The sequence below is a fragment of the Streptomyces sp. XY006 genome, from assembly GCF_002237655.1.
GTDB lineage: Bacteria > Actinomycetota > Actinomycetes > Streptomycetales > Streptomycetaceae > Streptomyces > Streptomyces levis.
The window spans coordinates 111,713-168,830 of sequence record NZ_NOKT01000002.1 but is presented as its reverse complement, the minus strand read 5'-3'; the positions used below and the strand labels follow the sequence as shown (position 1 = coordinate 168,830).

General features: G+C 73.7%; 52 protein-coding genes (2 of these 52 cut by a window edge). 30 read left to right on the top strand and 22 right to left on the bottom strand.

All coding sequences use genetic code 11. The features are described from left to right. Positions 1-330: the 5' portion of an STAS domain-containing protein gene (locus CHR28_RS03365; protein WP_094051912.1), read on the bottom strand. The gene continues 54 nt to the left of window position 1, outside the view; 330 of the gene's 384 nt are visible here — the first part of the coding sequence; its start codon is at positions 328-330; its stop codon lies beyond the left edge, outside the window. Positions 331-666: 336 nt separating this feature from the next. Between CHR28_RS03365 and CHR28_RS03360 the strand changes: the two genes are divergently transcribed. From CHR28_RS03360 to CHR28_RS03350, 3 genes are all read left to right on the top strand, one after another. Then, positions 667-1,740 (top strand): zinc-dependent alcohol dehydrogenase family protein, encoded by a 1,074-nt coding sequence (locus CHR28_RS03360; RefSeq protein ID WP_094051911.1) that lies wholly within the window; start codon positions 667-669, stop codon positions 1,738-1,740. Between the two features lie 57 nt (positions 1,741-1,797). Next, the gene (locus CHR28_RS03355; RefSeq protein WP_094051910.1) at positions 1,798-2,472 is read left to right on the top strand and encodes a helix-turn-helix domain-containing protein; all 675 of its coding nucleotides are present in this window, start codon (positions 1,798-1,800) and stop codon (positions 2,470-2,472) included. 136 nt (positions 2,473-2,608) lie between these two features. Beyond that, on the top strand, positions 2,609-3,208 hold the full coding sequence (locus CHR28_RS03350) for an Rv1733c family protein (protein ID WP_094051909.1): 600 nt from the start codon (positions 2,609-2,611) through the stop codon (positions 3,206-3,208). A 71-nt stretch (positions 3,209-3,279) separates the two neighbouring features. Here CHR28_RS03350 and CHR28_RS03345 read toward each other — a convergent pair whose 3' ends face one another. Beyond that, on the bottom strand, positions 3,280-3,738 hold the full coding sequence (locus CHR28_RS03345) for a Crp/Fnr family transcriptional regulator (protein WP_094051908.1): 459 nt from the start codon (positions 3,736-3,738) through the stop codon (positions 3,280-3,282). Between the two features lie 262 nt (positions 3,739-4,000). Here CHR28_RS03345 and CHR28_RS03340 point away from each other — a divergent pair, with 262 nt between their 5' ends. After that, the gene (locus CHR28_RS03340) at positions 4,001-4,882 is read left to right on the top strand and encodes a universal stress protein (protein WP_094051907.1); all 882 of its coding nucleotides are present in this window, start codon (positions 4,001-4,003) and stop codon (positions 4,880-4,882) included. A gap of 13 nt (positions 4,883-4,895) precedes the next feature. Beyond that, a complete protein-coding gene (locus CHR28_RS03335; protein WP_094051906.1) occupies positions 4,896-7,277 on the top strand; it encodes a glycoside hydrolase family 65 protein in 2,382 nt (793 codons plus the stop codon). 79 nt (positions 7,278-7,356) lie between these two features. On the opposite strand, the gene CHR28_RS03330 is transcribed toward CHR28_RS03335, so the two are convergent. From CHR28_RS03330 to ctaD, 3 genes are all read right to left on the bottom strand, one after another. Beyond that, the gene (locus CHR28_RS03330) at positions 7,357-8,082 is read right to left on the bottom strand and encodes an SDR family NAD(P)-dependent oxidoreductase (RefSeq protein ID WP_094052132.1); all 726 of its coding nucleotides are present in this window, start codon (positions 8,080-8,082) and stop codon (positions 7,357-7,359) included. Between the two features lie 64 nt (positions 8,083-8,146). Next, positions 8,147-8,524 carry a hypothetical protein gene (locus CHR28_RS03325; protein ID WP_256984103.1) on the bottom strand — a complete coding sequence of 126 codons (378 nt, stop codon included), beginning with the start codon at positions 8,522-8,524 and terminating at the stop codon, positions 8,147-8,149. After that, the gene (gene ctaD, locus CHR28_RS03320; protein WP_179272303.1) at positions 8,521-10,233 is read right to left on the bottom strand and encodes an aa3-type cytochrome oxidase subunit I; all 1,713 of its coding nucleotides are present in this window, start codon (positions 10,231-10,233) and stop codon (positions 8,521-8,523) included. Before ctaD ends, CHR28_RS03325 begins: the two co-directional genes overlap by 4 nt. Positions 10,234-10,484: 251 nt before the next feature. Here ctaD and CHR28_RS03315 point away from each other — a divergent pair, with 251 nt between their 5' ends. Further along, positions 10,485-11,579 carry a carboxylate-amine ligase gene (locus CHR28_RS03315; RefSeq protein WP_094051904.1) on the top strand — a complete coding sequence of 365 codons (1,095 nt, stop codon included), beginning with the start codon at positions 10,485-10,487 and terminating at the stop codon, positions 11,577-11,579. A gap of 21 nt (positions 11,580-11,600) precedes the next feature. Here the strand turns inward: CHR28_RS03315 and CHR28_RS03310 are convergent, their stop codons facing one another. Continuing rightward, entirely contained in the window at positions 11,601-11,951 is a 351-nt protein-coding gene (locus CHR28_RS03310; RefSeq protein WP_094052131.1) for a hypothetical protein, read from the bottom strand. A gap of 362 nt (positions 11,952-12,313) precedes the next feature. Between CHR28_RS03310 and CHR28_RS03305 the strand changes: the two genes are divergently transcribed. After that, positions 12,314-13,495, top strand: coding sequence for a PP2C family protein-serine/threonine phosphatase (locus CHR28_RS03305; RefSeq protein ID WP_256984102.1), 1,182 nt, complete (start codon positions 12,314-12,316; stop codon positions 13,493-13,495). On the opposite strand, the gene CHR28_RS03300 is transcribed toward CHR28_RS03305, so the two are convergent. Continuing rightward, positions 13,450-14,679, bottom strand: coding sequence for an acyl-CoA dehydrogenase family protein (locus CHR28_RS03300; RefSeq protein WP_094051903.1), 1,230 nt, complete (start codon positions 14,677-14,679; stop codon positions 13,450-13,452). The two genes, CHR28_RS03305 and CHR28_RS03300, sit on opposite strands and share 46 nt — an antisense overlap. Positions 14,680-15,001: 322 nt before the next feature. Here CHR28_RS03300 and CHR28_RS03295 point away from each other — a divergent pair, with 322 nt between their 5' ends. The 3 genes from CHR28_RS03295 (at position 15,002) to CHR28_RS03285 (ending at position 18,590) form a co-directional block, all read left to right on the top strand. After that, entirely contained in the window at positions 15,002-16,102 is a 1,101-nt protein-coding gene (locus tag CHR28_RS03295; RefSeq protein WP_094051902.1) for a winged helix DNA-binding domain-containing protein, read from the top strand. A 107-nt stretch (positions 16,103-16,209) separates the two neighbouring features. Beyond that, positions 16,210-17,907 carry a RecQ family ATP-dependent DNA helicase gene (locus CHR28_RS03290; RefSeq protein WP_094051901.1) on the top strand — a complete coding sequence of 566 codons (1,698 nt, stop codon included), beginning with the start codon at positions 16,210-16,212 and terminating at the stop codon, positions 17,905-17,907. Between the two features lie 101 nt (positions 17,908-18,008). After that, positions 18,009-18,590 (top strand): Rv1733c family protein, encoded by a 582-nt coding sequence (locus CHR28_RS03285; protein WP_094051900.1) that lies wholly within the window; start codon positions 18,009-18,011, stop codon positions 18,588-18,590. 41 nt (positions 18,591-18,631) lie between these two features. On the opposite strand, the gene CHR28_RS03280 is transcribed toward CHR28_RS03285, so the two are convergent. From CHR28_RS03280 to CHR28_RS03240, 9 genes are all read right to left on the bottom strand, one after another. Beyond that, on the bottom strand, positions 18,632-19,117 hold the full coding sequence (locus tag CHR28_RS03280) for a cation:proton antiporter regulatory subunit (RefSeq protein ID WP_094051899.1): 486 nt from the start codon (positions 19,115-19,117) through the stop codon (positions 18,632-18,634). 130 nt (positions 19,118-19,247) lie between these two features. Beyond that, positions 19,248-19,703, bottom strand: a complete 456-nt coding sequence (locus CHR28_RS03275) for a hypothetical protein (protein ID WP_094051898.1) — start codon at positions 19,701-19,703, stop codon at positions 19,248-19,250. 88 nt (positions 19,704-19,791) lie between these two features. Then, entirely contained in the window at positions 19,792-21,054 is a 1,263-nt protein-coding gene (locus CHR28_RS03270; RefSeq protein WP_094051897.1) for a glycosyltransferase family 39 protein, read from the bottom strand. Further along, complete coding sequence (locus CHR28_RS03265) at positions 21,051-22,331, bottom strand: bifunctional glycosyltransferase family 2/GtrA family protein (RefSeq protein WP_094051896.1); 1,281 nt, start codon at positions 22,329-22,331, stop codon at positions 21,051-21,053. Before CHR28_RS03265 ends, CHR28_RS03270 begins: the two co-directional genes overlap by 4 nt. Before the next feature lie 150 nt (positions 22,332-22,481). Next, the gene (locus tag CHR28_RS03260) at positions 22,482-23,000 is read right to left on the bottom strand and encodes a hypothetical protein (RefSeq protein ID WP_094051895.1); all 519 of its coding nucleotides are present in this window, start codon (positions 22,998-23,000) and stop codon (positions 22,482-22,484) included. An 11-nt stretch (positions 23,001-23,011) separates the two neighbouring features. After that, entirely contained in the window at positions 23,012-23,521 is a 510-nt protein-coding gene (locus CHR28_RS03255; protein ID WP_094051894.1) for a SigE family RNA polymerase sigma factor, read from the bottom strand. A gap of 181 nt (positions 23,522-23,702) precedes the next feature. Continuing rightward, positions 23,703-24,056, bottom strand: a complete 354-nt coding sequence (locus CHR28_RS03250; protein WP_094051893.1) for a hypothetical protein — start codon at positions 24,054-24,056, stop codon at positions 23,703-23,705. A gap of 84 nt (positions 24,057-24,140) precedes the next feature. Further along, the gene (locus tag CHR28_RS03245; protein ID WP_094051892.1) at positions 24,141-24,506 is read right to left on the bottom strand and encodes a DUF6479 family protein; all 366 of its coding nucleotides are present in this window, start codon (positions 24,504-24,506) and stop codon (positions 24,141-24,143) included. A gap of 37 nt (positions 24,507-24,543) precedes the next feature. Then, positions 24,544-24,960, bottom strand: a complete 417-nt coding sequence (locus CHR28_RS03240; RefSeq protein ID WP_094051891.1) for a ChaB family protein — start codon at positions 24,958-24,960, stop codon at positions 24,544-24,546. Positions 24,961-25,083: 123 nt separating this feature from the next. Between CHR28_RS03240 and CHR28_RS03235 the strand changes: the two genes are divergently transcribed. From CHR28_RS03235 to CHR28_RS03200, 7 genes are all read left to right on the top strand, one after another. After that, a complete protein-coding gene (locus tag CHR28_RS03235) occupies positions 25,084-25,458 on the top strand; it encodes a ferredoxin (RefSeq protein WP_094051890.1) in 375 nt (124 codons plus the stop codon). A 222-nt stretch (positions 25,459-25,680) separates the two neighbouring features. Next, on the top strand, positions 25,681-26,859 hold the full coding sequence (locus CHR28_RS03230; RefSeq protein ID WP_094051889.1) for an acyl-CoA dehydrogenase family protein: 1,179 nt from the start codon (positions 25,681-25,683) through the stop codon (positions 26,857-26,859). Positions 26,860-26,963: 104 nt separating this feature from the next. Continuing rightward, positions 26,964-27,122, top strand: coding sequence for a hypothetical protein (locus tag CHR28_RS03225; protein ID WP_373453316.1), 159 nt, complete (start codon positions 26,964-26,966; stop codon positions 27,120-27,122). A gap of 184 nt (positions 27,123-27,306) precedes the next feature. Further along, positions 27,307-27,747, top strand: coding sequence for a pyridoxamine 5'-phosphate oxidase family protein (locus CHR28_RS03220; RefSeq protein ID WP_094051888.1), 441 nt, complete (start codon positions 27,307-27,309; stop codon positions 27,745-27,747). 391 nt (positions 27,748-28,138) lie between these two features. Continuing rightward, the gene (locus CHR28_RS03210) at positions 28,139-30,376 is read left to right on the top strand and encodes a serine/threonine-protein kinase (protein WP_094051887.1); all 2,238 of its coding nucleotides are present in this window, start codon (positions 28,139-28,141) and stop codon (positions 30,374-30,376) included. Positions 30,377-30,697: 321 nt separating this feature from the next. Next, positions 30,698-32,275 (top strand): phytoene desaturase family protein, encoded by a 1,578-nt coding sequence (locus CHR28_RS03205; protein WP_094051886.1) that lies wholly within the window; start codon positions 30,698-30,700, stop codon positions 32,273-32,275. A 93-nt stretch (positions 32,276-32,368) separates the two neighbouring features. Beyond that, positions 32,369-32,560, top strand: a complete 192-nt coding sequence (locus tag CHR28_RS03200; RefSeq protein ID WP_094051885.1) for a DUF2795 domain-containing protein — start codon at positions 32,369-32,371, stop codon at positions 32,558-32,560. Positions 32,561-32,614: 54 nt separating this feature from the next. On the opposite strand, the gene CHR28_RS03195 is transcribed toward CHR28_RS03200, so the two are convergent. Continuing rightward, positions 32,615-34,396, bottom strand: a complete 1,782-nt coding sequence (locus tag CHR28_RS03195; protein WP_256984100.1) for a serine hydrolase — start codon at positions 34,394-34,396, stop codon at positions 32,615-32,617. Between the two features lie 162 nt (positions 34,397-34,558). Between CHR28_RS03195 and CHR28_RS03190 the strand changes: the two genes are divergently transcribed. The 4 genes from CHR28_RS03190 to CHR28_RS03175 are packed head-to-tail and all read left to right on the top strand — an operon-like array spanning position 34,559 to position 39,670. After that, on the top strand, positions 34,559-35,671 hold the full coding sequence (locus tag CHR28_RS03190; RefSeq protein ID WP_094051883.1) for an NAD(P)H-dependent flavin oxidoreductase: 1,113 nt from the start codon (positions 34,559-34,561) through the stop codon (positions 35,669-35,671). Positions 35,672-35,676: 5 nt separating this feature from the next. Beyond that, complete coding sequence (locus CHR28_RS03185) at positions 35,677-37,227, top strand: acyl-CoA synthetase (protein ID WP_094052130.1); 1,551 nt, start codon at positions 35,677-35,679, stop codon at positions 37,225-37,227. Positions 37,228-37,278: 51 nt separating this feature from the next. After that, positions 37,279-38,781 (top strand): acyl-CoA synthetase, encoded by a 1,503-nt coding sequence (locus CHR28_RS03180; protein WP_094051882.1) that lies wholly within the window; start codon positions 37,279-37,281, stop codon positions 38,779-38,781. Positions 38,782-38,836: 55 nt separating this feature from the next. Beyond that, positions 38,837-39,670, top strand: coding sequence for an alpha/beta fold hydrolase (locus tag CHR28_RS03175; RefSeq protein WP_094051881.1), 834 nt, complete (start codon positions 38,837-38,839; stop codon positions 39,668-39,670). 39 nt (positions 39,671-39,709) lie between these two features. Here CHR28_RS03175 and CHR28_RS03170 read toward each other — a convergent pair whose 3' ends face one another. Together CHR28_RS03170 and CHR28_RS03165 are read right to left on the bottom strand one after the other, a co-directional pair. After that, a complete protein-coding gene (locus CHR28_RS03170; RefSeq protein ID WP_094051880.1) occupies positions 39,710-41,686 on the bottom strand; it encodes a sulfatase in 1,977 nt (658 codons plus the stop codon). 114 nt (positions 41,687-41,800) lie between these two features. After that, positions 41,801-43,420, bottom strand: a complete 1,620-nt coding sequence (locus tag CHR28_RS03165; protein ID WP_094051879.1) for an acyl-CoA synthetase — start codon at positions 43,418-43,420, stop codon at positions 41,801-41,803. 178 nt (positions 43,421-43,598) lie between these two features. Between CHR28_RS03165 and CHR28_RS03160 the strand changes: the two genes are divergently transcribed. The 7 genes from CHR28_RS03160 to CHR28_RS03130 all read left to right on the top strand — a co-directional run bounded on the left by CHR28_RS03160 (position 43,599) and on the right by CHR28_RS03130 (position 49,682). Further along, a complete protein-coding gene (locus CHR28_RS03160; protein WP_094051878.1) occupies positions 43,599-44,399 on the top strand; it encodes a crotonase/enoyl-CoA hydratase family protein in 801 nt (266 codons plus the stop codon). Between the two features lie 18 nt (positions 44,400-44,417). After that, the gene (locus CHR28_RS03155; RefSeq protein WP_094051877.1) at positions 44,418-45,359 is read left to right on the top strand and encodes a Zn-ribbon domain-containing OB-fold protein; all 942 of its coding nucleotides are present in this window, start codon (positions 44,418-44,420) and stop codon (positions 45,357-45,359) included. After that, entirely contained in the window at positions 45,356-46,420 is a 1,065-nt protein-coding gene (locus tag CHR28_RS03150) for a thiolase domain-containing protein (RefSeq protein ID WP_094051876.1), read from the top strand. Before CHR28_RS03155 ends, CHR28_RS03150 begins: the two co-directional genes overlap by 4 nt. Further along, positions 46,417-47,583, top strand: coding sequence for a thiolase domain-containing protein (locus CHR28_RS03145; RefSeq protein ID WP_094051875.1), 1,167 nt, complete (start codon positions 46,417-46,419; stop codon positions 47,581-47,583). Before CHR28_RS03150 ends, CHR28_RS03145 begins: the two co-directional genes overlap by 4 nt. Before the next feature lie 83 nt (positions 47,584-47,666). Continuing rightward, positions 47,667-47,909, top strand: a complete 243-nt coding sequence (locus CHR28_RS03140; RefSeq protein ID WP_094052129.1) for a DUF397 domain-containing protein — start codon at positions 47,667-47,669, stop codon at positions 47,907-47,909. 162 nt (positions 47,910-48,071) lie between these two features. Then, on the top strand, positions 48,072-48,986 hold the full coding sequence (locus CHR28_RS03135) for a universal stress protein (protein ID WP_094051874.1): 915 nt from the start codon (positions 48,072-48,074) through the stop codon (positions 48,984-48,986). 198 nt (positions 48,987-49,184) lie between these two features. After that, entirely contained in the window at positions 49,185-49,682 is a 498-nt protein-coding gene (locus CHR28_RS03130; RefSeq protein ID WP_094052128.1) for a hypothetical protein, read from the top strand. Between the two features lie 79 nt (positions 49,683-49,761). On the opposite strand, the gene CHR28_RS03125 is transcribed toward CHR28_RS03130, so the two are convergent. Beyond that, positions 49,762-50,901 (bottom strand): aminoglycoside phosphotransferase family protein, encoded by a 1,140-nt coding sequence (locus tag CHR28_RS03125; RefSeq protein ID WP_094051873.1) that lies wholly within the window; start codon positions 50,899-50,901, stop codon positions 49,762-49,764. A 233-nt stretch (positions 50,902-51,134) separates the two neighbouring features. On the opposite strand from CHR28_RS03125, the gene CHR28_RS03120 reads away from it, so the two are divergent. Further along, the gene (locus tag CHR28_RS03120; RefSeq protein ID WP_094051872.1) at positions 51,135-52,628 is read left to right on the top strand and encodes a DNA-binding protein NsdB; all 1,494 of its coding nucleotides are present in this window, start codon (positions 51,135-51,137) and stop codon (positions 52,626-52,628) included. A 4-nt stretch (positions 52,629-52,632) separates the two neighbouring features. Here CHR28_RS03120 and CHR28_RS03115 read toward each other — a convergent pair whose 3' ends face one another. Together CHR28_RS03115 and CHR28_RS03110 are read right to left on the bottom strand one after the other, a co-directional pair. After that, positions 52,633-54,042: a PP2C family protein-serine/threonine phosphatase gene (locus CHR28_RS03115; RefSeq protein WP_094051871.1), complete on the bottom strand. Its 1,410-nt coding sequence runs from the start codon at positions 54,040-54,042 to the stop codon at positions 52,633-52,635. Positions 54,043-54,315: 273 nt separating this feature from the next. Next, positions 54,316-55,410, bottom strand: a complete 1,095-nt coding sequence (locus tag CHR28_RS03110; protein ID WP_094051870.1) for a baeRF3 domain-containing protein — start codon at positions 55,408-55,410, stop codon at positions 54,316-54,318. Positions 55,411-55,706: 296 nt separating this feature from the next. Here CHR28_RS03110 and asnB point away from each other — a divergent pair, with 296 nt between their 5' ends. After that, positions 55,707-57,118, top strand: the 5' portion of a protein-coding gene (gene asnB / locus CHR28_RS03105; protein ID WP_094051869.1) for an asparagine synthase (glutamine-hydrolyzing). The gene runs 430 nt beyond the window's last position; the window shows 1,412 of its 1,842 coding nt (coding positions 1-1,412); its start codon is at positions 55,707-55,709; its stop codon lies beyond the right edge, outside the window.

Genomic DNA, 57,118 nt, shown 5'->3' with positions numbered 1-57,118 from the left:
CGGCAGGCCCGGCAGGACCTCGAAGGCCCCGGCCACACCGGTGTTCCGGAACAGGCGCCGCAGGAAGGTCCCGCCACCGACCAGGCGCAGCCGGCCCCGGCGCGCGAGCACGCGGTTGCGGACCCGGCACAGGACGCCGAGCCCCGCGCAGTCGATGAAGGAGACGGCCCGCAGGTCCAGCACCAGGTCGGGGCACGGGCCGGCGGTCAGCAGATCGAGCCGGTCCCGCAGGGCCGGCGCCGTGAGCAGGTCCATCTCGCCGCGCACCGTCACGACGCGGGCCGCGCCCGTGGCCGGCCGGGGGGTGGACCTGCTGGTGGTCTCGGACATGGTCCGAGCAAAGCCTGCCGGCGGGGCGCGCGGTAGGGCCGGTCGGCCCATGTCGGGCAGGGCCGTAAGAACCCTTCCCGGCAGGCCCCCGCCCGACGGCCGCCCAGGGCCCGCCCGATGCCGCCCGGACCCCGCGGGCCGCCCGGGCCCGCCGGACGCCGCCCGGACCTCGTGGGCCGCCCGGGCCCGCCGGACGCCGCCCGGACCCCGCCGGCCGCACAGGGCCCTGCGGACCGGGACGGGGCCGTCCGGCCCAAGCGCGTCGCACCGATCCGCGCGAAGCTGGAACTGCGGCAGAACGGGGCAGATCGCCCGCGCCAGGAAGGTGGGAACGCCATGAAGGGCTACGTCTTCCACGGTCCCGGACAGTCCGCCTGGCAGGACGTCCCGGACCCGGCCGTCAAGGAGGCGACCGACGCGATCGTGCGGGTCGACGCCGTCACCATCTGCGGAACGGACCTACACATCCTCAAAGGCGACGTCCCGGAGGTACGCCCCGGCACGGTGCTCGGCCACGAGGCGGTCGGCGAGATCGTCGACGTCGGCGGTGACGTGCGCACCGTGCGTCCGGGGGACCGGGTCCTCGTCTCCTGCATCACCGCCTGCGGTCGCTGCCGCTTCTGCCGCGAGGGCATGTACGGCCAGTGCCGGGGCGGCGGAGGCTGGATCCTCGGCCACCTGATCGACGGCACCCAGGCCGAGTACGTCCGCGTGCCGTACGCCGACCTCTCCCTGCACCCGCTGCCCGCCTCCCTCGACAGCAGGGACGCCGTGCTGCTGGCCGACATCTTCCCCACCGCCTACGAGGTCGGCGTGCTCAACGGCCGCGTACGGCCCGGGGACACCGTCGCCGTCGTCGGGGCCGGGCCCATCGGCCTCGCGGCCGTCGCCACGGCCCGGCTGTTCGCGCCCGAGCGGATCATCGCCGTCGACGTGGCGGCACCGCGGCTGGAGGCCGCCCGGCGGCTCGGCGCGGACGCGGTGGCGGACGCCCGGGAGGAACCCGAGCAGCTGATCGCGGACCTGACCGACGGGCTCGGCGCGGACGTGACCGTCGAGGCGGTCGGCGTCCCGGAGACCTTCGAACTCTGCACGCGCATGGTGCGTCCCGGCGGGCACGTCGCCAACGTCGGCGTGCACGGAAAGCCCGCGACCCTGCACCTGGAAGACCTGTGGATCAAGAACGTCACCCTCACCACCGGGCTGGTGGACACCTACTCCACTCCCACCCTGCTCCGGATGGCGGCCGCCGGCCGCCTGCCCACCGGGCAGCTGGTCACCCACACCTTCCCGCCGAGCCGCATGGAGGAGGCGTACGACGTCTTCGCCCGGGCCGCCGACACCGGTGCGCTCAAGGTGGTGCTGGGCGAGGAGCGGCACGAGGACGTCGTCCCCTACCGGGCGGCGTGACGAGCGAGGACGTCGTCCCCTGTCGGGCGGCCTGACGAGAGGAAGGGGTGACGGGCCATGACCGAACGGGCCTCGTCGCATGCCGCAGGGGGCCGCACCCGGGGGGACCTCGGGCGGCGGATCGCCCAGCGGCGCACCGAACTCGGCCTGTCCCGGCAGGAGACGGCCACCCGCGCGGGCATGGCCCCGGCCTACCTGCAGTACCTGGAGGAGCGGCCGACGGCGGACCCGGGCGCGGGCACCCTGCTCCGGCTCGCCGGAGCGCTGAGGACCACGGTGTGGCACCTGACCGGCGGCGACACCGAACTGCCGCCCGGCCTCGGCCGCGCCGCCCGGACCCCCAGGTTCACGGAACTCACCGAGGCGGAGTGCCGCTCCCTGCTCGCCACGCACGGAGTGGGGCGCCTCGCCGTGCCCGCGGACACCGGGCCGCTCGTCGTGCCGGTCAACTACCAGGTCGCCGAGGGCGCGATCGTCTACCGCACCGAGCCGGGCACGACGCCCGCCCAGGCGGACGGCCACCAGGTCGCCTTCGAGGTCGACCGCATCGACGAGGCGTTCAGCGAGGGCTGGAGCGTGCTGGTGCGCGGCCCCGCGCGAGCCGTGACCGACCCGGACGAGGCGGCCCGGCTCGACGAGCAGGCCTTCACCACGCCCTGGGCGGGTGGCCCGCGCGACCTGTGGCTGCGCATCGAGCCGGTCACCGTCACCGGGCGCCGGATCACGGTCTGAGCGACGGCGCGGACGCCGCCGCGACGGCCGGTCGCCGGATCCCGGGGCGGTGTCCCGCGCTGACCGGGCCGCACGGGAGGCGCCGTCCGGCCCTGGCGGCGCAGACTGGAAGCACTCCCGTGAGCGGGGAGGCGCGATGAGGCAGACGCCACGCAGGAAAGCGGCCCCGGTGCGGCTGTGGCGGTGGCGGAGCAATCCGCTCCGCCGGCGCAGCGACCGCGTCGAGGCCTGGATCGTGCTCGCCGGCTGGGTCCTCGCCGTGCTGTGCGGGGCCGTCGCCGCCCTCGCGGCGGCCACGGCGGTCGACGGCTCCCTCTCCGCACAGCGCGCCCAGACCCGTGCCGTGCCCGCCGTGCTCACCGAGCGGGCGCCCAGGACCCCGCAGGTGACGACGGACGGCTCGGGCGGTGACACGGTGTGGGCGACGGTGCGCTGGACGGCACCGGACGGCTCGCCGCACACCGGACGGACCGAGGTCGAGCCCGACGCCGCGGCGGGAACCCGGGTGACCGTGTGGACCGACCGCGCCGGCCGGCTGGCCGCAGCGCCCCTCAGTCCCACGGAGTCGAGGTTCCAGGCCGTGGGCACCGGGGTCCTCGCCGGGGCCGGCGCCGGGGCGGCCGTCTGGGCGTGCGGGCGGCTGGCGCGTCTGCGGCTGGACCGGCGGCGCCTGCAGCGGTGGGACGCGGAGTGGGCACGGGTCGGGCCGCAGTGGAGGAAACGGATGACGGGCTGACCTCCCGCCGCCACGCCCCGGCGCCGGGCGGGGCCGGGAGGGTCCGGGCCGGGCAGGACGGCGGGGCTCGCTCAGATCCGGCTCCCGCTGCCGTACGGGGCGTACAGGTCGAGCAGCCGGACCTGTGAGGCGTGCAGCCGGTCGGCGATCACCCGGCCGACCCACTCCGCGACGGCACGGCCGAACTCGGCGTCCCGGGCGCACATCGCCCGCACGATCTCCGCGTCGAACTCCCAGGCCCGCACCGGGCTCGCCGCCTGCGCGCCCAGATGCCACACGTACGGCGCGAAATACCACGACCAGCCGACCAGTTCGCCGTGTCCCAGGGACTCGACGGCAGCGGCCCGCCGGCCCGGCACCCGCAGGTCGAGCACGACCGTCCCGGTGCGCACGATCCAGAACCGGTCGGCGCGCCGGCCTTCCTCGAACAGGCGGGTGTCCGCGTCGAAGGACACCTCGCGTGCGACGCGCATCAGCCGCTCGCGGTGCGCGGCGGTGAGACCCGCGGTCAGGTTGGTGGTGGTGGTCATGGCTCCGTCTCCCTTCCGCCGCCCGCCGCGCCGGGCGGCGCGTGCGGGGTGTGCCCGCGGCCTCCCCGGGATGCCCGGGCCGGGTCCGCTGACTTCAGCGTGGGCCCGGCGCCCACCGCGCACCAAGGGCCGAACGGCCCCGGCCAGGGGCCGACCGCCCCTCGCGCGCCGCCGCCCCGGGTGCGACGGTGGGAGTGGATCCAAGCACGTGAATCCGAGGACATGGATCCGGGAACTGCCCGAGCACGAGGCGGTGGGAACGATGACGACGGAACTGCCCTTGGTCGTGGGCGTCGACGGTTCGGACGGCAGCCTGCCGGCGGTCGACTGGGCGGTGGACGAGGCCGCCCGGCACGGACTCGCGCTGCGGCTCGTCCACGGCTCCCTCTGGGAGCGCTACGAGGGACTCGCCCCGTCCGTCGGACTGGCCCGCCCCACGGGGCGTCTGATGGCCGACCACATCGTCGCCTCCGCGGCGGAACGCGCCGGTCGGCGCAACCCCGACGTGAAGGTGACCACCGACGTGCTGCTCGCCGACGCGGCGGACGCCCTCCTGCACGAGGGCAACAACGCCGCCGCCCTGGTCACCGGCTCGCGCGGACGCGGCGAGCTGAAGGGGCTGCTGCTCGGCTCGGTCGGGCTGGCCGTCGCGGCCCGGGCGCACTGCCCCGTGATCGTGGTGCGCGGCGACCGCGCCGGTCTGGCCGGCACCCACGAGCGGATCCTGCTCGGCGCCGGCGGCCCCGACACCGGCGCGGAAGCGGTGCGCTTCGCCTTCCACGAGGCCGAGGCCCGCGGCTGCGTCCTGGACGTCGTCCGCGCCTGGCGCTGCCCCGCGCGCGAAGCCGTCGACGGGGACCCGCTCGCCGAGGCACCCGGACGCGAGCACGCGGAGCGGGCCCGCACCGAACTCGACGCGCTGCTGCGCGACGCCGCGGCCCGGCACCCCGGTGTCCGGGTGCACCGCACGACGCCGGAGGGCCCGGCGGCCAAGGTGCTCGTGCACCGTTCGGCCGCGGCCGACCTGGTGATCGTCGGGGCCCGGCGCCGGCAGGGCCACTTCGGGCTCCAGCTCGGCAGGGTGGCCCACATCCTGCTGCACCACGCCGAGTGCCCGGTCGCCGTCGTTCCGCAGCGCGTCTAGGAGGATACGGCCCGTGACGGACCGGATCTGGGAGTACGAGGGGTACCTGCCCGCCGAGGAGCGGCTGCGGGAGTCGCTGTGCACGCTGGGCAACGGCTGCTTCGCCACCCGGGGCGCGCTGCCCGAGTGCGCGGCCGACGACGTCCACTACCCGGGCACCTACGCGGCCGGCTGCTACAACCGGCTGGTGTCCGAGGTCGCCGGACGCCGCGTGGAGAACGAGGACCTCGTCAACCTGCCCGACTGGCTGCCCCTGCGCTTCCGGATCCCGGGCGGGGAGTGGCTCTCCCCGGACACGGCGACCGTGCTGGACCACCGGCAGACCCTCCACCTCGACGAGGGCCTGCTGGAGCGGCGCACCCGCTACGCCCTCGGCGCCGGGCGGGTCCTCGCGGTACGGCAGTGGCGGCTGGTGCACATGGCCGACCCCCATCTCGCGGCACTGCGCAGCGAGTTCACCGCCGAGGGCTTCTCCGGTGAGCTGGACGTCGAGGCCGCTCTCGACGGGACGGTGAGCAACGCGGGGGTGCCGCGCTACCGCGATCTGGACGGCCGCCACCTCACCCATGTGCACACCGGGACCGCCGGGCCGGACACGGTGTGGCTGCGCTGCCGTACCCGCACGTCGGACATCCGGATCGGCATGGCCGCCCGGCTGACCGCCGCGCAGCCCGTCGCGGACCTCCACGAACCCGCGCGCGCCGTCCAGCGCCTCACCGTGCCGCTCGCCCCCGGGCACTCCGCCACCGTCGACAAGACCATCGCCCTGCACACCTCGCACGACCCGGCGATCAGCGACCCGCTGCAGGCCGCCGTCGACCGGGTCGGCGCGGCACCCGCGTTCGACCGGCTGCTCGCCTCCCACCGCACCGCCTGGGCCCAGCTGTGGCGCCGTGCCGAACTGGACGTGCCGGGGGAGCCCGGTCACATCCTGCGCCTGCACCTCTTCCACGTGCTGCAGACGCTCTCCCCGCACACCGCCGAACTCGACGTGGGCGTACCGGCCCGGGGACTGCACGGCGAGGCCTACCGCGGGCACGTCTTCTGGGACGAGCTGTTCGTCCTGCCGTACCTCAACCTGCACTTCCCCGAGGTGTCCCGGGCCCTGCTCCGCTACCGCCACCGGCGACTGGAGCGGGCGTGCGCGGCGGCCCGGGCCATCGGCCGGCGCGGCGCGCTGTATCCGTGGCAGAGCGGCAGCGACGGACGCGAGGAGACCCAGCAGCTGCACCTCAACCCCCGCTCGGGCCGCTGGCTGCCCGACCACACGCATCTGCAGCACCACGTCGGCTCGGCGATCGCGTACAACGTCTGGCAGTACTGCGAAGCCGGGGGCGACGCGGAGTTCCTGCACACCAAGGGCGCCGAGATGCTGCTGCAGATCGCGCGCTTCTGGGCCGACTCGGCCACCTGGGACGCGACCCTGGGACGCCACCGCATCCGCGGGGTCGTCGGCCCCGACGAGTACCACGAGGCCTACCCGGACGCCGAACGGCCGGGCCTGGACGACAACGCCTACACCAACGTCACGGCGGCCTGGGTGCTCACCCGCGCCCTGGACGTGCTGCGCACCCTGCCCGAGCCCCGCCGCCGCGAACTCGTGGAGCGCATCGCCCTGGAGGCCGGCGAACCGGACCACTGGGAGGACGTCTCCCGCACCCTGCACGTGCCCTTCCACGACGGGGTCATCAGCCAGTTCGAGGGCTACGGCGACCTCGTGGAACTCGACTGGGGCGACTACCGCAAGCGCTACGACGACATCCGCCGCCTCGACCGGATCCTGGAGGCCGAGGGCGACACCGTCAACCGCTACAAGGCGTCCAAACAGGCCGACGTGCTGATGCTCGGCTACCTCTTCTCACCGGCCGAACTGCGGAAACTCTTCCGGCGCCTGGGCTACCGGCTGGACGAGGAGACCTGGGAGCGCACCGTCGACCACTACCTGGCCCGCACCAGCCACGGCTCGACCCTCAGCGGCCTGGTCCACGGCTGGGTCCTGGCCCGGTGCCGGCGGGCCGAGGCGTGGACATTCTGCCAGGAGGCCCTGCGCGGCGACATCGCCGACCTCCAGGGCGGCACCACCGGCGAGGGCATCCACCTGGGCGCGATGGCCGGCACCCTCGACCTGGTCCAGCGGGGACTGACCGGCCTGGAGACCCGCGCCGGGGCCCTGTGGCTGGACCCGGTGCCGCTGCCGGAGCTGTCGTCGTACGGGGTCTCCATCGCCTACCAGGGCCACTGGGGCATCCGGCTGCGCCTCACGCACGGACAACTGGAGATCGCCGTACCGCCGTCCGACCTGCCGCCCATCGACGTCGAACTGCCCGACCGGGCGATCGGCGTCCAGGCGGGGGAGACGGCCCGGCTCCTCCTCACGGACGGCCACGAGGGATGACCCGGCCCGCCTGCCGGTCCCCGGGTTCCGGCGAGCGGCCGGTCCGACCGCGAGCCGCTCGACCACGCGGAGGTCCGGCTCAGAGCGCGGTGCCCGTCTCCTCGGCCAGGGTCCGCAGGAGACGGTCCTGGAACGCCCGGTCGTGGACCGCGGCGTGTGGTTCCCGCCGCTCGCCGTGGTACCAGTAGCCGCCGGTCGACAGGGCCGCGGGCTCGTCGCTCACCGCCAGCCACTCCTGGGTGCGGTGACCGAGTTCGAGGTCGTCCGGCGCGCCGGGACCGCCCATCTTCGTCGGCACCCAGCCGGGATCCACCGCGTTGCTCGGCACGCCGGGACGCAGCCGGGCCACGGCGGCCGCGAGAGCCGTGACGAACAGCTTGCTGTCGGCGTACGAACCCGCGCTCCCGCCCCGCCAGTCCACCCCGTCCAGGACGGGACGCCCGCCGTAGTGTGAGCCGCTGCTCAGGTACACCAGCCGGCCCACCCCGCGCAGCAGGGCCGTGAGCAGATACGGGGCGATGACGTTCACCGGCATGACCGCCGGCCCCCGCCACACCCCGGCGTTGTGGATGACCGCGTCCAGCGGGGGCGCCTCGTCGAGCTCGCCGGCGATCCGCCGTACGGCCTCCCGGTCGGTGAAGTCGCCGACGACGAGCCGCGCCCCCCGCTCGACGAGCGCGTCCAGCTCCTTCGCGCGCTCCCGGTTCCGGGCGTGCACCACCACGTCGTGCCCGGCCGCCAGCAGCGTGTCCGCCGCCGCCCGGCCGAGCCCGTCCGCGGAACCGGTCACCAGGATCCGACGCACGATCACACCACCCCTCCGAGGCCTGGACTCCTTCCCACTGTGCACCACCGTCCGGCACGGCCGGTCAGCGGGTGAGCACCCCGGCGGCCAGGGAACTCACCCCGGCACCGCACGCGAGGACCGCGCACGCGGCCGCCGCGTGCCGGCGGAGCAGCACGCGCCGCAGGGCGGCGTAGCGGTTCTCGTACTCCTCGCGCAGCTCCTCGGCGCGGCGGACCGTGCTCAGCAGCAGCCGGCGGGTGACGTCCAGCCGCAGCCGGACGTAGTGGCCGGTGAGCTCCTCGGCCTGAGCCGTGGTCAGCCACGGCAGCCGCGCCCGCAGCTCCGCGGCCTCGCGGCGGATCTGCTCGTGATGGGCGTGCGCCAGCAGGTAGCCCTCGGCCTCCGCGGCCAGTACGCCGGGCCGTTCCCCGTCCAGCGCGTCGTGGCCGCCGGGCGTCACGGCCGGTCGCCCTTGTGCCCCTCGGCGTCCACCACGTCACGCCGCCCGGTGTTCTCCGCCTCGTCCAGGACGGCCACGTCCGGATGGCGCAGGTCGAACGCGGGGGACTCGGAGCGGATCTTGGGCAGGGTGAGGAAGTTGTGCCGGGGCGGCGGGCAGGAGGTGGCCCACTCCAGGGACCGCCCGTACCCCCAGGGGTCGTCGACCTCGACCCGCTCGCCCTTCTGCGCGGTGCGCCACACGTTGTACAGGAAGGGCAGGGTCGACAGGCCGAGGAGGAAGGCGCCGATCGAGGAGACGGTGTTGAGGGCGGTGAAGCCGTCGGCGGCCAGATAGTCGGCGTAGCGGCGGGGCATGCCCTCGGCGCCCAGCCAGTGCTGCACCAGGAACGTGGTGTGGAAGCCGACGAACAGCGTCCAGAAGTGCACCTTCTCCAGGCGCTCGTTCAGCATGGTGCCGGTCATCTTCGGCCACCAGAAGCTGAATCCGCCGAACATCGTGAAGACGATCGTGCCGAAGAGCACGTAGTGGAAGTGGGCGACGACGAAGTAGCTGTCGGTGACGTGCCAGTCGAGCGGCGGGGAGCCGAGGATGACGCCGGTCAGACCGCCGAAGAGGAAGGTGACCAGGAAGCCGGCCGCCCACAGCATGGGTGGCTCGAACGACAGCGAGCCCTTCCACATGGTGCCGATCCAGTTGAAGAACTTCACGCCTGTCGGCACCGCGATCAGATACGTCATGAACGCGAAGAACGGCAGCAGCACCGCGCCCGTGGCGAACATGTGGTGCGCCCACACCGTCACCGACAGCCCGGCGATGGCGATGGTGGCACCGATCAGACCCGTGTAACCGAAGATCGGCTTGCGCGCGAAGACGGGGATGATCTCGCTGATCACGCCGAAGAACGGCAGCGCCAGGATGTAGACCTCGGGGTGGCCGAAGAACCAGAACAGGTGCTGCCAGAGGATCGCGCCGCCGTTCTCGGGGTTGAACACCTGGGCGCCGAACCGCCGGTCCGCCTCCAGCACCAGCAGGGCCGCGGCCAGGACCGGGAAGGCCAGCAGCACCAGTACCGAGGTGAGCAGCACGTTCCAGGTGAAGATCGGCATCCGGAACATCGTCATGCCTGGGGCGCGCATGCAGATGATCGTGGTGATGAAGTTGACCGAGCCGAGGATGGTGCCGAAGCCGGACAGCGCCAGCCCCATGATCCACAGGTCCCCGCCGACGTAGGTGGTGCGCTCGCCGCCGCTGAGCGGGGTGTAGGCGGTCCAGCCGAAGTCGGCCGCGCCCTGCGGGGTGAGGAAGCTGCCCAGCACGATCAGGCCGCCCAGCAGGAACAGCCAGTACGAGAGCATGTTCAGCCGCGGGAACGCCACGTCGGGTGAGCCGATCTGCAACGGCATGACCGCGTTGGCGAAGCCCGCGAAGGTGGGCGTCGCGAACAGCAGCAGCATGATCGTGCCGTGCATCGTGAATGCCTGGTTGTACTGCTCGCTGGAGAGGATCTGCAGACCCGGCCGGGCCAGCTCCGCCCTGATCGCCATCGCCAGCGCACCGGCGATCAGGAAGAACAGGAACGACGTGATCAGGTACAGATGCCCGATCTTCTTGTGGTCGGTGGTCGTCACCCAGGAGACGATGACCTTGCCCCGGCCGCGGCGCTCCGCCGCGGGTACTGGCGCAACCGGTTCAGTGTGTGTCGCCATCAGTCCCTCGATCGGCAGCAGCGGTTTTCTCGCCGGGCGCTGCGGGGAGTGCCCGGCGCGCAGGAACCTAGCTCCGCCGGTTCGGCCGATCACCGTGCGTCGCGGCTCGATGGGCTGAATGACCCCCTGAATCATCCATGGAGGGGCTGCGTGGCCTGTCATGGTTTGTCCCGGACCGGCCGCGGCACTCGGTACTCTCACCGGTGTGACCCGACCCGGCCCCAGGGGCGGGCGGAACAGAGGGTGATCCGATGACGACGATCGGCGTGGAAGAGGAATACCTGCTGGTCGACCCGGTCACGGGCCTGCCGGTGCCGCACGCGGACAAGGTGCGCGCCGCGGCGGGCCTGGGGCGTCTCGTGGCGGACCAGGAGGTGCAGTACGAGCTGCTCCAGGCGCAGGTCGAGGTGGCCACCCCGGTGTGCGCCACACTGGAGGAGGCCGGCGGACATCTGCTGCGCCTGCGGCACGCCGTCGGTGTGGCCGCCGAGGAGCACGGCTGCCGGATCGCCGTCTGCGGCACCCCGCCGGTGCGCCACGGCCGCCCCGTGGCCGTCACGGACCAGGCCCGGTACCGGGCCATGGTCACGCAGGCACCGCAGCTGGTGGCGGAACAGCTCGTCAACGGCACGCACGTGCATGTCGGCGTGCCCGACCGGGAGGCCGGCGTGCAGGTCCTGAACCGGCTGCGGCCCTGGCTGCCCGCGCTGACGGCCATGTCGGCCAACTCCCCGCTGTGGGACGGCCACGACACCGGCTTCGCCAGCTGGCGCACCGTGATCTTCAGCCGCTGGCCGGTCAGCGGGATCCCGCCGTACTTCCAGGACGCCGAGGACTACGACCGGCGCACCGCGCGCCTGCAGCAGGCGGGCCTGATCACCGACACCGGCCAGCTCTACTGGCAGGCCCGCCTGTCCTCCACCTATCCGACCGTCGAGGTGCGGTGCCTGGACGTCCAGCTGCGGGCGGACGAGGCGGTCCTGCTCGCCGCCGTCATCCGGTCCCTGGTGGAGACCGCCCTGGCCGAGGCGGCGGACGGCGTACCCGCCCCCGACCTCCCCCCGGAACTGCTCCAGGCCGCCATGTGGCACGCCGCCCGGCACGGTCTCGAGGACACCCTGATCGGCCAGGACGGCACACCGCAGCGCGCCGGCGACATGCTGTACGAGCTCCTGCGGTACGTCGGTCCCACCCTGGACGCCGCGGGGGACACCCGGCAGGTGACGTCCTTGGTGCACCGGCTGCTGCAGAACGGCACCGGCGCGGACCGGCAGCGCGCCGCGCTCGCCCACGGGGGCCTGCGCGCGGTCACCGAGCTGATCAGCGCCCAGAGCACCATGCCCTGACGGAACGCCCCGGGAACCTGCTCAGGCCGCGGCGGCGTAGGCGGCGGCCACGGCGGTGTCGGTCCGGGCGTGCACGACCAGCCGGGTGCCGGCGGTGTCGGCGTTCGCCTCCAGCACGCGGCGGGTGGGCGCGCTGGCGGTGGCCACCGACATCAGCATGCCCAGCCGGCTGCACAGGCGATGGACGCGCAGGACGACGCTGACGGCTGCGCCCTGGGTGGCCGGCTCGTCCAGGACGACGACCACGGGGGCGGGCCGGTAGGCCTCGACCAGCGCGCTGATCTGCGTCAGGAGCGAGGCACGCCCCCCGATGCCGGGGTCTTCGTGGACCGTGATGACGAGTACTCCGTGGTCGAGCGAATGCGACAGCAACACGGCCCTCGCGCCTCCGTTTCCTCCTTCGGCGGGTCGTTCCACCATGGAAGTACCCGGAGCAGGCCCCCTGAAGCATCAGTATCGCCCCGGTATGCGGAATCCGCTCGGCCGGCGGTCCCGGGCCCGGTTCCGTGCCGGACGCCGTTTCGCGGGTAGCCGTGCAGTGCGGCGCAACGGACGGGACGGAGGTGGGTGATGGAGCGCGGTGGAGAGGGCGGACGGCGCATGCTCGCCGACTTGCTGGCGGCCAGCCACCTCATGCCCGTCGAACTGCTCCCGGCCAAGGCGAACGCGTGCGCCCGCGCCGCCTCCTTCCGCCGGGTGCTGATCTACCTCGCCGATCTGCGGCGCCGGACGCTGTGCCTCCTGCCGGGGAGGAAGCGGCCGAGGAGGGCCACGAGAGGGAGCTGCCCATCGAGGGGACGGTGGCCGGGCGGGCCTTCCAGTACGGCGACGTGCTGCCCGCCGCGCCCCCGGGCCGTGACGTGTTCGAGTGGTGGGTGCCGCTGCTGGACGGCACGGAACGCATCGGCCTGCTGCGGGTGAGCGCCGAGCGCAACGACGCCGAGGCCCGCTACGACATGGAGTCGCTGGCGGCGCTCGTCTCGCTCATCGTGGTCAGCAAGCGGAGCACCAGCGACGCGCTGGCCAAGCTGACGCGCGCCCGGCCGATGAGCGTGGCCGCCGAGATGCAGTGGAACCTCCTGCCGCCCAGGACCTACGCGGACGGACGGGTGACCATCTCCGCGGCGCTGGAACCGGCCTACGACATCAGCGGCGACGTCTTCGAGTACGCCGTCGACGGACCCCTCGTCCACTTGACGATCTTCGACGCCATGGGCCACGACACCGCCGCCGGCCTGTCCGGAGCGCTCGCGCTGGGGGCGTGCCGCAACGCCCGCCGCCAGGGCGCCGGCCTCCTCGCCAAGGCGGAGGCCGTCGAGGCCGCCCTGGTCGAGCAGTACGGCCACCGGCGTTACGTCACCGGCATCCTGGCGACCCTCGACACCCGCAACGGGGCCCTGACATGGGTCAACCGCGGCCACCATCCGCCGATCGTCATCCGGGACAACCGCTGGACCACCCACCTCAAGTGCCGCCCGGCCCACCCCATGGGCACCGAACTCGGCCTGCCCGGCACCGTCTGCCAGGAGCACCTCCAGCCCGGCGACCGCGTCGTGCTGTACACCGACGGCATCACCGAGGCGCGCAGCGCCGGCGGCCGGGAGTTCGGACTGGACCGCTTCGCCGACTTCCTGATCCGGCACCACGCCGACGGGCTGCCCGTGCCCGAGACGCTGCGCCGTCTGATCCGGGCCGTCCTCGACTACCACGACGGAGAGCTGCAGGACGACGCCACGGTCCTGATGTGCGAATGGATCGGCCCGCATCTGGAGCCGGCAGCCACGGCGGCGAAGCTGACCGGCCTGTCGTCCCACGAGCCCCACGAGGAGGACCAGACCCGCCCCGGCAGGCTGCGCGTTCCAGGCGCCGCTCAGACCGGGAGGACGAACGGCGGATGTGAGCCGTTGAGGAAGTAGTCCCCGACGTCCCGCAGCCGGTGCGTCACGGGCTCGTACAGCGTGTGGGTCCGGGCGTTGCGCCAGAAGCGGTCGAAGCCCAGCCGCGCGGACGCCGAGCGGGCGCCGATGATGTCCAGGGCGCGGGCGGTGGACTCCTGCACGGCCCGGGACGCGGCGGCCTCGGCCATGGCGACGAGGACGGAGGTCTCCGCGTACTCCTCGTAGGAGAGGTCCTCACCGCGGGTCAGCCCGGCGTGCACGGCGTCCCGCGCCTGGTCGGCGAGGGCGGACGCCGAGCGGGTCAGCACGGTGAGCTCCCCGTACGCGGTCAGCACCTGCGGGTCCCGGGGCGAGCCGGCCGGCCAGTCGGGGTGCCAGGGCGCGCGGCCGGCCCTGCTGTACTCGCGGGCCTCGGCGAGCACCCCCTCGGCCATGCCCAGCCGGAGCTGCACCGACAGCAGCCGCCCCACCGGCGACACCAGACCGGTCCGCGGCGACAGGACGTCCTCGTCCGCGGTCAGGGACCCCAGGACGTCGTCGGCGGTGACCGGCACGGCGTCGAACTCCACGCTGCCACCGGCCGCGAGCCGCTGTCCGAAGGGATCGGCGTCACCGTCGACCGCCACGCCCTGCCGGGCCGGATCGACCACCACGGCGAACGGCTCGCCGGTGTCCGCCCGCACGGCCCGCACGGCGAGCCGGTCGGCGACCAGCACCCCCGCCGCGTAGCTCTGACGGCCGTTCAGCACCCTGCCCTGCGCGGTCCTGACGAGGGTCAGGGCCGGTTCCTGACGCGCCAGGCCACCGCCCCAGCACCACTGCTCCGCGGCGGTCCGCCGCTCCAGCTCGTCCGCGCGGGCCGGGTCGGTGAAGAACCGGGCGCTCCACGACACGAAGTAGTGACAGCCGAGGAGTTGGCCGATCGCGCCGTCGGCCGTCGCGATCTCCCGGACCACCGCGTAGGCGGTCGGCCAGTCCGCTCCGCCGCCGCCGAGTCCGGCCGGTACGAGCAGGGCCAGCAGCCCCGACTCGCGCAGCCGGGCCACCTCGTCGAACGGCGGTTTGCCCGCCTGGTCCCTGGCCACCGCGTCCGTGGCCAGGTCCTCCGCCGTCTCACGGGCCACCCGCAGCCAGTGGGCCGGACCGGGCCCGGCCGGTTCGGACTCCACGTCGGGTCCGGACAGCGCGGGGGCAGCGCCCATGACAGGGGTCTCCTCAACTTCGGTGACACGGTGGGGGGTCGGGGCTCACCGGCAGCGCGTACAGCGGAAAGATGTGTGGGCCATGCGCATCATCCTGCGCAGGGCCGTCAGACGCCGTCAATACTTTCCTAGTAATTCGATAGGGAACGTAGGGAAAGCCGATGCCCGGGTGGCCGAAAACCTCAACGCCGTACGGACGAAGGCGACCTCCCGGTGCCCCCTCGCGGTCAGCCCCTGACCGCAAGGCCTGGGACGGTGGCCGGGCAGGCAGCCGTTCCCGCGTCCCGGGGCCGGCGCACGATCCGAAGGCACAGGTGTACCGATGACCGTTCTCGACGCCCGGGCGCTCAACCGCGCCACCCTCGCCCGGCAGTTGCTCCTCGACCGCGCCGAGCTGCCGGTCCTCGACGCCGTCGCCCACCTCGGCGGGCTCCAGGCCCAGGAGCCGCAGGAGCCGTTCACCGGGCTCTGGTCGCGGCTGCGGGCCTTCGACCCGGCGGCCCTGTCGGAGCTGCTGACCGGGCGTCGCGTGGTGCGGGCCCACCTGATGCGCCGCACGGTCCATCTCGTCACCGCGGGCGACCTCCTGGCCTGGCGGGCCCGTCACGACGACATGCTGCGCCGGCGGGTGCTGGGGGTGTACCGCCGGGAACTCGAAGGGGTCGACCTCGGCGCACTCGCGGCGGCCGGCCGGGAGGTCATGGCCGACGGCGAGCCCCGCTCGATGTCCGGCCTCGCCCGGGCCGTCGCCGACCGCTGGCCGGCGGTGGGACCGCGGCCGCTGGGCGAGATGCTGGCCGCGGGTCTCCTCCCGACGGTGCAACTGCCCCCACGCGGGGTGTGGCGGACCAGGGCGGGCGCCCGGTACGGACTGGTCGCCACCTGGCTCGGACGCGACATCGACCCGCTGGACCCGGACCCCTCCGACCCCGTCGGACAGACCCTGCTGCGGCGCTACCTCGCCGCCTACGGCCCCGCCGCCTCGGCCGACCTGCGCGCCTGGTGCGGTCTGACCGGCCTCCCTGCGGCGGTCTCCGCCCTGCGCGGGGAACTGGTCCGCTTCCGCGACGAGCGCGGCCGTGAGCTGCTCGACCTCCCCGGCGCGCCGCGCCCGGACCCCGATACCCCCGCCCCGGTGCGGTTCCTGCCCGCCTTCGACAACGCCGTCCTCGGCTACCACGACCGGAGCCGGATCATCGACGACGCCCATCGCGGCCTGTCCGTCGCCGGGGCCCGCTTCGTCCTGGTCGACGGCCGGGTCGCCGCGACCTGGACCGTCGAGACCGACACCGTCCTGATCACCCCGCTGCGCCGCCTCACCCGCGCCGACCGGGCCGCCGTCGCCGAGGAAGGAGGGGCGCTGGCGTCCTTCCTCGGCAGCGGCGACGCCGGCCGGGTGCGCATCGCCCCGTCCCCCGGGTGACGCCGTCGCCGGTCACCGGCTGATACGCCGGCGGACCCGCGGGTACCCAGAGGGCGCCGCGGGCGTGCCATCCGGACGCGACCGCACGGAACAGCGAGGAGCCCGGCATGGGACGCGAGCAGCCGCGGACGGACCGCGCCGGACTCCTGCGGGAGACGGCCGCCGAGGTGTTCGGCTGGGACACCCTCCTGCCGGAACAGCTCACCGCCATGGAATGGGTGCTCGACGGGCAGGACACCCTCGTCGTCATGCCCACCGGCTCCGGAAAGTCCGCCGTCTACCAGGTGCCCGCCGTGCTGCTGTCCGGGCCGGTCGTGGTCGTGTCGCCGCTGCTCGCCCTGCAGCGCGACCAGATCGCGGGGCTGCCGGACGGCGACCGCGCGCCGGGTGCCGTCGCGGTCAACTCCGACCTCGGCGCGGCCGCGACCGAGGAGGCCTGGGACGCGGTGCGCGGCGGTGCGGCCCGGCTGCTGTACCTGTCGCCCGAGCAACTGGCCAAGGACGACGTGGTGGAGCGGCTGGCCGCGCTGCGCCCCGCCCTGTTCGTCGTCGACGAGGCCCAGTGCGTGTCCTCCTGGGGCCACGACTTCCGGCCCGACTACCTGCGCCTGGAGCAGGCCGTCCGGCGTGTGGGCGGACCGCCCGTCCTGGCCCTGACCGCCACCGCCGCCGCGCCCGTGCGCCGGGACATCGCCGAACGCCTCGGAATGCGCCGGCCACGACTGCTGGTGACCGGCTTCGACCGGCCGAACATCGCCCTCAGCGTCCGCCGCTTCCTCGACGACGACGAGCGGCGCCTCGCGGTCGTCGAACGGGCCGCCGCCGAGCCCAAACCGGGCATCGTCTACGCCGGCACGCGCAAGGACACCGAGCACTACGCCCGGGAACTGGCCGCCCTGGGGCTGTCCGCCGAGGCGTACCACGCCGGACTGCGCGCCTGCGAACGCGAGCGGATCCACGACGCCTTCCTCTCCGGCACCGCCGACGTGGTGGTGGCGACCTCGGCGTTCGGCATGGGCATCGACAAGGAGGACGTACGGTTCGTCCTGCACGCGTCGCTGCCCGGTTCCCTCGACGCCTACTACCAGGAGATCGGCCGCTGCGGCCGGGACGGCCGGCCGGCCCTCGCCGTGCTGCACCACCGGTCCGAGGACACCGGCATGCGGTCGTACTTCGCGGGACGCGCCCCCGGTCCCGAGACCCTGACGGACGTGGCGCGGGCCGTGCACGAGCACCGCTCGGACCCGGCCGACCTCGACGGACTGCGCGAGGACACCGGCCTGTCCCGGAACCGGGTCACCGCGGCGGTGAACCTGCTGGAGGAGGCCGACGCCGTCGCCACGGGCGAGGAGGGCGAGGTGCGCCCCGCCGACGGCATGGCCCCGCAGGAGGCCGCCGAGGAGGCCGCGCGCACCGCCCGGGCACACCGCCGCACCGAGCGGACCCGGGTCGAGATGGCCCGGGCCTACGCCGAGACCACCGGCTGCCGGCGGCGTTTCCTGCTGGGCTACTTCGGCGAGGACCACCCGGGCCGGTGCGGCAACTGCGACCTGTGCGACGGACGGCTGCAGCAGGATGACGACGAGGAGAGGCCCGCGCACCCGGCCGCCGCGGAATACCCCGTCGGCACCGAGGTACGGCACGAGCAGTGGGGCGACGGGACCGTGCTCAGCGAGGACCAGGACCGCATCACGGTGTTCTTCGGGCAGGCCGGCTATCGCACGCTGGCCCTGGAGGCGGTGGCCGGCCACGACGACCTGCTGTCCGTGCTGCGCAGGCCCGGCGAGGACCGGTGGGCCGGCTGAGCCACCGGCGTCTCGGCGTTCCGCAGCCGACGGGCCCGTGCGCCGGTGCCGGGAGCACACTGGAAGGGTGCTGCCGGTGCTCAGCGAGGGGGTGTCGGCCGATGACAGCGTCCGAGCGCACGACCGTGCGGTGGTGGCGGTGGCGGCGCAACGCCCTGAAGCGCCGCGTCGACGTCGTCGAGGCCTGGGTCGTGCTCGCCGGGTGGGTGTGCGCGCTGCTCGGCGGGGCGGCCGGCGGGCTGTCGGCGGCGGCCGCGGTCGACCGGGCCGTCGAACGTCAGCGCGCGGAGAGCCGTCGGGTCTCCGCGGTCCTCGTCGAGGACGCCCCCGGCCCCTCACCGGCCCGGGCGGCGAGCGATCAGCGCGTCTGGGGCACGGTGCGGTGGACCGCGCCGGACGGCTCGGCACACCGGAACGAGGCGCGCGTCCCGCCGAGAGCTCCCGCCGGAAGCACGATCCCCGTCTGGGTGGACCGGCGCGGTGACCTGACCACGGCACCGGTGTCGGACGGCGAGGCCTGGCTCCACACCGCCCTGGGCGGCACCCTGGCCGGCTCCTTCGCGGCCGGGACCCTGCTGGGGGCCGCCTGGCTGACCCGGCTCTGCCTCGACCGTCACCGGATGGCCGCGTGGGACGCGGAATGGGAACGCCTCGACACCCGCCGCGGATGGAAGACGGGCTGACCCGGGCGAACGGCGACTCGGCCCCGCCACCGGATGGCGGGTCAGTCCCGCCCGAGTATCGCGGCGGCCGCCTCCACGCCCTCGCGGGTTCCGATCACGATGAGGACGTCACCGCCGGCGAGCCGGAAGTCCGGGGCGGGGGAGGGGATCGCCTCGGCCCGGCGCAGCACCGCGACGACGGAGGCGCCGGTCTCGGTGCGGATCCGGGACTCGCCCAGCAGCCGCCCGTTCCAGTGCGAGGAGCCGGGCAGTTCGATCCGCTCGGCCACGAGCCCCAGGTCGGTGGTGGACAGCAGGTTCGGTGTGTGGTGAGCGGGCATCAGCGCGTCGATGAGGGTGGCCGCCTCCTCAGCGGTGAGCCGCACGGAGAGGTCGCAGGCGTCCGGATCGTCCTCGCGGTAGGCGCTGACCGTCCGTAGGCCGTCGCGGTGGGCGACCACCGACAGGCGGCGGTGCTCCCGGGTCGTCAGGTCGTAGCGGACGCCGATGCCGGGCAACGGCGTACTGCTGAGGCGGGGCGCGCTCATGACTGTCCCCTTCGGTCGGCGTGCGCGTGCCGGCGGACTCGGCTGCGTGGGGCCGTGCGGACCGGCGTCCGGATCCGGCCCGTGGGGCTCATCGTAGGCGGCCGCGCGGGCGGGGTCTCGTCCGTGTGTGCTATCCGGAGCGCTGCGGGGACGGCGATCCGGACGGGTGGGGAGTGGCCGTGGGCAGGCCCACGGTGGCGCCCTCGACCTGCCGCACGGTGCCGTCTCCGGGCCGGTCGCCCGCGCCGGGGCTGGTGGCCAGCCGGGACCAGGCGCCGAGGGCGAGGGCCACCGCGGCGGCGGTGGCGACGACCCGTCCCACGCGCCGGGCCCTGGCCCGTCGGTCCAGGTCCCGCCAGGCCACCCGGACCCACAGCTCCTCGGGCTGCCACAGGTCGCCGACGGTCTGCGCGGGCTGGGGCTGCCGGCCGCTGGCCCGTTCCCTCGCGGAGGGTTCCCTGGGGGCGGAGGAGCGTATGGCGGACTCGCTGTCCGTGAGGAAGCGCAGCCACACCTCGTCCGGCACCGGGGAGACGCCGTCCGGCTCGCCGGGCGTTCCCCGCCCGCCCGGTCCTGCGGTGGTCACGTCCCGTCCTCCCCTCTCCGGCCCTCGCGACCGATCCCGTGTCGTGCAAGATCAGTATGCCGTCCGGCCCCGGGGGCCGCAGGAGGGCCTAGGGCACCCCGAGTTCGAACAATACGTACCCCGCGTACGAGCCGGAGGCCAGGGCCGCGGTGCCGAGCACCGTCGCCAGGGACGGCAGGCGCAGGCGGCGCATCGCGAGCGCCAGGGGGATGAACAGCGGGAAGAGCGGCAGCAGATAGCGGGAGACGTTGCCGAAGATCTGCTGGGTCGTCATCACCATCAGATACGACAGCACGGTGTAGACGACGAGCACGCCGGGCGGCCGCAGGCGCAGCAGCAGCACCGTCAGCACCGGCACCGCCAGCACCACGCACACCCCGATGACGTCCTCGAAGGGCATCGCGAAGAGGTAGTCGAAGTGCCCCACGGGGAGGGAGGTCAGCACGGTGAGCGTGTGGGCTCCCCAGTCGAACTTGTGGGCCCAGGCGCCGTCCTGGAGCTTGGAGTAGCCGTTGATGTCGCCCATGCGGTGGTTGACCCAGGCGAGATAGCCGAACAGGCCCAGCGGGGCGATCGCCACGGCGGCCAGCGGACGGCGCAGCCCGTCCTCCCGCCGGCGCAGGGACAGCACGGCGGCGAAGGCCAGTGCGGCGACCAGTGCCACGGCGGTGGGCCGGCAGAGCCCGGCCGCGCAGGTCAGCAGCCCCGCGGTCAGCCAGCGGCGGGACATGACGGCGTGACAGGCCCAGGCGGCGACGGCCGTGTAGAGGGACTCCGAGTACCCCGACCACTCCGTCCCCGAGCCGGGCCAGACCGCCCACAGTCCGGCGGCCACCAGACCGGCCCGGTGGCCGCCCAGGCGGTGCGTGACGGTGTAGATGCCGAGCGCGGCGACGAAGGAGGCCACGACGGAGACCGTCATGCCGGCGCCGTACAGGCCGAGCCCGGTGCACTCCGAGACCAGCCGCGTCAGCGCCGGGTACAGCGGGAAGAACGCCGCCGAGTTGCCTTCGAGGGTGATCAGGCCCTTCGCACCCGGGACCGGTACGAGCGCGGGGTCGTAGCCGTGCGCGGCGATCTGCTGGTACCACCAGCCGTCCCAGCTCGCCAGGACGTCCCAGGGGTGTTCGCCGCCGCCGAAGCGCGGGTTCTTCTTCCGGAAGTCGCCCGCGGAGTCCAGCAGGTACATGAAGACGGCGAAGCCGGCCAGCTTCAGCACGCCGTACGTCAGCAGCACGGGCCCGTAGCGTGCGGCCGCCCCGCGCAGCCGTCGCCGGAACTCCTCGGACCGGGGCGGGACTCGGGGGAGGCCGGGACCGGACGGCGGCCGGTGCAGCTCGACGGTGCTCATGCGGGTCCTGTCGTGCGGCGGACGGAACGGGCGGGGAACACCCAGGCCCGGAAGAGGAGGAAGCGCAGCAGCGTCGCGGCCAGGTTGGCGGCGATCAGCGTCGCGAGCTCGACCAGGCGGCCGGCGTCGGGCGCGCCGTGGTGCAGGGCGGCCAGCGATCCGCTGGTCAGGGACAGCCCGATCAGGAACGCCGCGAGGCCCTTGAGATGGTGGCGCAGCGCCCCGCCGCGGCCCCGGATCCCGAAGGTGAGCCGCCGGTTGGCGGCGGTGTTGGCGACCGCGCCGGTGAGCAGGGCGAGCGCGTTGGCGGCCTGTGCTCCCGAGGCCGGTCTGAACGCCGTGTACAGCAGGAGGTAGAACAGGGTGCTCGCGGCGCCCACGGCGGCGAACCGGACCGCCTGCCGGGCCAGTCCGTCGGGCAGTTCCCCGGCCGGCTCGGCATCACTGCGGTGCAGCGCGGTCAGCGGCAGCCGGCCGCCGGCCAGGGCGCGGCCGAGCCGGGCCATGCCGCGCAGATCGGCCAGTGCCGTGGACAGCAGGTGCACCCGGCTGTCGGGGTCGTCCACCCAGTCCACCGGCACCTCGTGTATCCGCAGCCCCGCGCGCTCGGCGATGACCAGCAGCTCGGTGTCGAAGAACCACGCGCGGTCCTCCACCAGCGGCAACAGCCGCTCGGCGACGTCCCGCCGCACCGCCTTGAACCCGCACTGCGCGTCGGAGAACCCCACGGCGAGCGTGGAGCGCAGCAGCCCGTTGTAGCAGCGCGAGATGATCTCCCGCTTCGGTCCGCGCACCACGCGGGCCCCCCGCGCCAGCCGGGTGCCGATCGCGATGTCGGAGTGCCCCGAGATCAGCGGCGCGACCAGCGGCAGCAGGGCCGCGAGGTCGGTGGACAGGTCCACGTCCAGATAGGCCAGGACCGGTGCCCGGGAGCGCGACCAGGCGGTGTGCAGCGCACGGCCGCGGCCCTTCTCGGCCAGCCGGAGCCAGTGGGTGCCGGGCAGTTCGGCGGCCAGCCGCGCGGCGATCACCGGCGTCCGGTCGGTGCTGGCGTTGTCGGCGACGGTGATCCGGAAGGAGTAAGGGAAGGTCTCGGCGAGGTGCGCGTGCAGACGCCGGACGCAGGGCTCCAGGTCCCGTTCCTCGTTGTACACCGGGACCACCACGTCGAGGACCGGCTCCGGGTGGTGCGCGGACAAGGGCGCGCGACGCGGCAGCGCGGCCGGCTCGCTCGGTGTCGGGCGGTCGATCAGCGGCGACCGCCGTGCGGTTCTCATGGCTGTGTCACGGTCTCTTTCTGGCGCGGGGCGGAGCCCGGCGCCGGTCGCGGGCATGCCGAAGGCGCCCGTGGGGGTGCCGGGTGAGGGGTGGTGCGGTGACGGGAGGCGGGGCGTCCCGCCCCGACGCAGGGTCCGCCGGAGCGGCGGCTACTCGATGGAGGCCGACGCGGAAGGTTCCTCCGACTCCAGGACGGACGGCGGCACCGTCGTTGGCGTGGGGGAGGGCGGGGGTGTGGGCGGCGCCGATGTGCTCCGGCTCGTGGAGGGCGTGGCGCTCGGCGTGGGGTCGCTCGGCGCGCTCGTGGTCCCGGACGGCGTGACCCCGCCGGTGGTCGCGGGCGCCGTCGACTCCGGCCGTGTCGGGGTGGGGCTCGGGTCCGGCGCGTCGGTGGTGGGGGTGGTGTCGACCTGCACGGTCGGGCTGGTCGACGGCTGCGGCCGGTGGTCGGCGGGGGGCTGGGCGCGGGTGAGCAGGCCGGGCAGCAGGGCCAGTCCGACACTGATCCCGGCCACCGCGACGGCGGAACCGCCCGCCTTCCACAGCATCCGGGCCCGGCGCCGGGCCCGGATGCCCGCGTGCAGCCGCTGCCGGTGCTCGGCCTCGTAGGGGGTGTGCTGCCGGGTGTCGCGCATCAGGCGCGACAGGTCCCGCTCGAAGTCGTCCATCGCTTCTCCCTTCACCCCACGGGCCTGACGGCGTCGGACAGGAGCTGGCGGAGCCGGGCGACTCCGCGTGACGCGTGGGACCGTGCCGTGCCGACCGGACAGCCCAGCGCCTGGGCGACCTGGGCCTCGGGCAGGTCCTCGTAGTAGCGCAGCACCACCGCGGCCCGCTGCTTCGGCGACAGCAGCGCCAGGGCCGCCTCCAGCCGGGAGCGTTCCGCGACCGCGGACGACATGTCGCCCGGGTCGGCGCGGTCGGGCAGTTGCTCCACCGGCCGCTCGCCCCACCAGCGGCGCCGCGCCGAACGGGCCGCCAGCCGCACGAGCACGGTGCGGACATAGGCCTCGGGAGCCTGTTCGGCCACCTTCGGCCATGCGAACCACAGCTTGACCAGGGCCTCCTGCACCAGATCCTCGGCCCGCTGCCGGTCGCCCCCCGTGAGCAGCCGGGCGACATGGAGCAGCGCCGACCAACGGGCGGCCGCGAACTCGTCGAAGCCGTCCGCCCCCCGAATCTGCTCCATCCTCACCGTCCCGCGTCTCAGTGGCCTCCTACACCTCTCGAAAGACGCTGGACCCCCCTCCACGCTGCACCCTAAACCTGTGATCCACCTCACTCCCCGAGGGGTGGGGCAGCAGGGCAGCGAAAAGGGCCCGTGCACGGCACGGGCCCTCTCCTCGGTCAGTGATGCGGTCGCGGCTCGGCTAGGTGCGGTTCGCCTTCGGCTGGCCGGGCTGGTCCGGCGTGCCGTGCGGCGGAGCGCTGTGCGGCTGCGGCGACGTCGCCGGGGTCACGCGTGAACCGCCCTGGCCGCCGTGCCCCGACTCCGGACGCAGGGCGTTCGGGTCGCCGGACGTCGGCTCGGCGCCCGCGCGCAACTGCTCCAGCCGGGAGCCGAGCAGTTCGGTCACCGGCAGCCGGTCGGTGTGTGACCGCTCGTACGCCAGCAGTGCCTCGACCTCGTCCGCGGACAGCGACCGCACACGGCTCTCCAGGCCGCCGATCGGCAGATGGTCGTAGTCGGGCAGCGGCAGGGTGGTGCGGGCGGGATCGGCCATGGTTCTCACTTCCCTGTGTACGACGTGATGTACGGCCGGGGTTGGGATGACTGAGGACGGTGTGACGGGGGAGCGGTGGGGAGGTCAGCGGGCGCCCGGTCCGCCGCTGCCGAATCCGCCGCTGCTGCCCTCGTTCCAGCGCGGGCGCTCCTGCGAGGCGCTCGTCCGGTCGCTCTGACGGCCGTTCGTCTTCAGCTCGTGCGGCGTCAGACGCTCCTCGCTTCTCGGCATCTCGTCGGGTTCCCGGCGCTCGAGCGTCTCGCGGACCGGCCCGCCTGCGGGCATCCGCGGCTGTTCCTCCGGTCGCGGCGTGGGCGGTTCCTTGCGCTTGGTGCGAAAGCCGAGGACGAAGGCCCCCAGCAGCAGGGCCACGACCACCACGCCCGCCACACCCAGCCCGATGCCGAGGGCGCCTCGGCCCGCGGCCAGCTCCATCCATGCGGTATTCATGGCACGCGAGTACCCCCGGGCCCCGCCATGAACCGGGTCACCTCGATCGTGCCGACGGCCGCGAGGAGCGGGTACGGGAGCGGTTCTCCTTGCGGAGGGCGTCCAGCAGCTCCGCCTTCGACATGCGCGAACGCCCCTCGACGCCCAGCCGCCGCGCGAGTTCGTAGAGGTGCGCCTTCGAGGCCTGTTCGTCGACGCCCTCGCTGCTGCGGCCGCCCCGCTGCCGGGGGCGGGCCGACCGGGGGTCCGAAGGGCCCTTGCGGCCGCCCTCCTTGCGCTCCCAGTGGTCGCCGACCTTCTCGTGCGTGTGCTTCAGCGCGCCGAAGGCCGTGCGGTGCGCGCGTTCGCCCTCGCCGTAAATCTCCACGGCCGAGTCGTGCGCCTTGATCCAGGTGCGCTGCGCCTCCTTCGAGGAGCGCTCCACGGTCGACGGGAGCTCCTCTCGCCCTGGCATGTGACCCACCTCCGCGCGTCGGCCTTCCGGGCCGGCCGAGTGCCCGGCGCGCCGGTCCGGAAAACGGCCGGAACCCGTGGCGGGACCGGGTTTGACCGGCATCGGCGGGGCTACCCGCCCGGTGTGACTTCGACGACATCCCAGCAGGAGCTGTTCCGGTTCCTGGAGGACCGTTTCGCCTGTGCCCAGGCGTGCACCGAGTGCGCCCGGGCGTGCGCGTTGCGCGCGAGCCTCGTGGATCCCGACGGCACCGAGAACCAGGAACTCGTACGGCGCAAGGGCATCATGTGCGCGGAGGTCTGCGACGCGACCTGCCGTGTGCTGTCCGAGCAGAACCAGGTGGACGAGAACAGCATCCGCGTCCAGGTGGAGTGGTGCCGGACCGTGTGTCTGGAGGCCGCGCACGTCTTCGACCGGCAACCGGGGGCCGAGGACTCGGCGGCGGCCTGCCGCGCCTGCGCGCGGGCCTGCACGGACTTCCTCGCGACGCTGAACTGACCACACCGCGCCGACGGCCTCCCGCCACCGCGGCCTGCCTTCGCCGGCCGTCGGTCTGGAACCACCGTGGTCTGCGCTCGCCGACCAACGGCCTGCCACCACCGAGGCCTACCCGTGCGGCCGACGACCCGCCATCGCGGCCTGCCCTCGCCATTCCCTATTTCTGGAACACGTTCTACGGTGTGCGCCGACAGGACCGCCCTGGCCGAGCCTGGAGGCGCCGTGCACCTCGATGACACGCCCGAGCAGCAGCGGCTGCGCAGCGAACTGCGCGCCTACTTCGCCGAACTGGTCCCGGACCAGGCGTACGCCCGGCACACGGACCCGGCCGCCCAGAAGCGGTTCTACCGCGAGACCATCCGGCGGCTCGGGTCCGACGGCTGGCTCGGCGTGGGCTGGCCGCGCGAGTACGGCGGGCGCGGCCTGTCGGCGACGGAGCAGTTCATCTTCTTCGACGAGGCCGCCCAGGCCGGGGTCCCACTGCCGCTCATGGCGCTGAACACCGTCGGCCCGACGATCATGCAGTACGGCACCGACGAGCAGAAGGCCTACTTCCTGCCGCGGATCCTCTCCGGCGAGATCGACTTCGCCATCGGCTACAGCGAACCCGGCGCGGGCACCGACCTCGCCGCACTGCGCACCCGCGCGGTGCGGGACGGGGACGAGTACGTCGTCAACGGCCAGAAGATCTGGACGACCAACGGTGACACGGCCGACTGGGTGTGGCTGGCCGTGCGCACCGACCCGGCCGCGCCGCCGCACCGGGGCATCACCATGCTCCTGGTGCCGACCTCCGACCCCGGCTACTCCTGCACCCTCATCAACACGCTCGCCTCGCACGACACCACCGCCAGCTACTACGAGAACGTCCGTGTCCCCGTCTCCCACCGGGTCGGCGCCGAGAACCAGGGCTGGCGGCTGATCACCAACCAGCTCAACCACGAGCGCGTGACCCTGGCCGCCCACGGCACGATGGCGATCCGCGCCCTGCACGACGTACAGCGCTGGGCGCGGGAGACGAAGCTCGCCGACGGGCGCCGCGTCGCCGACCTGCCCTGGGTCCGCCGCCTCCTGGCCCGCACCCACGCCCGCCTGGACGCGCTGAGACTGCTCAACCGGCAGATGGTCGGCGCCGTCCAGGACGGCACCCTCACCCCGCAGGACGCCTCCGCGGTCAAGGTCTACGGCTCGGAGGCCCGGCGCGACGCCTACGCCTGGCTCCTGGAGATCACCGCCGCCCCCGGCGCGCTCAAGGAGGGCTCGGCGGGCGCGGTCCTGCACGGCGAACTGGAGCGCGGCTACCGCTCGGCGGTCATCTTCACCTTCGGCGGCGGCAACAACGAGATCCAGCGGGAGATCATCTCGTGGCTCGGCCTGGGGATGCCGCGGGTGCGGCGCTGAGCCCGCGTGCGGCGAGGGACGCCGGAGCCGGCCCTGCGGGGCGTGGGCGCGTCAACCGGGGCCGCCTACTGCAGAAGAGGGCCTTGGACACCCTCGCGACAGCCGTGAGCCGCACACCCCTGGAACGGGACGTCGGCTCCGCTCGCGAGGAGCGGCGGGTGCGGGTTGCCGGGGCTGCGGAGGGTGACGGATCGGGACCGCCCACGGGGGTGGGCGAGGGCCCCGGCGACGGGCAGCGCGGCGTCTCCTGGGGCGGGACGTAGTCCCGGCGGCTTCGAGCACCAGGACCGGCACCTCGCGGTACGGTTCGGCGTCCCGCCGGCCCGAGTCCGCCGATGGGGTCCTTCGTCACGCGGCCGTGGGCCGATGGGCCCTGGCCCGGCCCGGTCGCCCGTCCCAGGATGAGATCACGCAGCACGCGGCACCGGGTGAGAGACGAGACGGCAGATGGACGCCAACGACGGATTCCGTGAACTCAGCAGGCACGAGTGCCTGCGCCTGATGGCCCAGGTGCCTGTGGGACGGATCGTGTTCACCCGGCGGGCCCTGCCGGCGGTACGGCCGGTCAACTTCGGCCTGGACGCCGACGGCTCGGTCCTGCTGCGCACCTCGGTGACGTCCGAGCTGGTGGGCGCCATCGTCGGGGCGGTGGTCGCCTTCGAGGCCGACGCGTTCGACTCGCGCACCCGGGCCGGCTGGAGCGTGGTGATCACCGGCACGGCCGCCCTGGTCACCGACCCGGCCGAGCACCACCGGCTGCTGCGGGACGGCCCGCGGTCCTGGGCCCCGGCCCCGCACGAGGTCTTCGTCCGCGTGGCACCGGAACTGGTCACCGGGCGCGAACTGACCGGCGGACGCACCCTCTACGGGGTCGAGCTCCCCTCCTGACCGGCGCGCCGCCCACTCCGGCACGCGAGCTGCACGACCTCCCCCTCCTGCCCCCGACGCACCCGCTCCTCGTACCGGCGCGCGGAGTGCCGCGGCGGCGCGTGGCGCATCTGGCGTACGCCCTTCCGCCGCCGTACGCCCACGAGCTGTACCGCGCAGCGGCCCCCGAACCCGCCGCCGGCACCCGGCGACCGCGCCTCACGAGCCTCCCGCTGCCCCGCGTTCCCGCACGTGCGCGGGGGCAACTCCCTGCGAAACACTTCCTGCGCGCCCTGGCTCGTCCCGGCCCCCACGCGCGCCCGGCACCGTACAAACTGGGACGACAGGCCGCCATACTGGGTGGGCCAGGGGTGGGGCGGGCGAACAGCTACCGGGGGGAGCGTCGCGCGAGATGGGGGACACCAGGCTGATCCATGGCCGTTACCGGCTGCTCGATCCGATCGGGCGCGGCGGCATGGGCGAGGTGTGGCGGGCCCGGGACGAGTCCCTGGGCCGGCACGTCGCCGTCAAATGCCTCAAACCGCTGGGCCCGAACCACGACCACGCCTTCACCCGCGTCCTGCGGGAGCGGTTCCGCCGCGAGGCCCGGGTCGCCGCGGCGCTGCAGCACCGGGGCATCACCGTCGTTCACGACTTCGGCGAGTCCGACGGCGTCCTCTATCTCGTCATGGAGCTGCTCGACGGCCGCAACCTCAGCCAGCTCCTGGAGGACAACAAACAGCACCCGCTGCCGGTCGCCGACGTCGTGGAGATCGCCGAACAGGTTGCCGCCGCGCTGGCCTACTGCCACGAACAGGCCATCGTCCACCGCGACCTGAAGCCCGCCAACATCGTGCGGCTCGGCGACGGCACGGTGAAGATCTGCGACTTCGGCATCGCCCGCCTCGGCCACGACATCGGCTTCACCTCGCGGCTGACCGGCACCGGCATCGCCATGGGCACCCCGCACTACATGTCCCCGGAGCAGATCGGCGGCACCGAGGTCGACCAGCGCAGCGACCTGTACTCGTTCGGCTGCGTGCTGTACGAGATCGCCACCGGCGTACCGCCGTTCGACCTCGACGACGCCTGGGCGATCCTGGTCGGACACCGCGACACCCCGCCCAGACCGCCGCGTGAGCACCGCCCCGAACTGCCCGGCTACCTGGAGCGGGTCATCCTCGACCTGCTCGCCAAGGAACCGGCCGAACGGCCCGGCGACGCCCGCGAGCTGGCGCGCAGAATCAGCGCCCACCGGGCCGCCCCGGTGTACGTGCCGGCCGTCGTGGCACCCGCCGCCGACGCGCCGGCCGGTGCGGGCCGGCTGCCCTCCTGGACGCACGGCATGACCACCGGCCGCAAGGCGGCCGGCACCGGGCTGCGCACCGCTCCGGACCCGGCGGCCGCACTGTCCGGCGAGTGGATCGCGCGGCCCGCCACCGGTCCCGTCGGGGAACCCGTCCCCGAGTCGCGGCCCACCCCGTCCCCGGAGGTCCTCGAAGCCCTGGCCGGACGGCACAACGCGGGCCTCAGCCTCGGCCGGCTCGGCCGCTGGACGGAGGCGGGGGAGGTGCACCGGGCGGTCGCCGCCGAACGCGAGCACCTCCTCGGCCCCCACCACCCCGACACCCTCGCCAGCCGCTTCGAGATCGCCTTCACCCTCAGCCGCACCGGCCGCGCGCCGGACGCCCTGCGCGCGTACAAGCACGTCACCGAGGCCAGGATCCGCACGCTCGGCGCCGACCACCCCGACACCCTGGCCGCGCGCCAGGAGATGGCCTACGTGCTGGGCCGACTCGGCCGCCCCTTCGACGCCCACCGCGTCTACACCTCGGTCCTCGCCGCACGCGAGCGCACGATGGGCCCCGACCATCCCGACACCCTGCGCTGCCGGCACAACCTCGCCTTCAACCTCAGCCGCCTCGGCCGCCTGGAGGACTCCCACCGGATGGCCCGCGAGGTGGCCGCCGCCCGCGCCCGGGTGCTCGGGCCCGACCACCCCGACACCCTGGTCACCCGCTACGAAGTGGCCTACACGCTCGGCCAGTTGGGCCGCTGGGCCGAGGCGCTGCAGACCTACCGGGAGGTCGCCGAGGCCCGTGCCCGGGCCCTCGGGCCCGACCACCCCGACACGCTCGCCGCCCGCCACGAGATCGGCATCAGCCTGGGCCGCCTCGGCCGCAGCGCGGAGGCCCTCGACCTCTACACCCTCCTGGCCGAGGACCGCGCCCGGGTCCAGGGCCCCACCCACCCGGAGACCCTGCGCGCCCGGCACGGGCGGTGCGTCAACCTCGGGCGGCTCGGACGCTGGGAGGAGGCCCTCGCCGAGTCCCGCGAGGTGAGCACCGTGCGCGAGCAGGTCCTCGGCCCCGACCACCCGGACACCCTGGTCAGCCACCGCGAGGTGGCCGTGGGCCTGGGCTGGCTGGGCCGCTGGGGCGACGCGCTCGCCGCGTACCGGAGGGTGGCCGCGGCCCGCGAACGCGTGCTCGGCGCGGACCACCCCGACACCCTCGCCAGCCGCAACGACGAGGCGCACTGCCTCCAGCAACTGGGCCACGCCACCGAGGCGGCCGAGCTGTACCGCAGGGTCGCCACCCTGCGCGACCAGCGAACGAGCGGCGGCCGACAGGCAGCGAGCGGCCCCTGACCCGCACCGCACGGCGCCCCCCGGCCGTACGCCCAGACGCGCCTCTCATCGGGCCCGGGCCGTACGCCTCAGCGCGCCTTTCGTCGGGCCCCGGGTCGTATGTCTCGGCGCGCCTCTCGTCGGGCCCCGACCGCACCTCTCGGCGCGCCCTTCGTCGGCCCCGGCCGTACGCCCAGACGCGCCTCTCCCTCGGGCCCGGCCGTACGTCCAGGCGCACCTCGCGAGGGGCCCCGGCGTCCGACCGACCCGGCCCTCACCCCCGGCCGCCGGAGGCGCGCGGTTGCTCTGGCCGACCCGGATCACCCCGTGTTACGAAGAACCATGACCGCACCCCTGGGATCCCGCGCACACCGGACGTACGACGCCGTCATCGTCGGCGGTGGCCACAACGGCCTGGTCGCCGCCGCCTACCTGGCCCGGGCCGGCCGCTCCGTGCTGGTGCTGGAGCGGCTGGACCACACCGGCGGCGCGGCGGTGTCCACCCGGCCCTTCGCCGGCGTCGACGCCCGGCTGTCGCGCTACTCCTACCTCGTCAGCCTGCTGCCCAGGAAGATCGTCCGGGAGCTCGGCCTGGACTTCCGGGTGCGCACCCGAACCGTCTCCTCCTACACCCCGACCGAACGCGACGGACGGCCCACCGGCCTCCTCGTCGGCGGCGGTGAACGGCGGACCAGGGAGGCCTTCGCCCGGCTCACCGGCTCCGAGAGCGAGTACCGGGCCTGGCAGGACTTCTACGGCATGACCGGCCGCGCCGCGCAGCGGATCTTCCCGACCCTCACCGAGCCGCTGCCCACGCGCGAGGAGCTGCGCGGCCGCCTGGACGACGACCGGGCCTGGCGGACGCTCTTCGAGGAACCGATCGGTGTCGCCGTCGAGGAGCACTTCGACGACGACCTGGTCCGGGGCGTGGTCCTCACCGACGCGCTCATCGGCACCTTCGCCGACGCCCACGATCCCTCCCTGAAGCAGAACCGCTGCTTCCTCTACCACGTGATCGGCGGCGGCACCGGCGACTGGGACGTGCCCGTCGGCGGCATGGGCGCCCTCACCGACGCGCTCGCCGACGCGGCCCGCGCGGCCGGCGCCGTCCTGGTCACCGGCCACGAGGCCCTGCGCATCGCCACGGACGGCCGCACCGCCGAGGTCAGCTACCGCACGGCCGACGGCGAGGGCACGGTCGCCGCCCGGCACGTCCTGGTGAACGCCTCACCGCAGGCCCTCGCCGACCTGACCGGCGATACGCCGCCCGCCCCCGCCGAGGGCGCCCAGCTGAAGGTGAACATGCTGCTCACGCGGCTGCCCCGGCTCCGCGACGGCTCCGTCGACCCGCGCGAGGCCTTCGCCGGGACCTTCCACATCGCCGAGGGCTACGAGCAGCTGGCCACCGCCCACGCCCAGGCCGCCGCCGGTGAACCGCCCGCCGCGCCGCCCTCCGAGATCTACTGCCACTCGCTCACGGACCCGACGATCCTGGGCCCCGGCCTGGCCGAGCGGGGTTACCAGACGCTCACCCTGTTCGGCCTGCACACCCCGGCCCGCCTGTTCGCGCGGGACAACGACGCCGTACGCGAGGACCTGCTGAAGTCGACCCTCGCCCAGCTCGACGCGCATCTCGCCGAGCCGCTCGCCGACTGCCTGGCCACCGACGCGGACGGCCGCCCCTGCATCGAGGCGAAGACCCCGCTCGATCTGGAACGCGACCTGGGCCTGCCCGGCGGCAACATCTTCCACCGGGAGCTCAGCTGGCCCTACGTGCAGGACGGTACCGGCCGCTGGGGGGTGGAGACCCGGCACGCGAACGTCCTGCTGTGCGGGGCGGGCGCGGTGCGCGGAGGGGGCGTGAGCGGGGTGCCGGGACACAACGCGGCGATGGCGGTACTGGAAAGCGGAAACGACTGAATCGCACGCCGGTCCAGGGGCAATCCGACAGGACGAAGGATCCGTGACCGCCGGCCGCCCCGCGCGGACGGTCGCACCACCCCGGGAGGCCCTGTGGCCGAGCTCAGCCCGACCGATCTCCAGAAGGCCCTCAAGGGCATGGACTACCCCACGGACAAGCAGCACCTGGTGGAGCGTGCCCGCAGCAACCACGCCGACGAGAAGATCGTCAGCACCCTCGACGGCCTGAAGGAGAGCCGTTTCGACGGCCCCAACGAGGTGCAGAAGGCCGTCTTCAACCAGTGACCCGGAGCCCGTGACCCGGTTAAGAACCGGGCCACGGTCCCGGGTGCGTCCGTCTCAGTCGGCCGACGGTGTCCATCCCGCCGCTTCGATCCGCGCCGCGTCCGCCGGGCGCGCCTCGTCGAACAGGACGCCGCCGGCCGCCGTCACGCGCGGCGCGTCCACGTAGCAGCCGCGGCCCACGTAGAGCCGGTCCGTCGTGTACCGCCAGCGCAGCGTCAGAGCCCGGGCGGCGGGGAGGCCGGCGGTGAGCCGGTGCCAGGTGCGGCCGGACCAGCCGGTGACCGACCCGGACGGGTGCGGGACCACATCCGCGCCGCGGCGGGCCGTCGTGAAGGGCACCGGCTGCCAGGTCGTGCCGCCGTCGGTGGTGGCTTCCAGGACCAGTTCGTCGGCCTTCGGCTCGGTGTCCCACCACAGCGCGCAGCTCAGCCGCGCACTCCCGGAGGAGGTGTCGAGCGCGGGGAGGGTGAGCGTCGCCGTCGTGGCGACCGCCATGCCGGAGAACCAGGCCGTGCGGCCCCGCGCGGGACGCACCGGCACGGCCCGGGCCAGGTGGTTCGCGGCGGCCACCCGCGGTGCCGAGCCGGAACGCCAGCTGCGCACCGGGTGCACGGAGTTGCCGAGCATCACGAGGAACGAGTCGGTCGTCGGATCGAGCACCAGCGAGGTGCCCGTGAAGCCGGTGTGCCCCGCGCTGCGCGGGGTGGCCATCGCGCCCATGTACCAGTGCTGGTAGAGCTCGAAGCCCAGGCCGTGCTCGTCCCCGGGGAAGGCGGTGTTGAAGTCCGTGAACATCAGCTCCACCGACTCCGGCGTCAGGATGCGGGCCCGTCCGTAGACACCGCCGTTGAGCAGGGTGCGGCCGAGGACCGCGAGGTCCCACGCGTCGGAGAACACGCCGGCGTGGCCCGCGACCCCGCCCAGGGAGAAGGCGTTCTCGTCGTGCACCTCGCCCCACACCAGGCCCCGGTCCAGGCCGCTCCACGGCGGGCGCGCGTCCTCCGTCGCCGCGATCTTCGGCCGCCAGGAGGCGGGCGGGTTGTAGCGGGTGCGGCGCAGACCGAGCGGCGCGGTGATCTCGTCCCGCAGCAGGGTGTCCAGGGCACGGCCCGTGACGCGCTCCAGCACGAGCTGCAGCGAGATGAGGTTCAGGTCCGAGTACAGGTAGGCCGTGCCCGGGGCGCTGACCGGCTGCTCGTCCCAGATGCGCCGGAGCTTCTCCTCGTACGTGGGCGCGGTGTACAGCGGGATCCAGGCCCGGAACCCCGAGGTGTGCGTGAGCAGTTGACGGATCGTGATGTCCTGCTTGCCGGCGCGCCCGAAGTCCGGCAGGTAGGAGGCGACGGTCGCCTCCAGGCCGAGCGCGCCCCGTTCGATCTGCTGCACGGCGAGGATCGACGTGAACAGCTTCGACACCGACGCCAGGTCGAAGACGGTGTCCTCGGCCATCGGGATCTGCTGCTCCGGCGGGAACTCCACACCGGTGTCGGTCTTCTCGTCGTAGGCCCGGTAGCGCACCGCCGTGCCGATGGGCCGGTGCAGGGCGACGGTGCCGCCGCGCCCGGCGAGGAGGACGGCGCCGGCGTACCAGGGGTGCGCGGGGGAGGGGCCGAGGAACGTCTCGGCGTCGGTGACCAGGCGGCGCAGGTGGGAGGCGAGCAGTCCGGCGCGGGCGGCGGTGCCGTGCCGCAGGGTGGGCCGCGGGCCCCCGGCCGCCGGGGCGGCTCCGGCCGGTCCGGCCGGCAGCGGCGCGAGCGCGAGCGCTCCGCCCAGGGCCAGTCCCGCCCGGCCGAGTCGACGCCGGGTCAGTTCACCGTTCGCCGGTCTGTCGGTCACCGCGTACCCCTTCGCCTCAGCCGTCTCGCGCGTCCCCCGGAGTATGTCCGCCGCACACCCATGCGAACCGGCCGAGGGTCGCGGAAGCCGGATCCGGAAAGTATCTGACGGAGCATCAGAAAACCTCTTCCGTCCTCCCGGGGACTCCGGCATCCTGCGCCCATGCAGACGGAGCTGAGCCAGCAACTGGGAATCGAGCACGCCGTCTTCGGCTTCACGCCGTTCCCCGCCGTCGCCGCGGCCATCAGCCGGGCCGGCGGTCTCGGGGTGCTCGGCGCGGTCCGCTACACCGCTCCCGACGAGCTCGCACGCGACCTGGACTGGATCGAGGCGCACGTGGACGGCCGCCCCTACGGCCTCGACGTCGTGATGCCCGCCAGGAAGGTCGAGGGCGTCACCGAGGCCGACGTGGAGGCGATGATCCCCGAGGCGCACCGGCGGTTCGTCCGGGACACCCTCGCCAAGCACGGCGTACCGGAACTCGCCGAGGGCGAGGCGGCCGGCTGGCGCATCACCGGCTGGATGGAGCAGGTCGCCCGCGGCCAGCTCGACGTCGCCTTCGACTACCCGATCCGGCTGCTGGCCAACGCCCTCGGCTCCCCGCCCGCCGACGTCATCGCCCGCGCCCACGCACGGGACGTCCTCGTCGCCGCGCTCGCGGGCAGTGCCCGGCACGCCGTCAAACACCGGGAGGCCGGCATCGACATCGTCGTGGCGCAGGGCTACGAGGCCGGCGGCCACACCGGGGAGATCGCCACCATGGTGCTCACCCCCGAGGTCGTCGACGCCGTCGCCCCGCTGCCCGTGCTGGCCGCCGGTGGCATCGGCAGCGGACAGCAGGTGGCCGCCGCCCTCACCCTCGGCGCTCAAGGTGTGTGGCTGGGCTCCATATGGCTGACCACCACGGAGGCGGATCTCCACTCACCCGCCCTGACCCGCAAACTCCTCGCCGCGGGGTCCGGCGACACGGTCCGCTCCCGCGCCCTGACCGGCAAACCGGCCCGCCAGTTGCGCACCGAGTGGACCGACGCCTGGGACGATCCGGCCGGGCCCGGGCCGCTGCCCATGCCGCTGCAGGGCCTGCTGGTCGCCGAGGCCGTGTCGCGGATCCAGAAGTACGAGGTCGAGCCGTTGCTCGGCACCCCGGTCGGGCAGATCGTCGGGCGGATGACCGGTGAACGCAGCGTCCAGCAGGTCGTCGACGACCTCACCCGCGGCTTCGAGAGGGCCGTGGACCGCGTCAACCGCATCGCCGGAAGGAGCGGCCAGTCGTGAGCACGGTGAGCACACCTCCGGCGGGCTTCTGGGCCCAGGCCGCACAGGACCCCGGCCGCACGGTCCTCGTCGCACCCGACGGGGAGGAGTGGACCGCGGGACGCCTGCACGCCGCCGCCAACCGGCTCGTGCACGGCCTGCGCGCGGCCGGCCTGCGCCGCGGCGACACCTTCGCGGTGGTCCTGCCCAACGGCGTCGAGTTCCTGACCGCCTACCTGGCCGCCAGCCAGGCCGGGTTCTACCTCGTCCCCGTCAACCACCACCTGGTCGGCCCGGAGATCGCCTGGATCGTCTCCGACTCCGGCGCCAAGGTCCTGCTGGCCCACGAGCGCTTCGCCGACGCGGCCCGCGCCGCCGCCGACGAGGCCGCCCTGCCGGACACCCACCGCTACGCCGTCGGCACCGTCGAGGGATTCCGCCCGTACGCCGAACTCCTCGCCGGGCAGCCCGAGTCGCCGCCCGCCGACCGCACCCTCGGCTGGGTCATGAACTACACCTCCGGCACCACCGGCCGCCCCCGCGGCATCCGCCGCCCGCTGCCCGGAAAGCCACCGGAGGAGGCCTACCTCGGCGGCTTCCTCGGCATCTTCGGCATCCGGCCGTTCGACGACAACGTGCACCTGGTGTGCTCGCCGCTGTACCACACGGCCGTGCTCCAGTTCGCCGGCGCGTCCCTGCACATCGGGCACCGGCTCGTCCTGATGGACAAGTGGACACCCGAGGAGATGCTCCGCCTCATCGACGCCCACCGCTGCACCCACACCCACATGGTCCCCACCCAGTTCCACCGGCTGCTGGCCCTGCCCGACGAGGTGAAGGCCCGCTACGACGTCTCCTCCATGCGGCACGCCATCCACGGCGCCGCCCCCTGCCCCGACCACGTCAAACGGGCCATGCTCGACTGGTGGGGGCCCTGCGTGGAGGAGTACTACGCGGCCAGCGAGGGCGGCGGCGCCTTCGCCACCGCCGAGGACTGGCTCAAGAAGCCCGGCACCGTCGGCAAGGCCTGGCCCATCAGCGAACTCGCGGTCTTCGACGACGACGGCAACCGGCTGCCGCCCGGTGAACTGGGCACCGTCTACATGAAGATGACCACCGGCGGCTTCTCGTACCACAAGGACGAGGCCAAGACCCGCAGGAACCGCATCGGCGACTTCTTCACCGTCGGCGACCTCGGCCACCTCGACGAGGACGGCTACCTCTTCCTGCGCGACCGCAAGATCGACCTGATCATCTCCGGTGGGGTGAACATCTACCCCGCCGAGATCGAGTCGGCCCTGCTCGCCCACCCGGCCGTCGCCGACGCCGCCGTCTTCGGCATCCCGCACGACGACTGGGGCGAGGAGGTGAAGGCCGTCGTCGAACCCGCCCCCGGGCACCGGCCCGGACCGGCCCTCGCGGCCGACCTCCTCGACCACTGCGCCCACCGTCTCGCCGGATACAAACGGCCCCGCAGCGTCGACTTCATCGCCGAGATGCCCCGCGACCCCAACGGCAAGCTGTACAAGCGGCGTCTGCGGGAGCCGTACTGGGCGGGGCGGGACCGCGGGATGTGACACGACGAGGTGCCTTGACCCGCCCCGGCGGTGAGCCCAGGATCATGTGTCATGACGACGCCCGGACACGGCAGCACGGTAGACGGAGTCCTGCGGCGCAGCGCCCGGCGCACCCCGGCGCGCGTCGCGGTCGAGTACGGCGACCGCACCTGGACGTACGACGAACTCGACTCCGCCGTCTCCTGCGCGGCGAGCGTCCTCCTCGGCCAGGGGCTCACCCCCGGGGACCGGGTCGGCGCCTACGGCCACAACTCCGACGCCTACCTGATCGCCTTCCTGGCCTGCGCCCGGGCGGGCCTGGTCCACGTCCCCGTCAACCAGAACCTCACCGGCGACGACCTGGCCTACATCGTCGGCCAGTCGGGCAGCTCCCTGGTCCTCGCCGACCCGGACCTGGCCGGCCGGCTCCCCGGCGGCGTACGGACCCTGCCCCTGCGCGAGGCGGACGACTCGCTGCTCGCGCGGCTGGACGGGGCACCCGCGTACGACGGGCCCGAGCCGCGTACCGAGGACCTCGTGCAACTGCTGTACACGTCCGGGACGACCGCCCTGCCCAAGGGCGCGATGATGACGCACCGGGCCCTGGTGCACGAGTACCTGAGCGCGATCACCGCCCTCGACCTGAGCGCCGGCGACCGTCCCGCGCACGCGCTGCCGCTGTACCACTCGGCGCAGATGCACGTCTTCCTGGTGCCCTACCTCGCCGTCGGCGCGACGAACGTCATCCTCGACGCACCCGACGGCGACCGGCTCCTCGACCTCGTCGAAGCGGGCCGTGTCGACAGCCTGTTCGCCCCGCCCACCGTCTGGATCGCCCTCTCCCACCGCGCCGACTTCGCCACCCGCGACCTGAGCGGCCTGCGCAAGGCCTACTACGGGGCGTCGATCATGCCGGTCCCGGTCCTCGAACGGCTGCGGGCGCGGCTGCCGGACCTGGCCTTCTACAACTGCTTCGGCCAGAGCGAGATCGGGCCCCTGGCCACGGTCCTCGCACCCGACGAGCACAAGGGCCGCATGGACTCCTGCGGCCGTCCCGTGCTGTTCGTCGACGCCCGGGTGGTCGACGAGGACGGCAAGGACGTCCCCGACGGCACGCCCGGCGAGATCGTCTACCGGTCCCCGCAACTGTGCGAGGGCTACTGGGACAAGCCCGAGGAGACCGCCGAGGCCTTCCGCGACGGCTGGTTCCGCTCCGGCGACCTCGCCGTGCGCGACGCCCACGGCTACTTCACGATCGTCGACCGGGTGAAGGACGTCATCAACTCCGGCGGAGTCGTCATCGCCTCCCGCCAGGTCGAGGACGCGCTGTACACCCACCCCGGCGTCGCCGAGGCGGCGGTCGTGGGCCTGCCGGACGAGCGCTGGATCGAGGCCGTGACGGCGATCGTCGTCCCGCGCGGGGAGGTCACGGAGGCAGAGCTGATCGACCACGTCCGCGAGCGGCTCACGCCGTTCAAGGCGCCGAAACGCGTGGTGTTCGTGGACGAACTCCCGCGCAACGCCAGCGGGAAGATCCTCAAGCGCCGGCTCAGGGACGAACTCGCAAAGGCCTAGCCCGGCCGGACCCCCCGCTTGTGCCGAACCGCCCCCGGCCACCAGGATCGACGACATGCCGACCTTCCCCGCCCCGGACGGGACCCGGCTCGCCTTCCACGTACGCGGCGAGGGCGAGCCGCTGATCGTGCTGCCCGACGGCCCCATGCGGGCCTCCGCCTACCTCGGGAACCTCGGCGGACTGGACGCCCACCGGCGGCTGGTGCTGCTCGACCTGCGCGGCACCGGCGAGTCCGGGGTGCCCGCGGACCCGGCCACGTACCGCTGTGACCGGCTCGTGGACGACGTCGAGGCGCTGCGGATCCGGCTGGGGCTGGAGCGGATGGACCTGCTAGCGCACTCGGCGGGCGGCAGTCTCGCCCTGCTCTACGCGGCCCGTTACCCGCGGCGGATCGCACGCCTCGCGCTGGTCACCGCCACCCCGTGGGCACTGGGGTGGCCCGCGACGGCCGACGACCGGCGTACGGCGGCCCGGATGAGGGCCTCGGAACCCTGGTTCGCGGAGGCGTTCCCGGCGTTCGAGGCCTGGCTGGACGGTTCGGGCGACTTCGACCCGGTGTTCGTGCCGTTCTTCCACGGGCGCTGGGACGACACCGCCCGCGCCCACGCCGATCGCGAAGAGGCCGAGACCAACGACGAGGCGGCCGACGTCTACGGCGGGGACGGCGCCTACGACCCGGAGGCGACCCGCGACGCCCTGGCGCGGCTGGCCGCGCCCGTGCTTGTCCTGGCCGGCGGGGCCGACGGTGGACCGTCCCCGGCCCTGGCCCGCCGCACCGCCGGCGTCTTCCCGCACGCGGAGTGCGTGGTGCAGCCGGGCGCGGGGCACTACCCGTGGCTCGACGACCCGGAGTGGTTCACGCGCCGCGTGTCGGCCTTCTTCTCCTGACCGCAGGGGATTCGGGTGGCCGTCGGCGGGCCGGGCTCGTCAGGGCTGCGGGCCGTACGCCGTCATGAAACGGTCGCGGAACTTGTCCATGCCCCAACGGGGCGCGTCCTTGGCCGGCTTCAGACCGTCCGTCCAGCCCCAGTCGGCGACGCGGTCCAGGACCTTCGGGTCCTTGGCGACGATGCTGATCGGCACGTCCTTGCCGGTGTCCCCGGCGGTGACGGTCGGCACCGGCTGGTGGTCGCCGAGGAAGACCAGCACCGTGTCCTCGTCGCCGTAGCGCTCCATCCACTCGGTCAGGCTGCGGATCGAGTACTCGATGGCCTTGCGGTACTCGGCGCGCACCTTCTCCGGGTCCTTCCAGACCTCGGCCGGGTTCGTGCCCTCCTTCTTGATCCGGTGGAACACCGAGCCGTCGCCGAGGTCCTCCCAGTCGATCATGTGGGCGATGGGCGACCAGGGGTTGTGGCTGGAGGCCAGGATGATCTCCGCCATGATCGGCTCACGGTCCTTCCTGCCGTGCTCCAGGCGCTGGAAGGCCTCCATGCTGAACTGGTCGGGCACGGGCGTCCAGCTGAAGTACGGCCCGTGGTAGCCGAGGTGCTCGGAGTCGTAGATGTGGTCCAGGCCGAAGAACCGGCCTTCCGGCCAGGCCCGCCGTACCCCGGGCACGATGCCGACGGTCCGCCAGGCACCCGTCCTGCCGAAGTACTTGGTCAGCGTCATCCGGTCGCTCGTGGTCAGACTGCGGTACCGCTGCTGGTTCTTGATCCACAGTCCGGACAGGAACGTCGAGTGGGCGAGCCAGCTGCCGGCGCCCGTCACCGGCGACTGAAGCCAGCCGCTGCGCGACGCGAACCCGGCCGACTGCAGCCGGCTGGTGCCCTCCGCGAGCACGGCGTCGGTCTGCTCCGCCATCGCCGGGTCGTCGATTGCCACCCGGCCGTAGCTCTCGATGAAGGTGAACAGCACGTCCTTGCCGCGCAGTCCGGTCAGCAGCTGGTCGGGCGGTGTCTTCGCGAAGGCGTCCACGGCGGCCTGCTTCTCGAAGACGCGGGCGTCCGCCAGTCCCGCGCGGACCTGCTCCACCCGGTTGCCGATGAACTCGGCGTTGCCCTTGGTGGCGATCGGCACCGTGCCGAGCTGCAGGCCCAGGGTCATGCAGGTGATCCACGCCGTGCCGAGGATCAGGGTCGTACGGGCGGCGACCGGCCGGTGGCGCACCATCAGGTTCGTCAGCCGCACGACCGAGAGCGTGGTGAGCACGAGCACGGCGACGAAGAGGACGATCACGCCGATGACGGCCAGCACTTGGCCGGTACGGCCGAAGGTCTCGCGGAGGAAGTCGGTGGCATGCTCGATGAGGATCCAGTCCAGGACCAGGTCGAACGGCCGGGCCAGCACCTGGTAGAAGCCCATGTCGACGAACTTCAGGATCGTGATCAGCCCGAGGAACGCGCCCGCCACGACGGCCGTGATCCGCCGGGGGCGTGCGGGGAGCGCGAGCAGCAGGCCCGCGAGCAGCACCCCTTCGGCGGGGATCCGCAGGAACGAGGCGAACTCGATCCGCTCGATCCGGTTGGGCACGAGCAGCGCGAACACCACGAGCAGCCCGGCCAGCACGGTCGTCCCCACGGAGACGCCCCGCACGGCCCGCGGATGACGCAGCCACCGGCCGAACCACCGGGCCCCGGCCCCCCGCGCCGTGCCGCCCGTGCCGCCGGACCCGTCCCGCGCCTCCACCACACCGGCCCGGTCATCCGGCTTCGCCGTCACGGTGGCGTCCGGGTCCGGGTCGGGCGTGGTGGCGTCCGGGGCCGGGTCGGTCGCGGCGGTGTCTGCGCCGGGGTCGGTCGTCGCGGTGTCCGTGTCCCGGTCCGTCGTGCCCGTGTCGGCGGCGTCGTCGTCCTTCGCCCGGGGCGTCCCGTCCGGCCCCGCCGTCTCCGTGCCGGCGTCCGGTTCCGCTCCGCCCTCGGTTCGGTCCGGCTGCTGATGCGGGCGAGTGAAGAGCGACACCCGGTGGTCCTTCCGTGCGGTCGTGCGATGGCATGGCAAACAGAGCCCAGTGCCGAGCCTGCCACCACCAGTACGTCCGTACGTCACCTCGGGTTCAATCACCGGGCCGGTGAATCACCCGTCCGCAGCCGCCGCCACCTCCCGCGCCCACCGGTAGTCCGCCTTGCCGCTCGGCGACCGCCGCACCTCGTCCGTGATCACCAGCTGCCGCGGGATCTTGTACCCGGCGAGCCGGTCCCGGCAGTGCGTGCGGATGTCCTCCAGCGACGGCCGCGCCGCCCCCTCGCGCAGTTGCACCACGGCCGCCACATGGTGGCCCCACCGGGGATCCGGCACCCCGGCCACCAGCGCGTCGTAGACGTCCGGGTGGGCCTTGAGTGCCTGCTCGACCTCCTCCGGGTACACCTTCTCGCCGCCGGTGTTGATGCACTGCGAGCCCCGGCCGAGGACGGTGACCACGCCCTCCGCGTCGACGGTGGCCATGTCCCCGAGCAGCACCCACCGCTCGCCGTCCCTCTCGAAGAAGGTCTCGGCGGTCTTGGCCGGGTCGTTGTAATAGCCGAGCGGGACGTGCCCGCACTGCGCGACCCGCCCCACCCGTCCGGCCGCCACCGGCTCGTGCGTCACGGGATCCACCACCTGCGTACGGGCGTTGACCCGCACCCGGAAGCCGCGCTCGGGCCCCGAGTCCTCGGTCGCCGTGCCGTTGAACCCGGACTCCGACGAGCCGAAGTTGTTCAGCAGCAGGGCGTTCGGCACCAGCTCCTGGAACTGCCGGCGCACCGTGTCCGACATGATCGCGCCGGACGACGACACGCTGAACAGCGACGAGCGGTCGATGTGCCGCAGCGGACCGCTCAGCGCGTCGACCAGCGGCCGCAGCATCGCGTCGCCCACCAGCGAGATGCTGCTGACCCGCTCCTTCTCCACGGTCCGCAGCACCTCCTCGGGCACGAACTTGCGGTGGATGACCACCCGCTGGCCGAAGTGGAAGCCGATGAACGCGGTCAGCGTGGAGGTGCCGTGCATCAGCGGCGCCGTCGGGAAGAAGGTGATCCCGTCCCCGCCGGCCGCCACCCGCTCGGCGAGCTCCTCCGGTTTCTTCACCGGTTCGCCCGTCGGTGCACCCCCGCCCAGACCCGCGAAGAACAGGTCCTCCTGCCGCCACATCACACCCTTGGGCATCCCGGTCGTACCGCCGGTGTAGATGATGAACTGGTCGTCGCCCGAGCGGGCCGGGAAGCCCCGCCCGGGAGATGCCGCGGCCTCCGCCCCGGCGAACTCCGCACACGGCACGACCGCGGCGCCCGGTGCCGGGGTCCCCACCCGGATCAGGTGCCGCAGCTTCTCCGCCCGGGGCCGCGCCGCCGCCACCAGGTCGGTGAACTCCGCGCCGAAGACCAGCGCGACCAGATCCGCGTCCCGGTAGAGGTACGCCAACTCCTCCTCGACATAGCGGTAGTTGACGTTGACCGGGACGATCCGCGCCTTCAGGCAGCCGAGCACCGTCTGCAGGTACTCCACGCAGTTGTAGAGGTGCAGCCCGAGGTGCTCACCGGGCCGTATCCCGCTGTCGAGCAGGTGGTGACCGACCCGGTTGGCCGCCGCGTCCAGCTCCGCGTACGTCAGACGGCGCTCCGTACCCGTGCCGGGATGGTCGACGTGGACGAGCGCCTCACGGCCGGGGACGACGTCGACGACCGACTCGAACAGGTCGGCAAGGTTGTACTCCACCGCTCCTCCTGACCCCGGGGCGTGCGCCTGGCATCGGACGGTTCGCCGGTCATCAGAGCAAAGGGCGCCACAACTGTGAAGGGCCCGCACCAGAAAATCTGACTGCCTGTCAGAAAACCCTTGAAGTGCCCGACCTCCTACTGCAACCTGTTCTCGTTCCGGGAGAGGGGAGTTGGCCATGGGTGGGACGGAACACCTCACCGTGCAGCGCGAAGGCGCCACACTGGTGCTCACGCTCAACAGGCCGCAGGCCAGGAACGCGCTCTCGTTGCCGATGCTCGTCGGCCTCCACGACGGCTGGCTGGAAGCCGACGCGGACGACTCCGTCCGCTCGATCGTCCTCACGGGCGCGGGCGGTGCGTTCTGCTCCGGCATGGACCTCAAGGCCCTCGCCGGGAACGGCATGGCGGGCGAGGAGTACCGCGACCGGCTCAAGGCCGACCCCGACCTGCACTGGAAGGCGATGCTGCGCCACCACCGCCCGCGCAAGCCGGTGATCGCCGCCGTCGAGGGGTCCTGCGTGGCGGGCGGCACCGAGATCCTCCAGGGCACCGACATCCGCGTCGCCGGCGAGTCCGCGACCTTCGGCCTGTTCGAGGTGCGGCGCGGCCTGTTCCCGATCGGCGGCTCCACGGTCCGCCTGCCCCGCCAGATCCCCCGCACCCACGCCCTGGAAATGCTCCTCACCGGCCGCCCCTACAGCGCCCGCGAGGCCGCCGCCATCGGCCTGATCGGCCACGTCGTACCCGACGGCGCCGCGCTCGACCGGGCCCTGGAGATCGCCGAGCGGGTCAACTCCTGCGGGCCGCTGGCCGTCGAGGCCGTCAAGGCCTCCGTGTACGAGACCGCCGGCATGACCGAGTCCGACGGCCTCGCGGCCGAACTCGCCCGCGGCCGGCCCGTCTTCGACACCGACGACGCCAAGGAGGGCGCCCGCGCCTTCGCGGAGAAACGACCGCCCGTCTACAAGCGCGCCTGACCGAAGGAGCCCCGCGGCATGCCCGAAGTCCTCAAAGCCCCGCTCGTCGTCGAGTTCCCCTTCACCCGCTCCCTCGGCCCCGTCCAGAGCGCCTTCCTCACCGGCCTGCGCGCACGGGTCGTCCTGGGCGTGCGCACCGGCGACGGCCGCGTCCTCGTCCCGCCCGTCGAGTACGACCCCGTCACCGCCGAGGAGATCCGCGACCTGACCGAGGTCGCCCCCACCGGCACGGTCACCACCTGGGCCTGGAACCACGCCCCCCGCCGCGGCCAGCCCCTCACCACCCCCTTCGCCTGGGTCCTGGTCCGCCTCGACGGCGCCGACACCGCGCTGCTGCACGCCCTCGACGCCCCCGGCCCCGACGCCGTGCACACCGGCATGCGCGTCCGTGTCCGCTGGGCGGAGCAACGCACCGGCGCCATCACGGACATCGCCTGCTTCGAGCCGTACGACGGGGACCCGGCCGGGACGGCAGGGCACACCGGCGCGTTCGAGGACCCCGTCACCGGCATCGTCGCGCCCGCCCGCCTCGACTACACCTACGCGCCCGGCCGCGCCCAGACCGCGTACCTCGACGCCCTCTCCGGCCGCCGGACCGTCGGCGAGCGCTGCCCGGAGTGCCGCAAGGTGTACATCCCGCCGAGGGGTGCGTGCCCCACATGTGGGGTGGCCACATCGGAGCAGGTCGAGGTGGGACCGCGCGGCACCGTGACCACGTTCTGCGTCGTCAACATCAAGGCGAAGAACCTCGACATCGAAGTGCCCTACGTCTACGCCCACATCGCCCTCGACGGCGCCGGCCTCGCGCTGCACGGCCGCATCGGCGGCATCCCCTACGACGAGGTCCGCATGGGGCTGCGCGTCGAACCCGTGTGGACCGAGAGCGCCCGCCACCCCGACCACTACCGCCCCACGGGCGAACCCGACGCGGACTACGACACCTACAAGGAGCTGCTGTGACGAGCGCACCGCCGCACCGCGAGATCGCCGTCGTCGCCTTCGCCCAGACCGTCCACCGGCGCATCAGCGACGAGCTCTCCGAGGTGGAGATGCTCATGCCGGTGCTGCACGAGGTCCTCGACCGCACCGGCCTGAAGACCGCCGACATCGACTTCACCTGCTCCGGCTCCAGCGACTACCTCGCCGGACGCGCCTTCTCCTTCACCCTGGCCCTCGACGGCGTCGGAGCCTGGCCCCCCATCTCCGAGTCCCACGTCGAGATGGACGGCGCCTGGGCCCTGTACGAGGCCTGGACCAAGCTCCTCACCGGCGACGCCGACACCGCCCTCGTCTACGCGTACGGCAAGTCCTCGCCCGGCCCGGTCCGCGACGTCCTGACCCGCCAGCTCGACCCGTACTACGTGGCCCCCCTGTGGCCCGACTCGGTGGCCCTCGCCGCCCTCCAGGCCCAGGCCCTCATCGACACCGGCGCCGCCGACGAACCCGCACTCGCCGCCGTCGCCGCCCGCAACCGGGAGAACGCGGCCGCCAACCCCCACGCCCAGCTGCGCCACCGCGTGCCGCAGGGCGACTACCTCGTGCGGCCCCTGCGCACCGGCGACTGCCCGCCCATCGGCGACGGCGCCGCCGCAGTGATCCTCGCGGCCGGGGACCGGGCCCGCGCACTGTGCGCGCGGCCCGCCTGGATCCGCGGCATCGACCACCGCATCGAGGCCCACGGCCTCGGCGTGCGGGACCTGACCGACTCGCCCTCCACCCGCCTGGCCGCCGAGCGGGCCGGCGCCTTCGCACGGCCCGTCGACACCGCCGAGCTGCACGCGCCCTTCACCGCCCAGGAGATCGTCCTGCGCCGGGCGCTGCGCCTCGGCGACGACGTGACCGTCAACCCCTCCGGCGGGGCCCTCGCCGCCCACCCGATCATGGCGGCCGGGCTCATCCGCCTCGGCGAGGCCGCCGCCCGCATCCACCGCGGCGCCTCCGACCGCGCCCTCGCCCACGCCACGTCCGGCCCCTGCCTCCAGCAGAACCTGGTCGCCGTCCTCGAAGGGGAGCCCCGATGAGCAAGGAGCCCGTGGCCGTCGTCGGCATCGGCCAGACCAGGCACGTCGCGGCCCGCCGGGACGTCTCGATCGCCGGTCTGGTCCGGGAGGCCGCCCGACGGGCCCTGGAGGACGCCGCGTTGACGTGGGCCGACATCGACGCCGTCGTCATCGGCAAGGCGCCCGACTTCTTCGAGGGCGTCATGATGCCGGAGCTCTACCTGGCCGACGCCCTCGGCGCCGTCGGCAAACCCCTGCTGCGCGTGCACACCGCGGGCTCCGTCGGCGGCTCCACCGCCCTCGTCGCCGCGAACCTCGTCGCCGCCCGCGTCCACGCCACGGTCCTCACCCTCGCCTTCGAAAAACAGTCCGAGTCCAACGCCATGTGGGGCCTGTCCCTGCCCATCCCCTTCCAGCAGCCCCTGCTGGCCGGCGCCGGCGGGTTCTTCGCCCCGCACATCCGCGCCTACATGCGGCGCAGCGGCGCCCCCGAGACGATCGGCGCCCTCGTCGCCTACAAGGACCGCCGCAACGCCCTGAAGAACCCCTACGCCCACCTGCACGAGCACGACATCACCCTGGAGAAGGTGATGGCCTCGCCCATGCTGTGGGACCCCGTCCGCTACTCGGAGACCTGCCCCTCCTCCGACGGCGCCTGCGCCATGGTCCTCACCGACCGCGCCGGAGCCGCCCGGGCCCCGCGACCGCCCGCCTGGATGCTCGGCGGAGCCATGCGCAGCGAACCGACGCTCTTCGCGGGCAAGGACTTCGTCTCCCCGCAGGCCGGCCGCGACTGCGCCGCCGACGTCTACCGGCAGGCCGGTGTCACCGACCCCCGCCGCGAGATCGACGGCGCCGAGATCTACGTGCCGTTCTCCTGGTACGAACCCATGTGGCTGGAGAACCTCGGCTTCGCCGATCCGGGCGAGGGCTGGAAGCTCACCGAGGCGGGCGTGACCGAACTCGACGGGGACCTGCCCGTCAACATGTCGGGCGGGGTGCTGTCCACCAACCCCATCGGCGCCTCCGGCATGATCCGCTTCGCCGAGGCGGCGCTCCAGGTGCGCGGACAGGCCGGGGAACACCAGGTGGAGGGCGCCCGCAGGGTCCTCGGACACGCCTACGGCGGCGGATCGCAGTTCTTCTCCATGTGGCTCGTGGGAGCACGGCCGCCGGACTCCTGAAAGGTCCCGCTCACGTGCTCTGTCGGCCGTGGGACACGATCGCTAGGCTGGCCGCGGACGACGCAATCGGGAGGAGCACGGACGTGGCCGAGACCACCACCCAGCAGCGCCCGCTCATGGGCTGGGACAAGCCGGATCTGGACCTCAGCAAGGCACAGTGGCAGTCCAGCAGCCGTGGCCTGGGGGATGTGCAGATCGCCTTCGTGGAGGGCTTCATCGCCATGCGGAACAGCGCCCGCCCCGAAAGCCCCTCCCTGATCTTCACGCCCGCCGAGTGGGGCGCGTTCGTCTCGGGAGCGCGGGAAGGGGAGTTCGACCTCACCTGACGTGGGGGAGCCGACCGCCCGGGGCGGCCGTGTCCGACGGCCGATCCGGGGGTGTTCCGACCGCGTTTTCCGGACACGCGACCCGAGGCAGCCTCCCTCGGCCGGCCCTGCGTCAGGCTGGCACCGGGGAGGGAACGGTCGTCACCCGGAAGTGAGGCACCCATGAGCACCCTGCCCGTCGTCGCGGCGGTCGACGGTTCGGACGACAGTCTGCGCGCCCTGGAGTGGGCCGTCGAGGCGGCCCTCGGGCGCTCGGCCCCGCTGCGCGTGGCCCACGTACGCCAGTACGCCCACTGGGCCCAGCCCGAGGTCCTCGCCGCCGGGCCCGCCGACCCACGGCAGGACCCCGTCCTCGACCGGGTCCGCGCCCGTCTGGAGAACCGCACCGGCCTGCCGGACACCGAGTACGTCGGCCTGGAGGGCGCGACCGGCGTGGTCCTGCCCGAACTGGGCACCGGCGCCCAGCTGCTGGTGCTCGGGTCCCGGGGCCGCGGCGGCTTCGCCAGCCTGCTGCTCGGCTCGACCAGCCTGGCCACCGCCCGGGACGCCGAGTGCCCCGTCGTCGTGGTGCCCCGGCCCGGACGCGAGGTGCCCGACGGGGCGCCGGCCGGCCCCGCCCCGCGCGTGGTCGTCGGGCTCAAGGTCGACGGCCCCGACGACGCCACGCTGGAGTTCGCCTTCGCCGAGGCCGCCCGGCGCGGGGCCCGGCTGCAGGCGGTCGCCGCCTACCCGTGGCCGGCGCAGCCCTGGATGCTGCCCGGGGAGATGCCCCCGCCGGTCGTCGACCAGGACGTCGTCGAGGACGAGGCCCGGGTCCTCGCCGAGGGCTTCCTCGCCCCCCACCGCGAACGGCACCCGGACGTCGAGGTCCAGCCGCTCCCGGCGGCGGGGGACGCGGCCGGGCACCTCGTCGCCGCTTCCCGGGACGCCGACCTCGTCGTCGTGGGCCGCCACCGCCGGCACCTGCTGGCACCCGCCCGGATGATGGGCTCGGTCACCCACGCCGTGCTGCTGCACGCCGCGAGCCCGGTGGCGGTGATCCCCCCGGCACCGCCGGAGGACCGGCCCGAGCGGTGATGGACAGGGACCCGCCTGTCATCAGGACCGTGCGGGAACCGGGATCCTGCCGGAAACCGGCCGCGCCCGCCCCGCGGCAACCGGGCCCGGGTGGCTCGTCGCCGCCGTCGGCACCGGATGAACGCCCGGGGCCGTTCCGGCCCGATCGAGGCGCCGCCCGCCCGACACTTCGCAGGCCCGGGCACGTACCATGGCGACATGTCGTTCCTCCGCCGCCGCAGCGCCACTCCCGCCGGGCCCGACTTCGACGTACTGGCCATGGACCCGGGCGACTGGCCCGGCAACCTCGGTGCGGGACTGCTGCCCGCGCCCGACGGCACCTGCCAGGGCGTCTTCCTGCGCTACGACCTGTTCGGCGGCCGGGGCCCGGCCATGATCATCGGCAATCTGCCGGAGGGCTCCCCGGCCCGCGACGTCCCCGAGGGCGAGGTCCCCTTCGAGGTGGCGCAGCTCCTCCTGGCGCTGGAGAACGACGAGGAGGTCACCGTCGTCGGCACCGAGGACGTGCCGGTGATGCAGGGCGACAACCTCCTGATCGTGCGCCGGATCAAGCTCTCCGAGAGCCGGATCTCCTGCGTGCAGTTCGACCGCAGCGACAACGTCCTGGTGACCATCGCCGCCTGGGACCGCCCCATCACGGACGATCTCTACGCTCTCCTCAAGCCGCTGCCCGCGGAGCTGTTCCAGCAGGGCTGACCCGACGCCGCGGCACGCCCGCACACACGAAGCGGCCGCTGTGCGCCCGACCGGGCGCACAGCGGCCGCTTCGTCCCCGTCAGCGAGTGCCGACCGCCGCGCGCACGGCCCGCCGGGCCAACTGGCAGTCGTCGTGCAGCCGCCGCAGCAGCAGCCGCTGTTCCTCGCCGGACGGCGCAGCACCAGGATGGGCCGAGCCCGGTGCCGCCGGGGCCGTGTCGTGCATCGAACGCTGCACGGCCGTCTCGTACGTCCGGATCTCACGCGTCAGCACCAGCATCAGGTTCACCAGGAAGGCATCCCTGGACGCCGGGCCCGCCGACTGTGCGATCTGGCTGATCTGCCGCCGCGCGACCGGTGCGTCCCCGAGCACCGACCACAGCGTCGCCAGGTCGTAACCCGGCAGGTACCAGCCCGCGTGCTCCCAGTCCACCAGCACTGGACCGGCCGGTGACAGGAGCAGGTTCGACAGCAGGGCGTCGCCATGGCAGAACTGGCCCATGCCCTGCCGCCCGGCGGCCTGCGCGATGCCGTGCAGCAGCTTCTGCAGGTCGCCCAGGTCGCGGTCGGTGAGCAGCCCCAGCTCGTGGTACCGCGCGATCCGGGCCGCGTAGTCCAGCGGGGCGTCGAACGTGCCCGCCGGCGGCCGCCAGGCGTTGAGCCGGCAGATCGCGCCGAGCGCCGCCCTGATGTCCGCCCGGGGCGGTGCCTCGGCCGGGTGCCGCTGGAGGGCCGCCACCCGGCCGGGCATCCGCTCGATCACGAGCGTGCAGTTGTCCGGGTCCGCCGCGATCAGTCTCGGCGCCCGCACGGGAGGGCGGTGCCGGACGAACGAGCGGTACGCCGCTATCTCGTGGCGGATCCGCTCGGACCAGGCGGGGGAGTGGTCCAGTAAACACTTGGCGACGGCCGTGCTGCGGCCGGTCGTGCCGACCAGCAGCACGGAACGGCCGGTGCGGCGCAGCACCTGGACCGGGGCGAACTCCGGACAGATGCGGTGCACCGACGCGATCGCCGTGCGCAGCTGCGTGCCCTGGGGGCCGGACAAGTCGAGTCTCCCGCTGAGCGGTTGGGTGCCGAGCACCGCGCCGCGCCGAGCCCTGCCCGCTCCGAGCACGGGGGCCGCCGGCCGCGCGGGGGCGAGGTAGGGGCCGCTGTCCGTGGGACGCGGGTGGAGCGACCGGGGCGGTGCGGACACGGAGGACGATGCTGCGTACATGGGCGAAACAGATCCCTTCGTGTGCCTGCGACGACAGCGCTCACCCGGCCCGGAAGCCCGGAAGCACCCTGGGGAATGTCCCTGCGGCGACCGGGTCGGGGTGGCGCGTTCCTACCTGACACCGGATGGCCGGTGGCACACCATCTGGCGCACCCTGGCGAACCCTGGCGAATAGTCGCCCGGCAAGTCTCCCCGGGCTACTGTCAACTCAGCCGAGAACCTGGGGGCTTGACGTGAGCGGACAACCCAACACCCGGCTCGCGGACCTGTTCGGCCTGGCCGGCTGGTCCAAGGGCGAACTCGCGAGGCTGGTCAACCGGCAGGCGGCGGCCATGGGCCACCCCCAGCTGTCGACCGACACCTCCCGGGTGCGGCGCTGGATCGACATGGGAGAGATCCCGCGCGATCCGGTGCCGCGGGTGCTGGCGGCTCTGTTCACCGAGCGTCTCGGCCGTGTCGTGACCATCGAGGACCTCGGTCTGGTCCGGCACGGGCGTGCGGGGAAACGGCAGGGCGGCGGGAGCCCGGAGGCTCCCGACGGTGTGCCGTGGGCGCCCGAGCGGACGGCTGCGGTCCTCACCGAATTCACGGGAATGGACCTCATGCTCAACCGACGCGGCTTGGTGGGCGCGGGCGCCGCGCTCGCCGCGGGATCCGCACTCAGCAGCGCCATGTACGACTGGCTGCACTCCGACCCTGCCCTGGCTGCCGACGCCCCCGACCTCGACCATCCCCTGCACGCCGACCCCGCTGGGTTCGACCGCTACGAGGCCGCCCCCATCGGGTCGCAGGAGATCGAGGAACTGGAGCGCTCGGTCGAGGTGTTCCGCGCCTGGGACGCCGCACGCGGCGGCGGGCTCCAGCGCAAGGCCGTGGTGGGCCAGCTCAACGAGGTGGGCGGCATGCTCGCCTACCGTCACCCACCCCATCTCCAGCGGCGCCTGTGGGGCGTCGCCGCCAACCTGGCCGTCCTCGCGGGCTGGATGTCGCACGACGTCGGTCTGGAGCCCACGGCCCAGAAGTACTTCGTCATCGCCGCGCACGCGGCCAGAGAGGGCGGGGACCGGCCCCGCGCGGGTGAGGCGCTCTCCCGCGCCGCCCGCCAGATGGTGCACCTGGGCCGGCCGGACGACGCCCTGGACCTGATGAAGCTGGCCACGTCCGGCTCGGGCGAGGAGGTGCTGCCCCGCACCCGCGCGATGCTCTACACGATCGAGGCCTGGGCGCAGGCCTCCATGGGCAAGGGCCAGGCCATGCGCCGCACGCTCGGCCGGGCGGAGGACCTGTTCGTCTCCGACAAGGCCGACGTCCCCCCGCCGGACTGGATGCAGACCTTCAAGGAGGAGGACCTCTACGGCATGCAGGCCCTGGCCTACCGCACGCTCGCCGAGTTCGAGCCGGGCGCGGCCGCGCACGCCCAGCACTACGCGGAGAAGGCACTGGCCCTGCGGGTCGACGGCCGGCAGCGCTCGAAGATCTTCGACTACCTGTCGATGGCCTCGGCCTGCTTCATCGCCGACGACCCCGAGCAGGCCGACCGCTACGCCCGCCTGGCGCTGGTGTCGATGGGGTCCAACTCCTCCCACCGGACCTGGGACCGGCTGCGCCAGATGTACCGGCTCACCGCGCAGTACTCGGGCTATCCGAAGATCCAGGAGCTGCGGGAGGAGATCAAGCTCGCCCTGCCGAAGACGAAGGGCAGGGGAGGCGCCGCCGCACAGGCCTGAGGCGCTATGACGTGACCTTGGCGACGAGCACGCAGGCGTTGTCCTCGCGCTCGCCCGAGCCGAACTCCTCGACGACTGCCCGGACGCAGTCCTCCGCGTCGGCGGACCCCGTCAGGCGCGGCGCCAGACCGAGGAGGAGATGCGCGGCCGCGGCTCCGGTGTGCCCGGGTACCAGCCCGTCGGTGTGCAGGAGCAGCAGATCACCGTCCTGGAGGGTCTCCTCGGCCTGCCCGTACACGGCGCCCGAGGTGGCGCCGAGCAGGACGCCGTCCGGGGTGTCCAGGACACGCCCCGTCCCGTCGCGGAAGAGCAGCGGGGCGGGGTGTCCGGCCTGCGCCCACACCAGGGTGCGGGTGGAGGGGCGGTAGCGGCAGCAGACGGCGCTGCCGAGGGCGGGTTGCACGGTGGCGTCGAGTAACTGGTTCAGCCAGGCCATCAGCTGTCCCGGCCGGGCGCCGGCCATCGCCATGCCGCGCACGGCGCCGAGCAGCATGGTCATGTTCGACGTGACCCCCACGCCCTGCCCGGTGAGGTCGCCGACGCTCAACAGGGTGTCGCCGTCGGTCAGTTCGAGCGCGTCGTACCAGTCGCCGCCGATCAGGGTGCGCGTGGACGCCGGCAGGCAGCGGGCCGCGAGGTCGAGACTCTGCGGTCCCCGGCGGGGGAGCCGCAGCGAGCCGCGCCACGGCGGCAGTACGGCCTCCTGCAGCTCGACCGCGAGCCGGTGCTCGGTCCGCGCGGCCTCCCGCTGGTGGTGCAGCGAGTCACGGGTCTCGCTCACCACCCGCTGGCTGCGGCGCAGTTCGCTGACGTCGCGCAGCACGGCCCACATCGAGGCGGTGCTCCCGTCGGTGTCGAGTACCGGTTCGCCCATCATGTGCACGGTCCGGACGCCTCCGTCGGGGCGCGTGATGCGGAACTCGCCGTCGATGGGCCGGGCGTCGACGAGGCAGTTGGTCACCATCGCCGTCAGCCCGGGCCGGTCCTCGTCGAGCACCAGGGACGGCAGCTCGTCGAGGGTGAGCGGGGCAGCGGCGGGATCGCGGCCCAGGATCTGGTACAGCTCCCCGGACCAACTGGCCTCGTCCGTCAGGAGGTTCCACTCGGCGCTGCCGACCCGGCTGAGCAGCGAGCCTTGGGCGGGCGCGGCGGGTTCCGGGTCCGGGGCCGTGGGGAGGGGGCCGTCGCGCAGCTGGGCGAGGTGCTCGTCGAGGTCGTCGAGCTGATGCAGGGCGAGGTCGCACAGGGCGCGCTGCCAGCGTCCGCGCGGGTGGTCCGCCCCGTCGCCCTCGGTGTCGCGGCGCACCGCGTCCACGTCGCCCTTGAGCCGTCGCGTCTGTGAGATGAGCGCGTCGACCGAGCCGCGTCCGGGCGGCTGGGCGGCGGGGCGGTCCGCGGAGAGGTGGGACGGCATGACGCACTCCGATGCGGGACGGTACGACCAGGGCGGACGGAGGGACCGTTACGACTGTCGCACAGCCCGCGACGCCCTGTAAGGGATTTGGCACCACACGATACGGTGGTGCTTCTGGCATATGCCACCGTCTCGCAGGGTTACTCCGAGGTAGCCGGGACGCATGTCGCCCGGAGTGCCAAGTCGTAGATTACACAGGGTATTTGACGCCTCGTCGGAGCGAGCGGACGCCTCCTGTGTGCGTTCGACGACCAGGTGTTCGATGCCCGGGTCTCAGTACCGCAGGACCCCTGCGATGCCGTCCGCCTCACCGAGTGCGCCGTCCGGTACGAAGCGGACGTCGGCGCCCGTCTCCAGGCACTGCTCGACGATCTCGTCCACGATGTCCTCGCGCGAGTCGAGGTCGCCGCTCTCGGCGAGGATCAGATGGTCGCCGGCGTCGCGGGCGGTGACGCGGTAGTTCTCCTCGACGGCCAGCAGCCGGACGCGGCCGTCCCGGGCGCTCTGCCACAGCTCGTCGACGCCGGCCGCGAACGCCCTTCGTCCCCGGGCGGTTTCGAGAGCCCGGGTCACGTCGTCCGTGCTGCTGCGGGCCTCCGCCTCCAGGACCGGACGCAGCGCCTGCCACACGGCCTCGGGCGTGCCGTGCGCCAGCCCGCCGTGCGGGACGCGCACCGCTGCCGCGGTGGCGCTGCCGGCCTCGTCCAGCAGGGAGAGGGCGGCGGGTTCGCCGGTGACGTAGAGCCGGCGCGGATGGTCGCGCAGGACGGCACCCATCGCGGTGTCGGTCTTGCGCAGGAACTGGCGGGTGCGCTCCTCCCGGAAGGCGCTCGGCTGGTCGCCGATCCGCTGCTGCCGCTCGGGGTCGAAGTTCTCCACGCGCCGCGTCAGGGGGAAGCCGCCGAGGCGGGCTTCGGCGACGCGGTCGACGCCGCCGCTCCACAGGGTCGCGCGGTCGGCGGCCAGCGAGAGCGCCCAGAACGGCCGTCCGGCGGTGTGCGCCGAGACGAGATTGCGGGTGAGGAAGGTGTCGGAGAGGACCACGCGTTCGGGCACGGACCGGGCCAGCGACCACACCTGGTGCTCCCCGGGCGCCGCGAAGATCGCCAGTCCGTCCTCGGCGTGGGTGAGGTCGACCTCGGACAGGGCCCGGTCGAGGTGGTGGGCGACCTCGGCACGCCGCTCCCGGCTGACCGCCGGATCCGCCTCCAGCTGCCGTTTGGCCTCGGCCACCACGTTGCGCAGCCGGACCTGGTCCTGGGCGCTGTAGGGCTCGCGCCGGTGGGTCGGCGTCAGCACGGAGACCGCGGGGTAGGGGCGCGGGCGCCGCAGCTCGGCAAGGGTCGCGGGACTCAGATCGTGCTCCATGACAGCACGATAGAACCGATTCACCTTCAGGGCATTCGGGGCATTCTCGCCCTTCTCTCCCAGGCCCGGACGCCCGGGAGTTGGGGAAGTTTTTGCCGCTGGCGGATTCCCGACGGCGAGGGCCCCGGGGGAGAGCGGCTCGCCGGGTATTGCGCTTGCAAAGAGCGGCTGGAATCGGGGGGTGCCGAGCCGGCCACGGAGGAGCGGCTGGGGGTGGGTGAGTTGACCGCGGTCGGTCGATGTAACAGGCTCGAAATGTAAATGGCCAGTACAACTACTTTGCGGGAGGTACGTGTATGTGCGGCATCACCGGCTGGGTCTCCTTCGACTGTGATCTGCGGGCCGAGGCCGCGACCCTGGACGCGATGACCGAGACGATGGCCTGCCGCGGTCCGGACGACCGGGGCGTCTGGGCCGAGGGCCCCGCCGGACTCGGGCACCGCAGGCTCGCGATCATCGACCTGCCCGGGGGCCGCCAGCCCATGACCGCCGCGACCCCGCACGGCACCGTCGCCCTCGTCTACTCGGGAGAGGCCTACAACTTCACCGAGCTGCGCGGCGAGCTCGCCGCACGCGGTCACCGCTTCACCACCGACTCCGACACCGAGGTCGTGCTGCGCGGCTATCTCGAATGGGGCGACGCCGTCGCCGAGCACCTCAACGGCATGTACGCCTTCGCCGTCTGGGACGGCCGCACCGACCGGCTCCTGCTGATCCGCGACCGCATGGGCATCAAGCCCCTCTACTACCACCCCACCCCCGACGGCGTCCTGTTCGGCTCCGAACCGAAGGCGATCCTCGCCAACCCGCTGGCCCGGCCCCGGGTCGGCCTCGACGGTCTGCGCGAGCTGTTCACCATGGTCAAGACGCCCGGGCACGCCGTGTGGGAGGACATGCGCGAGGTCGAGCCCGGCACCGTCGTCACCGTCGACCGCACGGGCGTGCGCCGGCACGTCTACTGGGAGCTGCGGACCCGGCCCCACGAGGACGACCGCGCCACCACGATCAGCACCGTCCGCTCCCTGCTCGACGACATCGTGCGCCGCCAGCTCGTCGCCGACGTGCCGCGCTGCACCCTGCTCTCCGGCGGACTCGACTCCTCCGCCATGACCGCCCTCGCCGCCCGGCAGCTCGGCGCGCACGGGGAGAGGGTCCGCAGCTTCGCCGTCGACTTCGCCGGCCAGGCCGACCGTTTCGTCGCCGACGAACTGCGCGCCACCCCGGACACGCCCTTCGTGCACGACGTGGCCCGCGCCTGCGGAACCGACCACCGGGACATCGTGCTCGACCCGGACGCCCTCGCCGACCCCGCCGTCCGCGAGAAGGTGATCAGGGCGCGCGACCTCCCGGCCGGCCTCGGCGACATGGACGCCTCCTTGTACCTGCTCTTCAAGGCCATCCGGGAACACTCCACGGTGGCCCTGTCGGGCGAATCGGCCGACGAGGTGTTCGGCGGCTACCGGCAGTTCTTCGACGAGGAGGCCCGCACGGCCGACACCTTCCCCTGGCTGGTGGGCTTCGGCCGGCACTTCGGCGACGACACCGAGGTCCTGCGCCCCGAACTGGTCAAGGCCCTGGACCTGGAGACGTACGTCGCCGACGGCTACCGCTCCGCCGCGGCCCGGGTCGAGCGCCTCGACGGCGAGAGCGACCTGGAGTTCCGGATGCGCCGGATCAGCCACCTCCACCTCACCCGGTTCGTGCGGAT

Bases quoted from the DNA above. Each gene is read 5' to 3' on its own strand.
- CHR28_RS03360 (WP_094051911.1), top strand. From the start codon at position 667: ATGAAGGGCTACGTCTTCCACGGTCCCGGACAGTCCGCCTGGCAGGAC.
- CHR28_RS03345 (WP_094051908.1), bottom strand. From the start codon at position 3,738: ATGACCACCACCACCAACCTGACCGCGGGTCTCACCGCCGCGCACCGC.
- CHR28_RS03280 (WP_094051899.1), bottom strand. From the start codon at position 19,117: ATGAGCGCGCCCCGCCTCAGCAGTACGCCGTTGCCCGGCATCGGCGTC.
- CHR28_RS03270 (WP_094051897.1), bottom strand. From the start codon at position 21,054: ATGAGCACCGTCGAGCTGCACCGGCCGCCGTCCGGTCCCGGCCTCCCC.
- CHR28_RS03145 (WP_094051875.1), top strand. From the start codon at position 46,417: ATGAGCAAGGAGCCCGTGGCCGTCGTCGGCATCGGCCAGACCAGGCAC.
- CHR28_RS03295 (WP_094051902.1), top strand. From the start codon at position 15,002: ATGACCGTTCTCGACGCCCGGGCGCTCAACCGCGCCACCCTCGCCCGG.
- CHR28_RS03135 (WP_094051874.1), top strand. From the start codon at position 48,072: ATGAGCACCCTGCCCGTCGTCGCGGCGGTCGACGGTTCGGACGACAGT.
- CHR28_RS03190 (WP_094051883.1), top strand. From the start codon at position 34,559: ATGCAGACGGAGCTGAGCCAGCAACTGGGAATCGAGCACGCCGTCTTC.
- CHR28_RS03155 (WP_094051877.1), top strand. From the start codon at position 44,418: ATGCCCGAAGTCCTCAAAGCCCCGCTCGTCGTCGAGTTCCCCTTCACC.
- CHR28_RS03210 (WP_094051887.1), top strand. From the start codon at position 28,139: ATGGGGGACACCAGGCTGATCCATGGCCGTTACCGGCTGCTCGATCCG.
- CHR28_RS03125 (WP_094051873.1), bottom strand. From the start codon at position 50,901: ATGTACGCAGCATCGTCCTCCGTGTCCGCACCGCCCCGGTCGCTCCAC.
- CHR28_RS03255 (WP_094051894.1), bottom strand. From the start codon at position 23,521: ATGGAGCAGATTCGGGGGGCGGACGGCTTCGACGAGTTCGCGGCCGCC.
- CHR28_RS03245 (WP_094051892.1), bottom strand. From the start codon at position 24,506: ATGAATACCGCATGGATGGAGCTGGCCGCGGGCCGAGGCGCCCTCGGC.
- CHR28_RS03240 (WP_094051891.1), bottom strand. From the start codon at position 24,960: ATGCCAGGGCGAGAGGAGCTCCCGTCGACCGTGGAGCGCTCCTCGAAG.
- CHR28_RS03110 (WP_094051870.1), bottom strand. From the start codon at position 55,410: ATGGAGCACGATCTGAGTCCCGCGACCCTTGCCGAGCTGCGGCGCCCG.
- CHR28_RS03250 (WP_094051893.1), bottom strand. From the start codon at position 24,056: ATGGCCGATCCCGCCCGCACCACCCTGCCGCTGCCCGACTACGACCAT.
- CHR28_RS03285 (WP_094051900.1), top strand. From the start codon at position 18,009: ATGACAGCGTCCGAGCGCACGACCGTGCGGTGGTGGCGGTGGCGGCGC.
- CHR28_RS03160 (WP_094051878.1), top strand. From the start codon at position 43,599: ATGGGTGGGACGGAACACCTCACCGTGCAGCGCGAAGGCGCCACACTG.
- ctaD (WP_179272303.1), bottom strand. From the start codon at position 10,233: ATGGCGACACACACTGAACCGGTTGCGCCAGTACCCGCGGCGGAGCGC.
- CHR28_RS03220 (WP_094051888.1), top strand. From the start codon at position 27,307: ATGGACGCCAACGACGGATTCCGTGAACTCAGCAGGCACGAGTGCCTG.
- CHR28_RS03290 (WP_094051901.1), top strand. From the start codon at position 16,210: ATGGGACGCGAGCAGCCGCGGACGGACCGCGCCGGACTCCTGCGGGAG.
- CHR28_RS03315 (WP_094051904.1), top strand. From the start codon at position 10,485: ATGACGACGATCGGCGTGGAAGAGGAATACCTGCTGGTCGACCCGGTC.
- CHR28_RS03180 (WP_094051882.1), top strand. From the start codon at position 37,279: ATGACGACGCCCGGACACGGCAGCACGGTAGACGGAGTCCTGCGGCGC.
- CHR28_RS03260 (WP_094051895.1), bottom strand. From the start codon at position 23,000: ATGGACGACTTCGAGCGGGACCTGTCGCGCCTGATGCGCGACACCCGG.
- CHR28_RS03205 (WP_094051886.1), top strand. From the start codon at position 30,698: ATGACCGCACCCCTGGGATCCCGCGCACACCGGACGTACGACGCCGTC.
- CHR28_RS03340 (WP_094051907.1), top strand. From the start codon at position 4,001: ATGACGACGGAACTGCCCTTGGTCGTGGGCGTCGACGGTTCGGACGGC.
- CHR28_RS03115 (WP_094051871.1), bottom strand. From the start codon at position 54,042: ATGCCGTCCCACCTCTCCGCGGACCGCCCCGCCGCCCAGCCGCCCGGA.
- CHR28_RS03355 (WP_094051910.1), top strand. From the start codon at position 1,798: ATGACCGAACGGGCCTCGTCGCATGCCGCAGGGGGCCGCACCCGGGGG.
- CHR28_RS03130 (WP_094052128.1), top strand. From the start codon at position 49,185: ATGTCGTTCCTCCGCCGCCGCAGCGCCACTCCCGCCGGGCCCGACTTC.
- CHR28_RS03350 (WP_094051909.1), top strand. From the start codon at position 2,609: ATGAGGCAGACGCCACGCAGGAAAGCGGCCCCGGTGCGGCTGTGGCGG.
- CHR28_RS03175 (WP_094051881.1), top strand. From the start codon at position 38,837: ATGCCGACCTTCCCCGCCCCGGACGGGACCCGGCTCGCCTTCCACGTA.
- CHR28_RS03300 (WP_094051903.1), bottom strand. From the start codon at position 14,679: ATGGGCGCTGCCCCCGCGCTGTCCGGACCCGACGTGGAGTCCGAACCG.
- CHR28_RS03265 (WP_094051896.1), bottom strand. From the start codon at position 22,331: ATGAGAACCGCACGGCGGTCGCCGCTGATCGACCGCCCGACACCGAGC.